Source organism: Mesorhizobium sp. M1307, assembly GCF_040318155.1.
Lineage (GTDB): Bacteria > Pseudomonadota > Alphaproteobacteria > Rhizobiales > Rhizobiaceae > Mesorhizobium.
The window spans coordinates 1-56516 of the sequence record NZ_JAMYLR010000037.1 but is presented as its reverse complement, the minus strand read 5'-3'; the positions used below and the strand labels follow the sequence as shown (position 1 = coordinate 56516).

Annotated in this window: 56 protein-coding genes, 2 tRNA genes, 1 pseudogene and 1 riboswitch; of the genes and pseudogenes, 35 read left to right on the top strand and 24 right to left on the bottom strand. The window is 63.6% G+C overall.

Annotated elements, in window-relative coordinates; genetic code table 11:
- Positions 1–161 (top strand): annotated as a pseudogene (locus NKH16_RS27495) (endonuclease/exonuclease/phosphatase family protein); the annotation flags it as partial.
- A 7-nt stretch (positions 162–168) separates the two neighbouring features.
- Entirely contained in the window at positions 169–897 is a 729-nt protein-coding gene (locus NKH16_RS27490) for a hypothetical protein (RefSeq protein ID WP_352742382.1), read from the top strand.
- Here NKH16_RS27490 and NKH16_RS27485 read toward each other — a convergent pair.
- From NKH16_RS27485 to NKH16_RS27470, 4 genes are all read right to left on the bottom strand, one after another.
- Positions 894–1136: a hypothetical protein gene (locus NKH16_RS27485; protein ID WP_023720771.1), complete on the bottom strand. Its 243-nt coding sequence runs from the start codon at positions 1134–1136 to the stop codon at positions 894–896. The two genes, NKH16_RS27490 and NKH16_RS27485, sit on opposite strands and share 4 nt — an antisense overlap.
- Before the next feature lie 114 nt (positions 1137–1250).
- Entirely contained in the window at positions 1251–2468 is a 1218-nt protein-coding gene (locus NKH16_RS27480) for an ABC transporter permease (RefSeq protein ID WP_352742380.1), read from the bottom strand.
- A gap of 2 nt (positions 2469–2470) precedes the next feature.
- Positions 2471–3181 (bottom strand): ABC transporter ATP-binding protein, encoded by a 711-nt coding sequence (locus NKH16_RS27475; RefSeq protein ID WP_352742378.1) that lies wholly within the window; start codon positions 3179–3181, stop codon positions 2471–2473.
- A 2-nt stretch (positions 3182–3183) separates the two neighbouring features.
- Positions 3184–4476: an efflux RND transporter periplasmic adaptor subunit gene (locus NKH16_RS27470; protein ID WP_352820936.1), complete on the bottom strand. Its 1293-nt coding sequence runs from the start codon at positions 4474–4476 to the stop codon at positions 3184–3186.
- A gap of 111 nt (positions 4477–4587) precedes the next feature.
- On the opposite strand from NKH16_RS27470, the gene NKH16_RS27465 reads away from it, so the two are divergent.
- Both NKH16_RS27465 and NKH16_RS27460 read left to right on the top strand, forming a co-directional pair.
- Positions 4588–5493, top strand: coding sequence for a PhzF family phenazine biosynthesis protein (locus tag NKH16_RS27465; RefSeq protein ID WP_352742374.1), 906 nt, complete (start codon positions 4588–4590; stop codon positions 5491–5493).
- 105 nt (positions 5494–5598) lie between these two features.
- Positions 5599–5674, top strand: a tRNA-Lys gene (locus NKH16_RS27460).
- A 94-nt stretch (positions 5675–5768) separates the two neighbouring features.
- Here NKH16_RS27460 and NKH16_RS27455 read toward each other — a convergent pair.
- The 8 genes from NKH16_RS27455 to cbiE are packed head-to-tail and all read right to left on the bottom strand — an operon-like array spanning position 5769 to position 12821.
- Complete coding sequence (locus NKH16_RS27455) at positions 5769–6509, bottom strand: hypothetical protein (RefSeq protein ID WP_352450032.1); 741 nt, start codon at positions 6507–6509, stop codon at positions 5769–5771.
- 26 nt (positions 6510–6535) lie between these two features.
- Entirely contained in the window at positions 6536–7546 is a 1011-nt protein-coding gene (gene cobT / locus NKH16_RS27450; protein ID WP_352742372.1) for a nicotinate-nucleotide--dimethylbenzimidazole phosphoribosyltransferase, read from the bottom strand.
- Between the two features lie 24 nt (positions 7547–7570).
- Positions 7571–8332 carry an adenosylcobinamide-GDP ribazoletransferase gene (locus NKH16_RS27445; RefSeq protein ID WP_352742371.1) on the bottom strand — a complete coding sequence of 254 codons (762 nt, stop codon included), beginning with the start codon at positions 8330–8332 and terminating at the stop codon, positions 7571–7573.
- Positions 8329–9642 (bottom strand): cobyrinic acid a,c-diamide synthase CobB, encoded by a 1314-nt coding sequence (locus NKH16_RS27440; protein ID WP_352742369.1) that lies wholly within the window; start codon positions 9640–9642, stop codon positions 8329–8331. Before NKH16_RS27440 ends, NKH16_RS27445 begins: the two co-directional genes overlap by 4 nt.
- Positions 9639–10445 (bottom strand): uroporphyrinogen-III C-methyltransferase, encoded by an 807-nt coding sequence (gene cobA / locus NKH16_RS27435; RefSeq protein ID WP_352742367.1) that lies wholly within the window; start codon positions 10443–10445, stop codon positions 9639–9641. The genes NKH16_RS27440 and cobA overlap by 4 nt, the downstream gene beginning before the upstream one ends.
- Complete coding sequence (cobM, locus tag NKH16_RS27430; RefSeq protein ID WP_352742365.1) at positions 10442–11206, bottom strand: precorrin-4 C(11)-methyltransferase; 765 nt, start codon at positions 11204–11206, stop codon at positions 10442–10444. Before cobM ends, cobA begins: the two co-directional genes overlap by 4 nt.
- Positions 11203–11583 carry a cobalamin biosynthesis protein gene (locus NKH16_RS27425; protein ID WP_023676642.1) on the bottom strand — a complete coding sequence of 127 codons (381 nt, stop codon included), beginning with the start codon at positions 11581–11583 and terminating at the stop codon, positions 11203–11205. The genes cobM and NKH16_RS27425 overlap by 4 nt, the downstream gene beginning before the upstream one ends.
- On the bottom strand, positions 11580–12821 hold the full coding sequence (gene cbiE, locus NKH16_RS27420; RefSeq protein WP_352742363.1) for a precorrin-6y C5,15-methyltransferase (decarboxylating) subunit CbiE: 1242 nt from the start codon (positions 12819–12821) through the stop codon (positions 11580–11582). Before cbiE ends, NKH16_RS27425 begins: the two co-directional genes overlap by 4 nt.
- 1 nt (position 12822) lies before the next feature.
- Between cbiE and NKH16_RS27415 the strand changes: the two genes are divergently transcribed.
- Complete coding sequence (locus tag NKH16_RS27415) at positions 12823–13605, top strand: cobalt-precorrin-6A reductase (RefSeq protein WP_352902796.1); 783 nt, start codon at positions 12823–12825, stop codon at positions 13603–13605.
- Here NKH16_RS27415 and NKH16_RS27410 read toward each other — a convergent pair.
- From NKH16_RS27410 to NKH16_RS27375, 8 genes are all read right to left on the bottom strand, one after another.
- Positions 13569–14333: a precorrin-3B C(17)-methyltransferase gene (locus NKH16_RS27410; protein ID WP_352742359.1), complete on the bottom strand. Its 765-nt coding sequence runs from the start codon at positions 14331–14333 to the stop codon at positions 13569–13571. The genes NKH16_RS27415 and NKH16_RS27410 overlap by 37 nt on opposite strands.
- On the bottom strand, positions 14330–15088 hold the full coding sequence (locus tag NKH16_RS27405) for a precorrin-2 C(20)-methyltransferase (protein WP_352875218.1): 759 nt from the start codon (positions 15086–15088) through the stop codon (positions 14330–14332). The genes NKH16_RS27410 and NKH16_RS27405 overlap by 4 nt, the downstream gene beginning before the upstream one ends.
- Positions 15085–15732 (bottom strand): precorrin-8X methylmutase, encoded by a 648-nt coding sequence (locus NKH16_RS27400; protein ID WP_502894830.1) that lies wholly within the window; start codon positions 15730–15732, stop codon positions 15085–15087. Before NKH16_RS27400 ends, NKH16_RS27405 begins: the two co-directional genes overlap by 4 nt.
- On the bottom strand, positions 15729–17219 hold the full coding sequence (gene cobG, locus NKH16_RS27395) for a precorrin-3B synthase (protein WP_352742355.1): 1491 nt from the start codon (positions 17217–17219) through the stop codon (positions 15729–15731). The genes NKH16_RS27400 and cobG overlap by 4 nt, the downstream gene beginning before the upstream one ends.
- Positions 17216–20752, bottom strand: a complete 3537-nt coding sequence (cobN, locus tag NKH16_RS27390; protein ID WP_352820939.1) for a cobaltochelatase subunit CobN — start codon at positions 20750–20752, stop codon at positions 17216–17218. The genes cobG and cobN overlap by 4 nt, the downstream gene beginning before the upstream one ends.
- 18 nt (positions 20753–20770) lie before the next feature.
- Entirely contained in the window at positions 20771–21811 is a 1041-nt protein-coding gene (cobW, locus tag NKH16_RS27385) for a cobalamin biosynthesis protein CobW (protein WP_352742351.1), read from the bottom strand.
- On the bottom strand, positions 21808–22242 hold the full coding sequence (locus NKH16_RS27380; protein ID WP_352699360.1) for a DUF1636 family protein: 435 nt from the start codon (positions 22240–22242) through the stop codon (positions 21808–21810). The genes cobW and NKH16_RS27380 overlap by 4 nt, the downstream gene beginning before the upstream one ends.
- Before the next feature lie 38 nt (positions 22243–22280).
- Positions 22281–22484: riboswitch (cobalamin riboswitch) on the bottom strand.
- Positions 22485–22513: 29 nt separating this feature from the next.
- A complete protein-coding gene (locus tag NKH16_RS27375) occupies positions 22514–23713 on the bottom strand; it encodes a winged helix-turn-helix domain-containing protein (RefSeq protein WP_352450018.1) in 1200 nt (399 codons plus the stop codon).
- Between the two features lie 335 nt (positions 23714–24048).
- On the opposite strand from NKH16_RS27375, the gene NKH16_RS27370 reads away from it, so the two are divergent.
- The 23 genes from NKH16_RS27370 to NKH16_RS27260 all read left to right on the top strand — a co-directional run bounded on the left by NKH16_RS27370 (position 24049) and on the right by NKH16_RS27260 (position 47975).
- Positions 24049–24414: an NADH-quinone oxidoreductase subunit A gene (locus NKH16_RS27370; protein WP_023798850.1), complete on the top strand. Its 366-nt coding sequence runs from the start codon at positions 24049–24051 to the stop codon at positions 24412–24414.
- Entirely contained in the window at positions 24405–24986 is a 582-nt protein-coding gene (locus NKH16_RS27365; protein ID WP_352742348.1) for a NuoB/complex I 20 kDa subunit family protein, read from the top strand. The genes NKH16_RS27370 and NKH16_RS27365 overlap by 10 nt, the downstream gene beginning before the upstream one ends.
- A 6-nt stretch (positions 24987–24992) precedes the next feature.
- Entirely contained in the window at positions 24993–25532 is a 540-nt protein-coding gene (locus tag NKH16_RS27360; RefSeq protein WP_352450017.1) for a hypothetical protein, read from the top strand.
- The gene (locus NKH16_RS27355; RefSeq protein WP_352617419.1) at positions 25529–26131 is read left to right on the top strand and encodes an NADH-quinone oxidoreductase subunit C; all 603 of its coding nucleotides are present in this window, start codon (positions 25529–25531) and stop codon (positions 26129–26131) included. Before NKH16_RS27360 ends, NKH16_RS27355 begins: the two co-directional genes overlap by 4 nt.
- Positions 26132–27322: an NADH-quinone oxidoreductase subunit D gene (locus NKH16_RS27350; RefSeq protein WP_352450015.1), complete on the top strand. Its 1191-nt coding sequence runs from the start codon at positions 26132–26134 to the stop codon at positions 27320–27322.
- Between the two features lie 434 nt (positions 27323–27756).
- On the top strand, positions 27757–28818 hold the full coding sequence (gene nuoE / locus NKH16_RS27345; RefSeq protein ID WP_352742346.1) for an NADH-quinone oxidoreductase subunit NuoE: 1062 nt from the start codon (positions 27757–27759) through the stop codon (positions 28816–28818).
- A 10-nt stretch (positions 28819–28828) separates the two neighbouring features.
- Positions 28829–30133, top strand: a complete 1305-nt coding sequence (nuoF, locus tag NKH16_RS27340) for an NADH-quinone oxidoreductase subunit NuoF (protein WP_352742344.1) — start codon at positions 28829–28831, stop codon at positions 30131–30133.
- A gap of 78 nt (positions 30134–30211) precedes the next feature.
- Positions 30212–30907: a helix-hairpin-helix domain-containing protein gene (locus NKH16_RS27335; RefSeq protein WP_352450013.1), complete on the top strand. Its 696-nt coding sequence runs from the start codon at positions 30212–30214 to the stop codon at positions 30905–30907.
- A gap of 74 nt (positions 30908–30981) precedes the next feature.
- Positions 30982–33063, top strand: a complete 2082-nt coding sequence (gene nuoG, locus NKH16_RS27330; protein WP_023676624.1) for an NADH-quinone oxidoreductase subunit NuoG — start codon at positions 30982–30984, stop codon at positions 33061–33063.
- 2 nt (positions 33064–33065) lie between these two features.
- The gene (nuoH, locus tag NKH16_RS27325) at positions 33066–34109 is read left to right on the top strand and encodes an NADH-quinone oxidoreductase subunit NuoH (RefSeq protein WP_352450011.1); all 1044 of its coding nucleotides are present in this window, start codon (positions 33066–33068) and stop codon (positions 34107–34109) included.
- Positions 34109–34600 (top strand): NADH-quinone oxidoreductase subunit NuoI, encoded by a 492-nt coding sequence (gene nuoI, locus NKH16_RS27320; RefSeq protein ID WP_023676622.1) that lies wholly within the window; start codon positions 34109–34111, stop codon positions 34598–34600. The genes nuoH and nuoI overlap by 1 nt, the downstream gene beginning before the upstream one ends.
- A gap of 118 nt (positions 34601–34718) precedes the next feature.
- A complete protein-coding gene (locus tag NKH16_RS27315) occupies positions 34719–35339 on the top strand; it encodes an NADH-quinone oxidoreductase subunit J (RefSeq protein ID WP_023676621.1) in 621 nt (206 codons plus the stop codon).
- Position 35340: 1 nt separating this feature from the next.
- Entirely contained in the window at positions 35341–35649 is a 309-nt protein-coding gene (gene nuoK / locus NKH16_RS27310; RefSeq protein WP_023676620.1) for an NADH-quinone oxidoreductase subunit NuoK, read from the top strand.
- 10 nt (positions 35650–35659) lie between these two features.
- A complete protein-coding gene (gene nuoL, locus NKH16_RS27305) occupies positions 35660–37633 on the top strand; it encodes an NADH-quinone oxidoreductase subunit L (RefSeq protein WP_352742342.1) in 1974 nt (657 codons plus the stop codon).
- Positions 37633–39138 (top strand): NADH-quinone oxidoreductase subunit M, encoded by a 1506-nt coding sequence (locus NKH16_RS27300; protein ID WP_352742340.1) that lies wholly within the window; start codon positions 37633–37635, stop codon positions 39136–39138. The genes nuoL and NKH16_RS27300 overlap by 1 nt, the downstream gene beginning before the upstream one ends.
- Positions 39139–39156: 18 nt before the next feature.
- Positions 39157–40593 (top strand): NADH-quinone oxidoreductase subunit NuoN, encoded by a 1437-nt coding sequence (nuoN, locus tag NKH16_RS27295; protein WP_352742338.1) that lies wholly within the window; start codon positions 39157–39159, stop codon positions 40591–40593.
- Between the two features lie 4 nt (positions 40594–40597).
- Positions 40598–41419, top strand: a complete 822-nt coding sequence (locus tag NKH16_RS27290) for a biotin--[acetyl-CoA-carboxylase] ligase (protein WP_352742336.1) — start codon at positions 40598–40600, stop codon at positions 41417–41419.
- A gap of 102 nt (positions 41420–41521) precedes the next feature.
- Positions 41522–43192 (top strand): ribonuclease J, encoded by a 1671-nt coding sequence (locus NKH16_RS27285; RefSeq protein ID WP_352742335.1) that lies wholly within the window; start codon positions 41522–41524, stop codon positions 43190–43192.
- 142 nt (positions 43193–43334) lie between these two features.
- Positions 43335–43739 (top strand): methylmalonyl-CoA epimerase, encoded by a 405-nt coding sequence (gene mce, locus NKH16_RS27280; protein WP_352742333.1) that lies wholly within the window; start codon positions 43335–43337, stop codon positions 43737–43739.
- Positions 43736–44020: a DUF1467 family protein gene (locus NKH16_RS27275; RefSeq protein ID WP_254818117.1), complete on the top strand. Its 285-nt coding sequence runs from the start codon at positions 43736–43738 to the stop codon at positions 44018–44020. Before mce ends, NKH16_RS27275 begins: the two co-directional genes overlap by 4 nt.
- Before the next feature lie 663 nt (positions 44021–44683).
- On the top strand, positions 44684–46012 hold the full coding sequence (gene proS, locus NKH16_RS27270) for a proline--tRNA ligase (RefSeq protein WP_352539626.1): 1329 nt from the start codon (positions 44684–44686) through the stop codon (positions 46010–46012).
- Entirely contained in the window at positions 46009–47295 is a 1287-nt protein-coding gene (locus NKH16_RS27265) for a lipoprotein-releasing ABC transporter permease subunit (protein WP_352742332.1), read from the top strand. The genes proS and NKH16_RS27265 overlap by 4 nt, the downstream gene beginning before the upstream one ends.
- Positions 47292–47975, top strand: a complete 684-nt coding sequence (locus NKH16_RS27260) for an ABC transporter ATP-binding protein (RefSeq protein WP_254818120.1) — start codon at positions 47292–47294, stop codon at positions 47973–47975. The genes NKH16_RS27265 and NKH16_RS27260 overlap by 4 nt, the downstream gene beginning before the upstream one ends.
- Positions 47976–48364: 389 nt before the next feature.
- Here NKH16_RS27260 and lipB read toward each other — a convergent pair whose 3' ends face one another.
- Positions 48365–49108: a lipoyl(octanoyl) transferase LipB gene (gene lipB / locus NKH16_RS27255; protein WP_352450002.1), complete on the bottom strand. Its 744-nt coding sequence runs from the start codon at positions 49106–49108 to the stop codon at positions 48365–48367.
- A 175-nt stretch (positions 49109–49283) separates the two neighbouring features.
- Here lipB and NKH16_RS27250 point away from each other — a divergent pair.
- Positions 49284–49368: transfer RNA gene (locus NKH16_RS27250), tRNA-Leu, on the top strand.
- A gap of 137 nt (positions 49369–49505) precedes the next feature.
- Entirely contained in the window at positions 49506–50888 is a 1383-nt protein-coding gene (locus NKH16_RS27245) for a DUF6538 domain-containing protein (protein ID WP_352902783.1), read from the top strand.
- Here NKH16_RS27245 and NKH16_RS27240 read toward each other — a convergent pair.
- The 3 genes from NKH16_RS27240 to soxR all read right to left on the bottom strand — a co-directional run bounded on the left by NKH16_RS27240 (position 50848) and on the right by soxR (position 52522).
- A complete protein-coding gene (locus NKH16_RS27240; RefSeq protein ID WP_352458232.1) occupies positions 50848–51222 on the bottom strand; it encodes a hypothetical protein in 375 nt (124 codons plus the stop codon). The two genes, NKH16_RS27245 and NKH16_RS27240, sit on opposite strands and share 41 nt — an antisense overlap.
- 531 nt (positions 51223–51753) lie before the next feature.
- The gene (locus NKH16_RS27235; protein WP_352902781.1) at positions 51754–52032 is read right to left on the bottom strand and encodes a hypothetical protein; all 279 of its coding nucleotides are present in this window, start codon (positions 52030–52032) and stop codon (positions 51754–51756) included.
- 55 nt (positions 52033–52087) lie between these two features.
- Positions 52088–52522 (bottom strand): redox-sensitive transcriptional activator SoxR, encoded by a 435-nt coding sequence (soxR, locus tag NKH16_RS27230; RefSeq protein ID WP_352450000.1) that lies wholly within the window; start codon positions 52520–52522, stop codon positions 52088–52090.
- 85 nt (positions 52523–52607) lie between these two features.
- On the opposite strand from soxR, the gene NKH16_RS27225 reads away from it, so the two are divergent.
- From NKH16_RS27225 to NKH16_RS27205, 5 genes are all read left to right on the top strand, one after another.
- Positions 52608–53330: an SDR family NAD(P)-dependent oxidoreductase gene (locus NKH16_RS27225; RefSeq protein WP_352902778.1), complete on the top strand. Its 723-nt coding sequence runs from the start codon at positions 52608–52610 to the stop codon at positions 53328–53330.
- Positions 53327–54553 carry an S-adenosylmethionine:tRNA ribosyltransferase-isomerase gene (locus tag NKH16_RS27220; RefSeq protein WP_352902775.1) on the top strand — a complete coding sequence of 409 codons (1227 nt, stop codon included), beginning with the start codon at positions 53327–53329 and terminating at the stop codon, positions 54551–54553. The genes NKH16_RS27225 and NKH16_RS27220 overlap by 4 nt, the downstream gene beginning before the upstream one ends.
- 51 nt (positions 54554–54604) lie before the next feature.
- The gene (locus NKH16_RS27215) at positions 54605–55594 is read left to right on the top strand and encodes a GMC family oxidoreductase (protein WP_352902772.1); all 990 of its coding nucleotides are present in this window, start codon (positions 54605–54607) and stop codon (positions 55592–55594) included.
- The gene (locus NKH16_RS27210; RefSeq protein ID WP_352902769.1) at positions 55581–55709 is read left to right on the top strand and encodes a GMC oxidoreductase; all 129 of its coding nucleotides are present in this window, start codon (positions 55581–55583) and stop codon (positions 55707–55709) included. The genes NKH16_RS27215 and NKH16_RS27210 overlap by 14 nt, the downstream gene beginning before the upstream one ends.
- A gap of 354 nt (positions 55710–56063) precedes the next feature.
- Positions 56064–56516: hypothetical protein (locus NKH16_RS27205; protein ID WP_352902766.1), on the top strand; the 453-nt coding region annotated here is incomplete at its 3' end.

Below are 56516 nucleotides of genomic sequence, written 5' to 3'. Positions count from 1 at the left end.
GGCAGAACGCCACCGCGGTTCCCGATATCATCCGCAGCGGCCAGCCTTGGCGCACCATATTTCCAGCGGGCCAGGAGGTCGAGCGCTTCCCACGTGCCGGGTGGGACCGGCCGAAGGCATCCGACCATTGCCCGGTAGCAATTGCCCTCGACATGGTGTGAGACAGGCGTGAGTTTCGATCTGCCGCGCAACGTCATCCTGCCGGTCGATGCCATCGACGTCAGGCTCGATTCCGGCCTGCATCCGTTCGAGCGCGATAATGCCGAGGCGATCGCCGCAAACTGGCGGCGTGAGACCGCGGCCAAGCCGGCGCTTTTCGACGGCACCGTGGTGCTGCTTTCCGCTCTCAGCTATCGCGACAATCGCCTAGTCGGCCGTTGCCATGCAGTGCGTTATTCGACCTTCATGCTTTGGCGCAGCAATCGACAGGTGCCTGGCGCCGAACATGCCTACGCGCACGCCATGCTGGTCGCTGCCGACAATGCGCTGGTGGCGATCCGCATGGCGCCGCATACGGTCAACGCCGGGCGCATCTACTTCGCCGCCGGCTCGTTCGAGCCAACCGATTTCCGCGACGGCCTTGTCGACGTGGACTTCAACATGATCCGCGAGGTGCGGGAAGAGACCGGCCTCGATCTATCCGGCGCGACACGCGGCAGGCGCCATTACGCCCTGTCGACGGCAAGCGGCACGGTGATCTTTCGCCGCTACCGCGAGACGGCGTCCGCCGACGACCTGGCACAGCGGATCAGCGCTTTCGTCGCGGCCGAGTCAGAGCCTGAAATCGAAGGCCCCGTCATCATCCGCAATGCAGCCGACCTGCCGGACGGGCTGATGCCGCATATGAGACCGCTGATCGAATGGCACTTTGCGAGCGAGCAAGGTTTCCAACTCTAACGTCGTAGCCTACCTTCAATAGCCTTGCGGTCGTTGCGGGCGGCAACAAAATACAACAGCACGCCGAGACCCAGGAGCGCGCCCATCGCCGTTCCCATCGTCTGCCCAATTACCTGCTGGAAGTCAGCGGTGACGCGATCGGGATTCTCCATCCCATAAAGGATCAAATTCCACCAAAGCCCTGCCAAGGCGGCTTCGACGATTACAATCGCCAGAGCCAGTCGCGCTTTCTTGCTCATCCATTGTTCCCCCCTTAGTCCCCAACAGCATTGTTATCATTGCAGAATGTGCTGCGACAAGGGCAGGTTGCATAAAAAATTGGCAGCGTCTGGAGGCGACACTTGCTGCAATGCCTATTCATGCCTCAGCGCGTCGATCGGGTTAAGCCGCGCGCCGCGCAGCGCCGGGAAGAAGCCGAACACCATGCCCATCAGCGCAGAGAAGCCGACCGCAAGCAGGATGACCTCCGGGCTTGGCGCAAACGGGATCGTCAGCGTCACCGAGGCGAGGCCGGCAAGGGCCAGGCCGATCAGGATGCCGATGATGCCGCCAAGCAGCGACAGCACGGTTGCCTCGACCAGGAACTGGATGAGGATATGCTTTTCATGGGCGCCGATAGCGAGCCTGATGCCGATCTCGCGCGTGCGTTCGGTTACCGACACCAGCATGATGTTCATAATGCCGATGCCGCCGACGAGCAGGCTGACGCCGGCGACGGCACCGAGCATACCAGTCATGGTGGTGGTCGCGCTGGCCATGGCATCGGCGATTTGGGTCATGTCGCGGATCGAGAAATCATCGTCGCGGTCGGCCGTGATGCGGCGTGTGTCGCGCAAGATGTCCTCGACGCGCTGCTGCAGCACCGTGGTTGGCGTACGATCGTCGGCGGCGACATAGATCGAGTCGATGTCGCGATTGCCGGCAATGCGACGCTGATAGGCGGCGAGCGGCATCAGCACGACATTGTCCTGGTCCTGGCCGAAACCGGTATAGCCCTTCGGTTCGAGCAAGCCGATGATCTTGCAGGAGGTGCGGTTGACGCGGATGATCTCGCCTTCAGGGTCGCCGGCGCCGAAGAACTGCTGGCGCACCGTCTCGCCGATGAGGCAGACGCCGGTCCCCGAGCGGGTTTCCGAATCGCTGAACGGGCGGCCCGAAACCAGCTTCCAGTCGCGGGCATCGAGATAGGCGCTGTCGGTGCCGGTGACGCCCGAGGTCAGGCTTTCGGTGCCGAAAATGACGCGCACCTGCTTTTGCGACGCCGGCGAGATGGCACGCGAGCCGTCCAGATGCGCGGCAAGCGCTGTGAGGTCCTTGTAGGCAAGAGGCCGGACCACCTGGTCGAGCCCTCCCGGGCCGCCGGGCCCGGCCGGTCGGCCGGAACGAATGACAAGCAGGTTGCTGCCGAGCTTGGAAATGTCGGACTTGACCTTTTCGGTGGTGCCCGAGCCGATGGTCAGCATGGCGATGACGGCGGCAACGCCGATGACGATGCCGAGCAGCGTCAGGAACGAGCGCAGCACGTTGCGGCGGATGGAGCGGAGCGAGAGGCGAACGGTTTCCCAGATCATGGCTAGGCCATCTCGAGATTGGCTGTGTCCAAGGCAACATGGCCATCGAGGAAACGGATCGTGCGCTGCGCATAGCCGGCAACATCGGCTTCGTGCGTGACCATGGCGATAGTCAGCCCGAGCTCGCTGTTCAGCTGCGTCAGGAGTTCCATGATCTCGTGCGTGCGGGCGGTGTCGAGATTGCCGGTCGGCTCGTCGGCAACGAGCAGCGTCGGCCTGGTGACGATGGCGCGGGCGATCGCCACGCGCTGCTGCTGGCCGCCGGACAGCTCGGCCGGCGTATGATGCTCGCGGCCGACAAGGCCGACCTCGGCAAGTGCCTGCATGGCAAGGCCGCGGCGCTCGCGGGCACCGACGCCGCGATAGATCAGCGGCAGTTCGACATTCTCGGCGGCCGTGGTGCGCGGCAACAGATTATAGCCCTGGAAGACGAAGCCGACATAGAGGTTGCGCAGCTGAGCGCGGCGGTTGCGATCGAGACGGCCGGCGTCGATGCCTTCGAAGCTGTAGGTCCCAGCGGTCGGCGTGTCGAGGCAGCCAATGATGTTCATGGCCGTCGATTTGCCCGAACCGGACGGGCCCATGATGGCGACGAATTCGCCGCGCCTGATGGCGAGGTCGACGCCGGCCAGCGCATGCACCCGGGCTTCGCCCTGGCCATAGCTTTTCCAGACCTTGTCGAAGCCTATGAGGGTGGTCGCGCCCGATGCCACGATCAGCTCCGCTGCTGCGAGGCGGTAATGACTTGCGCGCCTTCCTCCAGGCCGGAGACGATCTCGGTCAGTTCGCCATCTGTCGAGCCGACCCTGACGTTGACCGGATGCGGCCGCCCATTTTCCAGCACGTAGAGCGTGCGCGAGCCGTCGGTGGGCTTCGTCGCCGCCTGGCGCTGGCGGTTGCCGCCGGGGCGTCCCATGCGGCCGGTGAACACGTCGGTGAGGCTCCAGCCGCGCTCCGCCGTCTGCGCCGGCCGGTAGCGGAAGGCGATCGATGGCACGGTGAGCACGTTTTTGGCCTGCTTGGTGACGACCGAGACGGTGGCAGTCATGCCGGGCCGTAACAGAAGCTCGCTATTGTCGACATCCAGCCTTGCATCGTAAGTGACGATGCCGTCGGTGGTGACCGAGGCATAGGAAATGTCGCGGATTTCGGCGTCGAATGGCCGTTCGGGGAACGCGTCGACGGTGAAGCGCGCATGCTGGCCGGGCCTGACGGCGCCGATATCGGCCTCGTCGACCGCAGCCTTCAATTCCATGTTCTTCAAATCCGCGGCGATGACGAACAGCACCGGCGCCTGCAGCGACGAGGCGACCGTCTGGCCGGGGTCGACCGAGCGCGTCAATATGATGCCATCGATCGGAGCGTAGATGGTACTCTTGGCAAGATCCGTCTGCTGCGCCTTGAGATCGGCATTGGCCATGGCGAGGTTGGCTTTGGCGATATCAAGCGCCGCCTTCGAGCGGTCGCGGGTGGCGGTTGCCGCTTCAAGCGACTGGTCCGTCGCCATGCCGCGCTTGGTCAATTGTGCCGCGCGCACCAGCGCCTTTTCGTTTTCAGCTAGCGTCACGGTGGCGTCCTCGACGCTCGCCGCGGCTGCCTTGGCCGAGGCCTGGGCGCGCTCGATCTGCACCTCCAGCTTGGCGGTGTCGAGCGCGGCCAGCACATCGCCCTTCTTCACCAGCTGGTTCTCGTTGACTGAAACCGAGCGGACGACGCCGGAGAGTTCGCTGGAAATATCGACCTGGGTGAGAGGCTGCAGCGTGCCGGTAGCCGAAACCGCGACGGTAAGGTCGGCCATGGCGGCCAGTGTCGTGGTATACTCGATCTTGGCGGGCGAGCCCGCATACCACTGGTAGCCGACGACACCCGCGGCGACGGCAAGCAGTGCGAACACTGCGTAACGCCAACCGCGACGGCGTTTTGTCTTCAGGCCCTGGTGGTCGAGCCCGAGCGCCGTCTCGATGGCGGAAGCGGATTCCGTCTTTGGCAGATTGACAATCTGGTCCACGCCGGACCCCTATGTTCAGTGATATCCCATCGGTGCACAAATCAGGCCTTATGGTTCAAAATTCAAATTAAATTTCGCTCATGTTGGGAATGAGGCAGAGGACTTACTGAGATGCAGCCGCGGAATTACTTGCTTTACGACGTATTCACCACCAACCGGCTGGCCGGCAATCCGCTGGCCGTGGTGCTCGACTGTGACGGGCTCGACGTTGCGGCGATGCAGGCGGTGGCGCGCGAGTTCAACCTGTCCGAAACCGTCTTCGTGCTGCCGCCGGACAACCCGAAGCACCGGGCCCGCATCCGTATCTTCACGCCCGACTATGAAATGCCGTTCGCCGGCCACCCAACCGTCGGCTCGGCGATAGCGCTCGCCGAAATGGCGGGAGAGGCCGCCGGCATCTTCGTGCTCGAGGAGAATATCGGCCCGGTGCGCTGCGCTGTCAGCAAGCACGACGGTTCGACCTTTGCCGAGTTCGACCTGGCGAAACTGCCGGCGCAGCTGGCATTGTCGGCCGATCCGGAGGCGATCGGCGCGGCCCTAGGCCTTGGGCCGCACGAGATCGGCTTCGAGAACCACCGCGTTTCGTTCTGGTCGGCGGGCGTGCCCTACGTGACCATCCCCGTCGCCAATCTGGAGGCGGCCGCCCGGATCAGGCTGGACAACCAGGCGTGGTCGGAGCTCGCACCACGCAAGAGCGAATGGGCCTTCGCCAGCCCCTATGTCTATTGCCGCGAGACGGTGCATCACGACAGCGCCTTCCATGTCCGCATGATGGTGCCCGGCAATCCGTCCTACGAAGACCCGGCGACCGGCTCAGCGGCGGCCGCCTTCGCCGGCGCGATCATGCATTTCGACGGCCCGACGGACGGCGTTTCACAACTGTGGATCGAGCAGGGGCTGGAGATGGGCCGGCCTTCGCGAATTCGCCTCGAACTGAATGTCGAAGGCGGCAAACTGGCGGCCGCCCGCATCGGCGGCCATGCGGTGAAGGTGGCTGAAGGCAGGCTTTTTGTTTGACGGGCGCAGCACTTCGGCGATTTGTCGGGAAATGAATCCCACGGGGCTGGACATGGCGGATGTCGGCGGCTATATGCCCGCCAACGCCGGTTTTTCCGGCCGAGTGGGTGCGTAGCTCAGTTGGTAGAGCAGCTGACTCTTAATCAGCGGGTCCACAGTTCAATCCTGTGCGCACCCACCAAAAATCTCCGGGATTTGGTGGAAAGACCTTAACGCGGCGCGAGACAGCTTTTGCCCGTCGCACATGTCGGCAAGCGGCTAGCTGACTCGCCCGACTATTGGATAGTGGGCTTCAGATAGGTCAGGATTGCTCGCGTTATGGCTATCACGCCGTCGACGGCATCGAAGTTTGTTTTGCTCTTGCTTGCGATCCATTCGAGTTCAGGATGCCTGGGCAGTCGAAGTGCATGGAATAGCGCCTCGCCCGAGAGACCGCCCAGTTCAAAGGATGTAGGTTCATCGTCTGCGTAGTAAGGAAAGTGAAAATCCAGCCGGATAGGCCCACCATATCCAAGCTTAAAGGTCATTCTGACTGTAACATTGTGACCAAATCTGTCCTCAAAAATTCCGCAGAACCTAAGGTCCTTGGCATCATAGCTATGCCATTGCCTCGCCAATCCCAAAGAACTCCATACCTTCAGGGTATGGGCTTTCAGTTCTTTGCGATTAGGGAATTTCGTCAATTCCGGGGTCAGATGGATGGGCGGATCACTGTAACCTGTCTCTGTTCTCCACTCTTCCGCAGCACTGCGAAGATCTTCAAAAATTTGGATGATTGGCGGATTCGTCGGATTCCCAGAGCGAACCGAAATCCGGCATTGAGAAATCATCTCGCATAGCTCTTCGACCGTATGGACCGATCGCTCTGCCCAATCCTCGGTGGCGAGTATCCACGGCGAATTGTATTTCAGCCCGGCAAAAGCGCCGCTCTTGCTGTCGAAATCTGTGATGATCCGAGCAAGAATATCGCGAAGCCCGTGCTTGGGGTCTCCGAAAATCTGTGAGGGTTTGTTCATCAACGCGATCCGCGCCTGGCTCCGCCTTACTTCTCCGAAACACCAGCCTCGGCAAAGCTTGCCATGCGCGTATGGCATTCTAGGGCTGAACGAACAATGTTGACTGCGAGGCAGGCGCCGGAGCCTTCGCCGAGCCGCATGCCGAGGTCGAGCAAGGGCGGCAGGCCGAGCGCCTCCAACAGACGACGGTGGCCGGATTCGGCCGAGACATGGGCTGCCAGTGTGTGCGCGAGGCCGGCAGGATGCAATCTCGCCAATGGTGCCGCGGCGGCGGTGCCGACGAAGCCGTCGAGCAATACCGGCACGCCGAGATGACGCGCTGCCAGCGTCGCACCAAGGATCGCCGCGAGCTCGCGGCCGCCGAGGGCTGCCGCTACCTTCAGGGGGTCGGCTAGCGCCGGGGCGTGGCGCTTCAGGCCGGCCTCGATGGCGACGATCTTGCGCACGAGGCCGGCGTCGTCGACGCCGGTGCCACGCCCTGTCCATCGCTCCGCGCCGCCGCCGAACAGCGCGGTCGAGATGGCCGCCGCCGGCGTGGTGTTGCCGATGCCCATTTCGCCGAAGCAGACGAGGTCGAGTTCCTTGCTGATCGCGTGGTAGCCCGCGGAGACGGCGGCGAGGAAGGCCTCGTCGTCCATCGCCGGCTCTTGCGTGAAGTCGCCGGTCGGGCGGTCGAGGTCGAGCGGGATGACGTCGAGCTCGGCGCCGGCAATGCGGGCAAGCTGGTTGATGGCAGCACCCCCACCGGCGAAGTTCGCCACCATCTGCACGGTGACTTCCGAGGGGAAAGCCGACACCCCTTGCGCAGTGACGCCGTGGTTGCCGGCGAAGACGAAGACCTTGACACGGTCGAGCTTTGGCATGTCGCGGCCCTGCCAGCGCGCCAGCCAGGCGGCTATCGTCTCCAGCCGGCCGAGGCTGCCTTGCGGCTTGGTCAGCGTGTCCTGGCGGCGCGCGACGGCATTGGCGGCGGCATCGCTGCCATTGGGCAGGTCGAGGCAGGCGGCGCGCAGTTCATCGAGCGATTTGAAAGGCATGGGGGCGAAATCTCCGAAACAGAGTCAAGAAAGGGAAACGGAAGCGACGAGCAGGATTGCGATCTCGCCCAGCTGCTGCAGGGCGCCGACGGTGTCGCCGGTCTGACCGCCGATCTGGTTGATACACAGCGCGCGGAAGGCGGCAAACAGAAACGCAAGCAGGATGAGCGCGAAGATGGCAGCGCTGAACCCAAGCGCCAGCAGCGCGGCCGCACCGAGCACAGCACCGGCTATAGCGGTTTCGGCCGTGACTGTGCCTGCATCAACCGAGAGGCCGTCGCTACGGGCCGGCGGCAGCAGGTGCATGAAGGCGCCGAGCAGGCCGCGCGACGCCGCATGCGCGGCAATGAGGGCCCAAAGGACATGAGCCGGGCCGGCGAATCCAGAGAGCACGCTCCAGCGGATCAGCAGCGAGATGCCGAGCGCGCAGGCGCCGTAGGCACCGATGCGGCTGTCACGCATGATCTTCAATTTCCTTTCGCGCGTCTTGCCGCCGCCAAAGCCGTCGGCGACGTCCGAAAGGCCGTCCTCATGCAGGCAGCCGGTGGCGAGCAAGATCGCGGCAAGGGTCAACGCTGCAGCAGGACCCTCGGCTAGGCCGAGCCTCGTTCCGACGGCGTAGACCAGCGCACCGGCCAGAGCGACGGCGAGACCGGCAAGCGGTGCAGCCCAGATCGCAGCGGCAAGGCTGCGGCCACGGAAGTCGGTTCCGGGCAGCGGCAGCCGGGTAAAGAAGACGAGGCAAAGCACGATATCATCGAGAATTTGCTGTTGCGAGGCCTTCATCCGCCCCTCGCAATGGCATGGAAGAACGTGCCGCTGACATTGCCGCGCCGGTATCCCGAGGCGCCGAGCGGATTTCCTTGACCGTCGGCGAGGTCGGCCAGCGGCTCGTCATTGCCGGTCGCAACCATCTGCGCGTAGTGGAATTCATGGCCGCGGATCAGCGTGCCTTGGCTGCCGAGCGGACAGCCGGACCGCAGCCGCGCCTCGCGGTAGCCGAGATTCATCTTGCGCTTGGCGAAGCTGGTCGAATGGCCGAGGAGGCCAAGCATCGGATGCGTCTCGCCCGACGCGTCCTCGAGCGCTTCGCCCAACACCATGAAGCCGCCGCACTCGCCGTGCACCGGCCGCGTGGCGGCGAACCTCGCCATGCCGGCCCTGAAATTCGCCGCGGCGGCGAGGCGGCCGGCGTGAAGCTCGGGATAGCCGCCGGGCAGCCAGCAGACATCGCAATCGTCGCCTGGCGCCTCATCGGTGAGCGGCGAGAACGGAACGATCTCGGCGCCGGCCTTGCGCCAATGCGCGGCAACGTGCGGATAGAGGAAGGTGAAGGCGGCGTCCTCGGCCAATGCGATGCGCTGGCCGGGCGGCGGCAGCGCGTCGCCGAAATTGCCCGGCGCGGGCGTGAATGGCGCCGCCAGCGCCATAATGGCGTCGAGGTCGAGCGAGCGCTCGACCATGTCGGCCAGCCGGTCGAGATGCGCCATCAGATTCTCATATTCGCCGGCCTGGACGAGGCCGAGATGGCGCTCGGGCAGGTTGAGCGAGGGATCGCGCAGGATAGCGCCGACGACAGGCAGGCCGAGTGCCTCGATGGCATCGCCGCATAGCCGGCGGTGGCGCTCGCTGCCCAGCCGGTTGAGCACGACCCCGGCCATGCGCACATCCGGATCGTAAGTGGCAAAACCCTTGGCGACGGCCGCCGCCGTGGTCGACTGTCCGGAGACGTCGAGCACCAGCAGCACCGGCAGGCCGTAGAGCCGGGCAAGGTCGGCGGCCGAGCCGGTGCGGCCTGGAGCAGCAGGGATCCCGTCGAACAGGCCCATGGCGCTTTCGAGAAAGATGAAGTCGGCGTCCTCGGTCGCTTCGCCGGCCAGTGTGTTGAGCAGGGCGGGCGGCATTGCCCAGCTGTCGAGATTGATGCCGGACAAGCCTGTGGCTGCGGTGTGGAAGCCGGGATCGATATAGTCCGGGCCGGATTTGGCGCCGCGCACTTTCAGGCCGCGCCGGGCGAGGGCGCGTAGAATGCCGATGGTGACGCTGGTCTTGCCCGAGCCCGAGCGCGGCGCGCCGATGATGATGGCGCGGGTCATGACTCACCCGCCAGTGCCGCGCGCATCCCGACGATGCCGCCGACGACGATCAGCGCCGGCGAGGTCAAGCCGGCTGCGGCCGCTTCCTCGGCAATCGTGGCGAGCGTGGCGACGACGATACGCTCCTGCGGCGTCGTCGCGGCAACGATGACCGCGGCGGGCGTCGAAGATGGCAGGCCGCCCTCGAGCAGCGAAGCGGCGATCAGCGGCAGGTTGGCCATACCCATATAGATGACCACCGGCTGGCCGGTGCGGGCGATTGCCGCCCAGTCGAGATCGTCATCGGTGCCGGCGGCATGGCCGGTCGCCAGGATCAGCGCCTTGTTGATGCCGCGCATGGTGCCGGGAATGCCGGTCGCGGCCAGCGCGCTGAGGCCGGACGTCAGGCCAGGCAGGATGCGGAACGGGATAGTTTCCCCGGCCAGCGCCAGCGCCTCTTCGCCGCCACGCCCGAAAATATAGGGGTCGCCGCCCTTCAGCCTGACGACGCGCCGGCCCGCGCGCGCCAGCCGGACCAGCAGAGCGGTGATGTCGTCCTGCTTCATCGACGGCTTGCCGCCGCGTTTGCCGGCATAGAACAGTTCCGCGCCCTCGGCGACAGCGACGACTTCTGGCGAGACCAGCGCGTCATAAACCAGCGCGTCGCACTGTCCGAGGGCGGCCAGCACTTCCAGCGTCAGGCAGCCGGGATCGCCAGGGCCGGCGCCGGCCAGCCAGACATGCCCGGGCTCAAGCTGGCGCGGCTTGAAGTTGAGCCGGGTGAGCGCCTGCTCGACCGTAGTGTTTCTGTTGCTGCCGCTCACAATCCGTCCCGTCCGCGAAAGCGTCGCTGGTAGTGCGCGTCGTACAGTGAACTTTCGCCAAAGCCCTCCGCCGCCAGCGAGCGGCCGACGAAGATGATTGCCGTGCGTTCCATCGGATCGGCGGCCAGTTGCGCCTCGATGGTGGCCAGCGTGCCGGTCAGCACGCGCTCGTCCGGCCAGGAAGCACGGAAGACGACCGCCACCGAGCAATCGGCGCCATAGAACGGCGTCAGTTCGGCGACGATCCGGTCGATAGCGTGGATGGCAAGGTGGATGGCCAGCGTGGCGCCGGTGCGGCCGAAGCCGGCCAGCGTTTCGCCGGGAGGCATTTTCGAGGCGCGGCCGGAGATGCGGGTCAGCACCAGGCTTTGCGCGACTTCTGGAATGGTCAGCTCGCGGCGCAGCGCTGCCGCCGCAGCGGCGAAGGACGGCACGCCCGGCGTCAGCGTGTAAGGAATGCCGTGCTTTTCCAGCCGGCGGATCTGCTCGGCAACGGCGCTCCACACCGAAAGATCGCCGGAATGCAGGCGGGCGACATCATTGCCGGCCGCGTGGGCGGCCAGATATTCGGCCTCGATCTCGTCGAGCGACATCGGCGCGGTGTCGATCAACCTCGTTCCGGGCGCGCAGTGCTGCAACAGCTCCGGCGCGACGATCGATCCGGCATAGAGGCAGACGGGACAACTGCCGAGCAGGCGGCTGCCGCGCAAGGTGATGAGGTCGGCAGCACCCGGGCCGGCACCGATGAAGTGAACGGTCATGCCGCATCTCCGCTGATGGCGATGGCGCAAGTGACAGCACCGAGCACGGTGCGCGGCCCGAGCAGTTTTGCGCCTTTGCCGGCGGCGGCAAGCGCCGAGGCTTCGGAAACCGACGGCGTGCCGGCATGCTCCTGCGATAGGTCGGAACGGCTGGTCGTAGATGCGGCTTTGAGTTCATCCTGCTCGACGACGATCACCGGAAGGCGGAGTTCGCGTCCGGCGGCGAAGATTGCCGCTTCATCCTGCTTGAGAGACGCGGTCGCGAGGGCTGAAAGCGCGGGCAGGGCAAGCCCGTGCGCTTCCAGGGCGGTTTCTACCGCGGCAAGCACGTCGCGCGCGCTGACGCCTTTGCGGCTGCCGATGCCCGCGACCATCATGGCTTCACCCAGCTCCATTGAGTGACCGGCATAGCCGGCCGCCACGCCTGCATCGAACCGACCGGCGAAGCACGGGATATAGCGATCCGGGTAAGCTCGCCTCCGAGCGCGGCGTGACGGGAAAGCAGCAGCGCCTCCATCTCCAGGGTCACTGCGTTGGCGACGAGGCGCCCGCCGGCAGGCAAGGCATCGATGGCTCTTTCCAGCACGCCGGCATCGCTGCCGCCGCCGCCGATGAAGATCGCCGCGGGCGTCTCCAGCCCGGCAAGAGCTTGCGGTGCCGAACCTTCGACGACGGTGAGACCGGGAACGCCGCAAGCCGCGGCGTTGCGTCGGATGCGCGCGGCGCGGGCCGGATCGGCCTCAACGGCGATCGCACGCATGGAAGGATGGGCCAGCATCCATTCGATGCCGATGGAGCCCGATCCGGCGCCGATGTCCCACAGCAGTTCGCCGCGTCTTGGCGCGAGAGCGGACAGGGTGACGGCGCGCACTTCGCGCTTGGTGATCTGGCCGTCATGCTCGAACAAATGATCGGCAAGTCCCGCTGTCAGCGGCAGGATGCGTGCTTGCGAAGTCGATTCAACTTCGATCGCGAGCACGTTGAGCGGGTTGATCTTTTCGAGATCGAAAGTGCCGGCGCTCGCCGAGCGCAGCCTTTCGTTCGGCCCACCCAGCGCCTCCAGCACCGTCAACCGCGAAGCGCCGAAGCCAAGTTCGGTCATGAGACGGGCAATCGCTCCCGGTGCATCGCTGTCCGAGGTCAGCGCGAGAATGCGGGTGCAAGGATGCAGCAACGGCCGGATCAGGTCGAGCGAGCGGCCATGCAGCGAAATGGTCTCGACGTCCTGCAGCGTCCAACCCAGGCGTGAGGCGGCCAGCGAAAAGGCCGAGGGCGCGGGGATCACCCGCATATCCTCCGCCGCGACCTTGCGGGCGAGGGTGACGCCGACACCGTGGTAGAAGGGATCGCCGGAGGCCAGCACGCAGACGCGTCGGCCGGAGAGCGCCAGCATGTCGCGCAGCTCGGCATCGAAAGGTGTCGGCCAGGCGCGCGCTTCACCTTTGGCGAGCGACGCGACGAGGGCAAGGTGGCGCTTGCCGCCGAAGACGAATTCGGCCTCCGCGATCAACCGCTTGGCCTCGTCGCCGAGACCCGCTACACCGTCCTCGCCGATGCCGATGATCGTGAGCCACTTTGAGGTGAGCTTGGCGCCGCGCGGAGCTTCAGCAGGCATGATGACCCACCGCATTCTGATCCTCGGCGGAACCACCGAAGCCCGGCAATTGGCCGGAAAGCTGACCCCGCGCGCGGATATTTCGGTCATGCTGTCGCTGGCCGGCCGCACCGAAAACCCGGCCGCGCAGGGGGTGCCGGTGCGGGTCGGCGGCTTCGGCGGTGCCGGCGGGCTGGCGGCGTATCTCCGCCAGAACAAGATCGACCTGCTGATCGACGCCACGCATCCCTATGCGGCGCGAATCTCCGCCAATGCGGCGGAAGCAGCGCGCATGACCGGCGTGCCTATCGTTGCGCTCAGGCGTCCCGGATGGGAGGCGGTCGAAGGTGATCGCTGGATGTTGGTCGACACCGTTGCCAGCGCGGTGACGGCTTTGGGATCGGTGCCGCGCCGCGTGTTCCTGGCGCTCGGGCGACAGGAGGTCGCTGCCTTCAAGGCCGCTCCCCAGCATCATTATCTCATCCGCAGTGTCGACCCGGTCGAGCCCAGGCTCGCTGTGCCCGACGCGACCTATCTCTTGGCGCGCGGGCCGTTTCGGGAAGTCGACGAACATGCACTGCTTCTGCAACACCACATCGAAGTCGTTGTTTCCAAAAACAGCGGCGGGGAGGCGACCTACGGCAAGATCGCGGCGGCGCGAGCGCTGGGAATCGAGGTGGTGATGATCCGCAGGCCGGCGCTGCCGGACGTCACGTCGGCTGAGACCGTCGAATCTCTTGCCGAGATGGTCGATCATTTTCTGGTCGGTCATGTTCTTGGGCCTGCTGCCGAACGCGGCGTGTAGACCAGCGCGGCCTTGTCACCCCGCTTGATGATCCTGGTTTCCGGCGAGCCGATGATGATGCAGGTCGACATGTCGGCCTTCGCGGCATCGGCGTCGGCCAGCAGAAAAACCTCGATGCGCTCGTCGGGACGGCCGGCGGCACGGCCGAAGATCACCGGCGTGGTGCCGGGCAGGATCGCAGCAAGGCATTCGAAGGCGCGGCCTAGCTGCCATGGGCGCGCCTTACTGATCGGGTTGTAGAGCGCGATTACGAAGCCGGCGCCGGCCGCGGCCAGCAGGCGTAGCTCGATCAGGTCCCACGGCTTCAGATTGTCGGACAGCGAGATGGCGCAGAAATCATGGCCGAGCGGCGCGCCGATGCGGGCGGCGACGGCAAGCATGGCGGTGATACCGGGCACGATGGCGATGTCGACCGCGCGCCATTCGGGTGGGCCCGCCTCTATCGCCTCGCAGACGGCCGCGGCCATGGCGAAGACGCCGGGATCGCCGCCCGACACGACGGCGACATCGTGGCCTTCCGCAGCCTTGAGCAGCGCGTCCCTGGAGCGCGCGAGTTCCTCGCGATTGTCGGAAGCGACGCGAATCTGGTCGGGGCGCAGATCGAGCCGGTCGAGATAGGGCTTGTAGCCGTAGAAGAATTTTGCCTCGGCAACGGCGCGGCTTGCCTCCGGCGTCACCTGGTCGGCGTTGCCTGGCCCGAGGCCGATGACAGTGAGGCGGCCGCTCATGCTTCGGCTTTCAATGCGCTTGGCCGGCCCGACCAGCCGGCCACCAGCACGATGGCGAAATAAGGCGCCTGGTCGTCCTTTTTATCGGCCAGCCGCATCGAGACGCCGCCCGGCATGGTGCCGCGCTCGACATAGATGGCCCGCGCCAGCTTGTCGGTTGCCTCCAGCGCGCGCCTGATCTTGGGCAGGTTACGGCCGACCTTCATGATCACCGCAGCGTCGGTATCGGCGAGGCGACGCGTCAGCTCGAATTCGCTCATGGTGCCCGGCAGCACCGTCAGCACGTCGTCGCCCTGGACGATAGGCAGGCCGGTCGCCGACCAGCAGCCGGACATGGCGGTGACGCCGGGAATGACTTCGCTCGGAAAGCGGTGCGCCAGCCGGACATGAAGATGCATGTAGGAGCCGTAGAAAAGCGGGTCGCCTTCCGAAAGCACAGCGACCATCCTGCCGGCGCTGAGGTGCTCGGCGACCTTTTCGGCCGACTGCTCGTAGAAATCCGTTATCTGCGACCGGTAATCGCTGTTGTCCTTGTCGATCTCGGTCGTCACCGGGTAGAGCAGCGGCAGTTCGATCAGATCAGGGCGAAAATGCGCGCCGACAATGGCGCGCGCATTGCTGTTGTTGCCGCGCTTGGCGAAATGCGCAACGACATCGGCCTCGGCCAGAGCACGCACTGCCTTCAGCGTCAAAAGTTCCGGGTCGCCAGGACCGGTGCCGACGCCGACCAGCCGACCTTTTGCGATCGCATTCATAGGCCCGGCCTCGCCAGAGCGTTGAGTGCGGCGGCGGTCATGGCGCTGCCGCCCAGCCGGCCGCGCACGATGGCGTAAGGCACGCCATAGGAATTTTCGGCCAGCGCATCCTTTGATTCGGCGGCACCGACAAACCCGACCGGCATGCCGATGATCGCCGCCGGCTTCGGGGCGCCGTCGCGCAGCTTCTCCAGCAGATAGAAAAGGGCTGTCGGCGCATTGCCGATGGCGACGACCGAACCAGCCATGCGCTCGCCCCACAGGTCGATCGCCGCGGCCGAGCGGGTGTTGCCGATCTTTTTCGCGATGTCGGCGGTCCGCGGATCGCGCAGCGTGCAGATCACCTCGTTGCCGGCCGGCAGCCGGGCGCGCGTGACGCCGTGCGAGACCATCTGCGCGTCGCAGAAGATCGGCGCACCGGCGCCCAGCGCCGTGCGCGCAGCGGCGACGAAATCGCTCGAGAAAACGAAATGTCGCGCTGCCTCGACCTGGCCGCAGGCGTGGATCATGCGGATAGCGATTTCGGCCTCGGCTTCGGAAAAGCGCGACAGGTCGGCCTCGGCGCGGATAATGGCGAAGGAGCGCTCGTAGATCGCCGTGCCATCATGGATGTAGTCGTAGGCGTTCTGGGCGGGCATGCTCATTCCTGTCGATAGATTTCGGTGATGCCGGGCGCGCCGAGCCTTGCCAGGCAGGCGACAGCAGTTTCGCCGGAATGTCGTGCGCTGCGGATCGCCGCTGCAATGCGGCCGATGCTGTGCGCGGCGTCGTAGCCCGGCCTGTATCCGGCGGGCAATGCCTTTGCCGTCCCGTCCACGACAAGTCCGGCTCCGTTTTCGCCACCGACCAGGGTCAGCGCCGCCGGACCGGGATGGGCGCAGCCCTTGGCGCAGCCGGAGATGTGCAGCGTTAAGGAGGAATCGAGGATGTCGCGGTTTTCTGTAGCGATGATCTCGGCGATGTCGCGGGTGGCGATGCGGCCGGAGGCGCAGGCGGGTGCGCCGGGGCAGGTGGCGATCCTGGTGCGCGGATCGGCTGCGTCGGTGACAAAGCCGAGGGTAGCGGCGGTGTTTTGAAGGGGCTGGTTGGCGGCTGCCGGCTGACCGAGGAGAAGCAGGCCCCGCCTCGGGGCCAGGCGGATTTCGACTGTGCCAAGAGTGAGGGCACTCTGCGCGAGGCCGGTGAGTTTATCTGCGGGCATGCTGCCGTAGGGCAGGCCGATGCCGAGAGCGTGGCCGTTACTCAGGTTGAAGATACCAATGGGCGGGCGATGGCGCTCTACGGCGCCCCCCTCTGTCCTGCCGGACATCTCCCCCTCTAGGGGGGAGATTGCACCTTGGTCTCCGCCTTCGCTAATCGCCGAAGTCGCGCCGAATACCGAGGCAGCAGAAGGACGGCCGTCGGCGGAACTGCCGATCTCCCCCCTAGAGGGGCAGATGTCCGGCAGGACAGAGGGGGGCGCGAAGGAATGCCAGCTTGCGAGTGATCTACGCTGCCGTTCCGTCAAATCCCTTGCATGAGCTTCGCGGCCTTTTTCGGCGACCATCCTGAGAATCGCGACGGCGATATCACGGGCAGCATCTTTCTCGATCATGGCGAGAGGCCTGACATTCTGCCCGTCGCCAGCAACAGCTATCCGCCAGCGGACGCCCGCGTCGGTTCTGATCGCAGCCAGTCGTACATCGGCCACTACCGCATCCATCGTCAGTTGCCCGCCGCCATCGACAACGACCGAAACCTTCGGACCGAGCCTTGCCGTTAGACCAGCCTCTTCAATCGCCACCCTGATCCGCTCTGTCAGCGGTCGCGGATCGGCGATCTCCTGCGGATCGATGCCCGCTAGCGGGCCAGTCTCGACCGGCACGCCTGTGCGCACGGCGATGCCGAGCGCGTCGACCTCCATTGCCAGCAGCCGCGCGCTTGCCGGCGTCAGGCCGCGGATCTGCAGGCTGCCGCGGGCGGTCACTTCCATGATGCCGTTGCCATGGCGCAAGGCGGATTCGCAGAGTCCGATCAACGATTTCGGCAACAGTCCTCCAGCGACCGGATTGAGCCGCACCAGCAGCCCGTCGCCGGTCTGCATCGGCGCGGACAAGGCAGGGCAGGCGTCACGGCGCGAGAAAGCGTTCATGCCGCCACTCCCAGAGCTTGCGCTTCGGCAATCAGTGCGGCGAGATCGTCATCGATGGAATTGCGCAGCGGATGCCAGAGCCCGCGCCGCCGTGCCGAGAGAAAACGCTCGGCGATGACTTTTGCGGCTGAAGGGTTTTCGCGCAGGATGAAGGCGCGGACCACGGGGTCGCCGAGATAGGCGTCGTGCACGGCCTCGATAAGCGTGCCCGATATGGCATGGGTAGTCTCGGCAAAGCCGACAAGCCGGTCGACCGTCTCGGCGAATTCCGAGGCGCCGCGCGGGCCATGACGCATCTGGCCGGCGATGAAGCGCGGATTGACGGCGCGTGCCCGCACGACGCGCGACACGGCCTCACTGATCGAGCGCGGCTTCGGTCTTTGCGGGTCCGTGGTGTCGAGCACGATCACGTCGGCGTTTTTGCCGAGCGCGGCAAGTGCTGCCGAAAAGCCGCCGATGAAGGCGACGTCGGCCGAGCCTTCGAGGATGTCGCGGCCGGGGTCGTCGCCGGTATGAACCAGAAGGTCGGCCTCGGCGAGGCGATCCTCGAACGCGCCGGGCGCCGAAATGCCTTTGCCCTCGGAGCCGCCATAGGCGTGCGAGGTGGCGGCGAGATAGGTGCGGCCGATCTCTTCGCGCGCGGCCCAGTCGCCGCTCGACAACAAGTCCTCGACGCCCGCGCCGTAAGTGCCCGGCGAGGTGCCGAAAATGCGCGGGCTGATCTTGCCGTCGATGCGGGTCCTGGCGGCGAGCGGGTTTTCCGAATCGTCCTCATCGCGGGTCGCCACCGCGTTGGCCGCGGCGTCGATCAGCGCGATCTGGGTCGGGAACATGTCGCGGAACAGGCCCGATATGCGCCAGGTGACATCGATGCGCGGACGGCCGAGTGTTGCCGGCGGCAGCACGTCTATGCCGGTGATGCGGCCGGTGGCGGAATCCCATTGCGGCCGGCAGCCCATCAGCGCCAGGCCTTGCGCGATCTCCTCACCGCCGGTGCGCAGCGAGGCCGAGCCCCACAGGTCGATGACCAGCGAGCGCGGCCAGTCGCCATGCGATTGCATGTAGCTGCGGACCACTTCTTCCGCTGCCACCTTGCCCAGATCATAGGCGGTCGGCGTCGGCATGGTGCGTGGGTCGGCGGTGAACAAATTGCGGCCGGTCGGCAGAACATCGCTCCGGCCACGCGCCGGCGCACCGGCCGGACCGGCAGCGACGTGGCGGCCGTCGAGGGCGGCAAGCAGCGCGGTTTTTTCAGCTGCCGCACTTTGCCGCCGTACCGGATCAGCCTCGCCTTCCGGCGAGCGGCCGTAAATGTGCAGGCCGTCCTTGATGGCGAAATCCTTGAGATCGCAGAGCCAGGCGTCGATCCGGCGCAAAGCCTCGTCGGCTGCGTCGGTCCTGGCGACGCCTGCCTCTGAGGCGAGGCCGGTCTTTTCCGCCGTCTCGACGATCAGCTTCGCCAGGCGGTCGCGGCGGCGGCGGTCGAGCCCGTCGGCCTGGGCATATTCGTCAACCAGTCGTTCAAGTCTGTGCTGGTTTTCGTCCAGCCCGGCGCCGGTCAGCGGCGGCGGCAGATGGCCGAGCGTGACGGCGGCAATGCGCCGCTTGGCCTGCGCTGCCTCTCCCGGGTTGGAGACGATGAAGGGATAGATTACGGGCAGGAGACCGGTGACTATCTCGGGAAAGCAGTTTTCGCTGAGCGCCACGGTCTTGCCGGGCAGCCACTCCAGCGTGCCGTGGGCGCCGACATGGACAATTGCATGGATGCCGAGCGACTTGCGCAGCCAGAGGCCAAAGGCGACCAGCGCATGGCGCGGCGGCAGCGTCGGGTCGTGATAGTCGGCGCGGCGGTCGGCTGAGCGCCCGCGGTCAGGTGCGAGTGCCACGGTGACGTTGCCGAAGGTGGCTGCGCGGAAGGCGAATTTTGCGGCGGCAGGCGCTTGAACACCCCCCTCTGTCCTGCCGGACATCTCCGGCAGGACAGAGGGGGGTGCCTCGCACAAACTTGTCTCATCTGCCGCATTCCCCCATGCGGCCGTCACGGCAGCTATCGCTTCAGCAGGCAATTCCGCCGAGTACCCGAGATAGTCCTCAAACCCCAACCCTTCACCTCCACGCTCGAGCACCTCCAGCAACTCGCGCGGCGTTTGCGGAATCCTTTCAACGGCGTAGCCCTGTTCGCTGAGGTCGTGCAGCATTGCCAGCACGCTGGACGGCACGTCGAGACCAACCGCGTAGCCGGTGCGACCGGGGGCGCTCGGATAGTCGGGGATCAGGATGGCGAGCTTGCGCTCCGCACGCGGCGTCCGCTGCAGGCGCACGAAGGCCTCGACACGGTTCGCCACTTGCGCCACGCGGTCGGGCTCAGGCCGGTTGGCGAAGGCGCGGAAGGCCAGCGCCGGGTCGGTTTCGCTTTCGCCCTTGAATGAAATGGCGCCGGCCAGGATGCGGCCGTCGAGCTCGGGCAGGACGACATGCATGGCAAGGTCGGCGGGCGCCAGGCCGCGCTGATTGGTTTGCCAGATGTCGCGGCGGGTGGTCGCGACGATGACCTGGAACACCGGCACGCCGGCGCGGTCGAACAGGGTTTCGACACCGGGCTCGGCACCCGAGGCGAAAGCCGTCGCAGTGATGATGGCGGCAGGCTTCAGGGTTGCGAGCGCGGTTTCGACAAAGGCGAGCGACGCCGGGTCCTTGAGGCTGGAGACGAACATAGGCACGGGAGCCATGCCGCGGTGGCGCAGGGCTTCGAAAAGCGCGTCGATGGGCGCGACATCGGCCGCGAGCAGCATCGAACGGTAGAAGAGAATTGGCACGACGTCCCCCTCCCCCTCGAGGGGAGGGTGGCCCGCAGGGCCGGGTGGGGTCGTCACGGCAGTGCGCGACGTTTTGTGTAGGCGCGCTTCGGAGAGGACCCCACCCCCGGCCTGCGGCCGGACCCTCCCCTCGAGGGGGAGGGGGACGCCGCGTTCTACGACCCCCAGTCCCGGCTCGTAAAATCCCGCCTTTGGCACGCTAACAGGTTCGGCTACCGCCGCACCCGATCCAGCGAGACTTGCCAGCCTCTGCACCAGCGCCGTCATATTCGCCGGTCCACCCTCGCGGAAATAGCCAAGCAGGCCGTCCAACTCCTCGCGCGGCAGCGTCGAGCCTTCGATCAGCCGCAAATCCTCGTCGTGGCTCTCGCCCGGCAGCAGCGCCAGCTTGATACCGCGATTTCGCGCGATAACGGCGAGCTGGTCGCAGCCATAGCGCCACCACTCGTAGCCGCCGAGGATGCGGACCAGAATGACCTTGGCGTGGCGGGCGACACTGTCAATCCACAGGTCGACGGACATCGGATGGCGCAGGTCGCGCAAGGCGGCGAGCCGCATCGACGGCAGGCGGTGCGCATCTGCCTTCCACGCCGCCGCCAGCCCGGCCAGGTCGCTGTCGGTGAAGGACAGCGCCACGACATCCGCAGGCGTTTGCCTGAGATCGACAGGCTCGGCGAGATCGTCGAGCGAGGCGGATGTGGTGGTGAGGATGTGCATCGCGGCTCGTACCTGGGGTCAGCCGGCGAGGATACGCTCGATGGCCGGGCGGTTCAGCCCTTTCAGGCCGATGACGACTAGGCGCGAGCGGCGGTCGTCTTCAGCGGTCCAGGCGCGGTCGTAATAGTGGTTGACGCGCGGACCGACGGCCTGCAGCAGGAGCCGCATCGGCTTGCCGCCGACTTCGACGAAACCCTTGACGCGCAACACGTTTTCTTCCTCCGCCGCCGTGGCGACCCGTTGTGCGAGCTCGTCCGGGTTGGACACGGACGCGATGTCGATGACGAACGAGTCAAAATCGTCATGTTCGTGGTCGAGCTCGTCGTCGTGGTGGGTCTTGCGGTTCTCGATGTCGTCCTCGACGGCGAGGCCGAGGCCGAGCAGCACCGACGGGTCGACCTTGCCTTGCGAAGTCGGTACGATCTTCACCGCCCGCGCAACGTGCTTGCCGATGACGGCATTGGCACGGGCCGCGCCGGCTGCGTCCATCAGGTCGCTCTTCGACAGGATGATCAGGTCGGCGCAGGCGAGCTGGTCTTCGAACACTTCCTCGACCGGATCGTCATGGTCGAGCGTCTCGTCCTGCGCGCGCTGCGCCTGCAGGGCGTCCATGTCGTTGGCTACGCGGCCATCAGCCAGCGCCGGTCCGTCGACCACGGCAATGACGCCGTCCACCGTCACGCGGCTTTTCACCGACGGCCACTGGAAGGCCTGGACCAGCGGCTTGGGCAAAGCGAGGCCGGATGTCTCGATCAGGATGTGGTCGACCCTCGGCGTCAGCGACAGGATCTGGTCCAGCGCCGGGACGAAATCATCGGCGACGGTGCAGCAGATGCAACCATTGGCCAGCTCGACGATGTTTTCCTCGGGGCAGGTGTCGATGGCGCAGCCCTTCAGGATCTCGCCGTCGATGCCGATGTCGCCGAACTCGTTGACGATGATGGCCAGCCGCTTGCCTTTGGCGTTTTCGAGCAAATGGCGGATCAATGTCGTCTTGCCGGCGCCGAGAAATCCGGTGACCACGGTGCAGGGAACGCGCGAAAGGGAGGCAGCGGTCATATCAAGTCCTTCAGAAGGTCAAGGGGAGGGATGCGGGCAACGAGGCCGCGCTTTAGGCAATCGGGACGGCCGCGCCATGGAATGAGCCCATCCGTCGAGGTGGCGAACAGCTTTGCCCCGGTGACGAGATCGGCGCCGCTGGTCGTGGTCAGATCACCGAAGACGTAGCTCCAGCAGCCGTCGCGCAGCATGGCCGCGCTGAGCCGGCGCTTGCAATTGCCGAGGCATTCGACGGTGCGGATTTTGATGTTTTCGCTGGAAGCGGCGCGGCGCGTGTCCTCTGCGAGCAGTTCGCCGGCGCGCGGATGAGCGTCCGAACCGGTCTCGTCACGGCAGGACGAGCAGACGATGACGGTAACGCCGGCCGGGGAATCACCATGGCCGGACAATAAATCCGCTGTCTCAGCCGGAAAACTGCTGTCGCGTTCCAAATCAGGCTCCTTGCCCGGAAAACCCGCCAGGCGATCGGATTCTTATGTCCTAGACGGCAGGTCTCCTGGCTCGCGGGTCATCGCCTGGGTGCCGCCTTCCCGGGAATATCCCAGTGGTTTTCGGCCGAGGCTCGTCGCTTACAGTTGCGGGGACAGCCGCGGATTTGAAATCGAGATTTCGCACCGCATTCCCTCTTGGCCCCTGCCGTTGCGGGCAGGGGACCGTCTGGAACGGATTTAGGCTTGTGGAGGCAGTCGTGTCAACGCACGTCTATGCCGCGGCGATATCCGCGAGCGGCCGGCCGAGGTCGCCGGCAGCGGTCACCTCGATGCGTTCCAGGCCGAGCCAGCCCTGCATCTGCTTCAATTCTTCGAAAAGCTCGGCAGCGGTTTGTGGCGGGGCGCCGGGCTCCGCATAGGCGGCATGGACGCGCAATACGCCGGCCGGACGGTCGGCCCTGAGGTCGACGCGCCCGACGATGCTGTCGCCGAGCAGGAATGGCAGCACATAATAGCCATACCGGCGCTTTTCGGCCGGCGTGTAGATCTCGATGCGGTAGTGGAAGTCGAACAAGCGCTCGGTGCGCGACCGCTCGAAGACGACGGGATCGAACGGCGCGAGCAAGGCGCGCGCCTCGATCCTGCGCGGCAAACGGGCGTCGTTGTGGAGATAGGCTGTTTTGCTCCAGCCTTCGACGCTCACCGGCAACAGGTCGCCGGCCTCGACCAACTCCTCGATGCGGCCCTTGATGTCGGCGGGCGAGAGGCGGAAATAGTCGCGCAGGTCGCCTGCCGTGGCGATGCCGTGGGCGCGGGCCGAGATGCGCAGCAATTCGCGGTGAGCATCCTCGGGACAGGGAACCGGTAGCGCGAGTACCGCCGGCGGCAGCACGCGCTCCGGCAGATCGTAGAACCGCTCGAAGCCGCGGCGATGCGCCGTGGTGATGCGGCCGGCCCAGAACAGCCACTCGAAGGCATGCTTGGCATGGCTCCAGCCCCACCAGCCGCCCGAACCCTTCTGGCCTTCGAAAGCCGACGCCGCGATCGGGCCTCGTTCGGCGACCTCGCGATAGATGTCTTCGATATAGGCGGCGTGCTCGCGGCCCCATTTGGCCAGTCCGCTGTACATTTCGTCGCCGCGTTCGGCCCGCTGCATGCGCCAGCGCATCAGCGGATAGGTCTCGACCGGCAAGAACGAGGCTTCATGCGCCCAATACTCGAAGACCATGCGCTTGCGCGTGACGGCGGCGTTGTCGAGCAACGCCAGCTTGTAAGGGCCAAGCCGCGAATAAAGCGGCATATAGTGGGCGCGCACCACGGCGCTGACGGAATCGATCTGCAGCAGGCCGGTACGGGCAAGCACGCGGGCCAGATGCCGGCGGTCAGGCGTGCCGGTGGGGCGCGGGTCATTGAATCCCTGTGCCGCCAGCGCAATGCGGCGGGCCATGGCAAGCGAGATTTTTTCCTTCATGAAGGCGGCATCCGGACGATTTTGGACAGAGAAAATGACCTGCGATTCCGTGCCATGCTAGCAGGGTTTTGGCGGCATCCATGTCAGGAGAGAAAAGTGGAGTAAAAAGTGAAGGAAATCAAACAGGAGCGGATCGGACCAGTTTTCCCGGATATGCCGTCCAGCACCGCGATTTGAACAAGGTTTGACTTGCTTCGTCGAAAGCGCTGCGCTAACCCTCGCCGCGTTGCAGCATAGAGCCCCCTTAAAACGGTTCAGTGGTTAAACTGTCACGCTTCCGCAAGTGGGTCCGGTGCTGTAATCAGAGTGGATTGGCCGCAACGGAAAGCTGCAGAATGAACGCATTGTTGAGTTCGTACCTGCCCATCGTCCTGTTCATCGGCGTGGCGCTGGTCGTCGGACTGGCGCTGCTCGCCGCACCCTTCCTGGTGGCCTATCGCAACCCCGATCCGGAAAAGCTTTCGGCCTATGAGTGCGGCTTCAACTCGTTCGACGACGCCCGCATGAAATTCGACATCCGCTTCTACCTGGTGTCGATCCTGTTCATCATCTTCGATCTGGAGGTGGCCTTCCTGTTTCCGTGGGCGGTGTCGTTCAGCCAGATCGGCATGCTCGGTTTCTGGTCGATGATGGTGTTTTTGGCGGTGCTGACCATCGGCTTTGCCTATGAATGGAAAAAAGGAGCGCTGGAATGGGATTGAACGACAGTTCCGGCACGCTCGTCGCGCCGAAGCCCAAGGGCCTCATCGACCCCAACACCGGCAGGACGGTCGGGTCCGACGATCCATTCTTCCTGGAGATCAACAACGAGCTCGCCGACAAGGGCTTTCTCGTCACCTCGACCGAGGCGCTGATCACCTGGGCGCGCAGCGGCTCGTTGATGTTCATGACCTTCGGTCTCGCCTGCTGCGCCGTCGAGATGATCCATACTTCGATGCCGCGCTATGACTCGGAGAGGTTCGGTGTCGCGCCGCGCGCGTCCCCGCGCCAGTCCGACATCATGATCGTCGCCGGCACGCTGACCAACAAGATGGCGCCGGCGCTGCGCAAGGTCTACGATCAGATGCCGGAGCCGCGCTACGTCATCTCGATGGGCTCCTGCGCCAATGGCGGCGGCTATTATCATTATTCCTATTCGGTGGTGCGCGGCTGCGACCGCATCGTGCCGGTCGACATCTACGTGCCCGGCTGCCCGCCGAGCGCTGAAGCGCTGCTTTACGGCATCCTTCTGCTGCAGAAGAAGATCCGCCGCACCGGCACGATCGAGCGGTAAATCGCCATGGATGAAGATCGGATCATTTATGGCAACCCTGAACCTTGGCTGGATTTGATGTTCAGAACGTCTGAACAGCGATTTGTAAAAACGGACTCCGGTTCGACGTTTTATTCTTCTGCGCTCTCAACAGACACGAAATTTGGTGCTGCTGGTGTCGGTATCGACATCCGATTGAATGATTGGGAAGCCGAGCCGACAAGCGACCCACGAATTATCTTTTATCATGGCGACGTAAGACTGCGTTCGCTTGGCGATCGAACCAAGAATCTGATTGGTGAAATGTCGGCCAAGCTTTCCTCTGCCGCGTCGGGCCAGGGAGCAACTACCGAAAAGCTGTTTGTGGAATGCGTTGCTCTAAATGGCGACCCTGCGCATCTGGAAACCCGGCAGTTTGTCGGAAAGCTGTTTTTTGGCGAGCCGGGTGACGATGATGAATGCCAGGTTTTTTTGACTATTGACGCCGCCAGGGAGAGCGGCTGGTTTGGTGAAAAAGATCCAGAAGACTCGCGCAAGGTTCTGGGCTGGTTGGCGAGGTTGTCATGACCCAGGCGTTGAATGACCTCTCGACCTATCTCGGCGAGAAGCTGATCGGCCGGATCGGCGAGGCGGTGTTCGCCTATGGCGAACTCACCATCTCGGTCGAGCCGCGCGACCTGATCGAGGTGGTGACCTTCCTGCGCGACGACCCGAAATGCCAGTTCATTTCGATCATCGACGTCTGCGGCGCCGATTATCCATCGCGGGCGAAGCGCTTCGACGTCGTCTATCATTTGCTGTCGCCGAGACAGAATATCCGCATCCGAATCAAGGTCCAGGCCGACGAAGAGACGCTGGTGCCGTCAATCACCGGGATTTATCCCGGCGCCGACTGGTTCGAGCGCGAGACCTATGATCTCTATGGCGTGCTGTTTTCAGGCCATCCCGATCTGCGGCGGATTCTGACCGATTACGGCTTTGAAGGCCATCCGCTGCGCAAGGACTTTCCGCTGACCGGCTTCGTCGAGGTGCGTTACGACGACGAAGCCAAGCGCGTCATCTACGAGCCAGTGGAGCTCAAGCAGGAATTCCGCAATTTCGATTTTCTGTCTCCGTGGGAAGGTACGGATTACGTGCTTCCGGGGGATGAAAAGGCAAAGCAGTAAATGGCTGAAACCTCCGTTCGCAACTTCAACATCAATTTTGGCCCGCAACATCCAGCGGCGCACGGCGTTTTGCGCCTGGTGCTGGAGCTTGACGGCGAAGTCGTCGATCGCGTTGACCCGCATATCGGGCTGTTGCACCGCGGCACGGAAAAGCTGATCGAGGCCAAGACTTATCTGCAGGCCGTGCCCTATCTCGACCGGCTCGATTATTGCGCGCCGATGAACCAGGAGCATGCCTTTGCGCTTGCCGCCGAGCGTCTGCTCGGCATCGAGGTGCCAAAGCGCGGCCAGTTGATCCGAGTGCTCTATTCGGAAATCGGCCGCATCATGTCGCACATCCTCAATGTGACGACGCAGGCGATGGATGTCGGCGCGCTGACGCCGCCGCTGTGGGGCTTCGTCGAGCGCGAAAAGCTGATGGTGTTCTACGAGCGCGCCTCGGGTTCGCGCATGCACGCGGCCTATTTCCGCCCCGGCGGCGTGCATCAGGATCTGCCGCAGAAGCTGATCGAGGACATCGGCAAGTGGATCGACCCATTCCTGAAATCGGTCGACGACCTCGACTCACTCTTGACCGGCAACCGCATCTTCAAGCAGCGCAATGTCGACATCGCGACGGTGTCTCTGGCCGACGCCTGGGCCTGGGGTTTTTCCGGCGTCATGGTGCGCGGCTCGGGCGCGCCGTGGGACCTGCGCAAATCGCAGCCCTACGAATGCTATGCCGAGATGGATTTCGACATTCCGATCGGCAAGAACGGTGACTGTTTCGACCGCTATCTGGTGCGCATGGAAGAGATGCGGCAGTCGGCGAAAATCATGCGCCAGTGCGTCGATCTGTTGCTCGGTAAGGAGGGCAGCGGGCCGGTGTCCAACCTTGACGGCAAGGTGGTGCCGCCGAAGCGCGCGGCGATGAAGCGCTCGATGGAAGCGCTGATCCATCATTTCAAGCTCTACACCGAAGGCTACCGCGTGCCGGCCGGCGAGGTCTATGCGGCGGTCGAGGCGCCGAAGGGCGAGTTCGGCGTCTATCTCGTCTCCGACGGCACCAACAAGCCCTATCGCTGCAAGCTGCGCGCGCCCGGCTTCGCGCATCTCCAGGCCATGGACTTTTTGTGTCGCGGCCACATGTTGGCCGACGTCACCGCCGTGTTGGGTTCACTCGACATCGTGTTTGGTGAGGTCGATCGGTGATGATGGGAATGGCTCGACCGTCAAAGGCGTTTCTGGCCGCGGCATGCCTTGCGGCTTCCGCTGAAATGTCGCTTGCTGGGTCCGGTGAGGGTCTCTCGTCGACCGATCTTCTCAAAGAGGGGTTCAAGCTTATTGCAGAAGGCGATCTGCTTACAGTCCGTCGCTTGAGCACCCAGACCCCAGCAATGGATGAGGGCATTCTTGTCCATGGCCGGCCGTCGACATCGTCCAACTGCGCGGTTCATGACAACCTCGTAGCGTCATTGATCCCCGAAGAATATCGTTGCAAGCCAATAGCTTGGGTGTATAGCCGCTATGACGGATACATCCGCCTGAAGCGTGGAAATGAAGAGTTCGTATGCGTTTTGGGGCGATCCGAGGATTGCTATCGCGCCTACAACTCTAACCAGTAGAAACATAGAAGCGAAATCGTAATGTCAGTCCGCCGTCTCGCAGAAGCCAGCCTCCAGCCAGCCTCCTTCGCCTTCAACCGGGCGAATGCGGCGGCGGCGAAGCAGTGGATCAAGAAATATCCGAAGGGGCGCGAGCAGTCCGCCATCATTCCCTTGCTGATGCTGGCGCAGGAACAGGAAGGCTGGGTGACCAAGGCGGCGATCGAGACGATCTCCGACATGCTCGACATGCCCTATATCCGTGGGCTGGAAGTCGCCACCTTCTATACGCAATACCAGCTCAATCCGGTCGGCACCCGCGCTCATATCCAGGTCTGCGGCACCACGCCCTGCATGCTGCGCGGCTCGGAAGCGCTGATGGATGTGTGCCGCTCGAAAATCCATCACGACCAGTTCCACACCAATGACAAGGGCACGCTGTCGTGGGAGGAGGTCGAATGCCTCGGCGCCTGCGTCAACGCACCGATGGTGATGATATTCAAGGACACCTATGAGGATTTGACGCCGGAGCGGCTTGCCGAGATCATCGACCTCTATGACGCCGGCAAAGGTGCTTCGGTGACGCCAGGACCGCAAAACGGCCGCATCACCTCTGAGCCGGCCAGTGGCCTGACGACCCTCAAGAGCGAAAAGGCGATCCTCAAGGCGACCCGCGACCGGGAAACCAGGGCGGCGACCAAGGCCACCAAGGATGCAGAGCCGGCGGCTGCCGTCGCAGCATCAGTTCCGCCAGCTGCTCCTGCCGCGCCGGCGCCGGTTGCGCCCTCGAATGCCAGCAAGCCGAAGACCGACGCGGTCGAGACCAACCCGGCGCTGAAATCGCCGTCGGCGACGAAAGTCGCGCCCGCGGCGGAAAGGGCGGCGAGCGTCGCAGCGCCTCTGCATTCGGCCGCCAATGCCAACAAGGCCGAACCGCAGGTCGAGGACGTCTCGAAACAGCGCAAGGGCCCCAAGAACAAGGCCGAGCCGGCGTCTGCTTTCAAAGCGCCGGAGGCCAAGGTCAAACCGGCGAAGGCTGCCGCCAAGGCGGCCAAGCCGTCGCCCGGAAACAGGAGCCGGCCGACCGGCAAGAAGCCGGTCTGAGGAACGAGCAATGCTTCAGGACAGAAACCGCATCTTCAACAACATCTACGGCCGCTTCGACAAGTCGCTGGCCGGTGCCATGGCGCGCGGCGCCTGGGACAACACGCCCGGCATCGTTGCCAAGGGGCGCGAGTGGATCGTCAACGAGATGAAGGCATCGGGCCTGCGCGGCCGCGGCGGCGCCGGTTTCCCGACCGGGCTCAAATGGTCGTTCATGCCCAAGCAAAGCGACGGCCGGCCGAGCTATCTCGTCGTCAATGCCGACGAATCCGAGCCCGGCACCTGCAAGGACCGCGACATACTGCGCCATGACCCGCATACGCTGGTCGAAGGCTGCCTGCTTGCCGGCTTCGCCATGGGCGCGGTCGCCGCCTACATCTATGTGCGCGGCGAGTTTATCCGCGAGCGCGAGGCGCTGCAGCGCGCCATCGACGAGGCCTATGCGGCCAAGCTGATCGGTAAGAACAACACCTCCGGCTACGATTTCGACATCTACATGCACCATGGCGCCGGCGCCTATATCTGCGGCGAGGAAACGGCGCTGCTCGAAAGCCTCGAGGGCAAGAAGGGCCAGCCGCGGCTGAAGCCGCCATTTCCGGCAAATGTCGGCCTCTATGGCTGCCCGACGACAGTCAACAATGTCGAGTCCATCGCGGTGGCGCCGACCATCCTGCGCCGCGGTGCCGCCTGGTTCTCGTCCTTCGGCCGGCCCAACAATGTCGGCACCAAGCTGTTCTGCATCTCCGGCCACGTCAACAATCCGTGCACCGTCGAAGAGGCGATGTCGATCCCGTTCCGCGAACTGATCGAGACGCATTGCGGCGGCATTCGCGGCGGCTGGGACAATCTGCTGGCGGTCATTCCGGGCGGCGCCTCGGTGCCGCTGGTGCCGGCCGAGCAGATCATTGACGCGCCGATGGATTTCGACGCGCTGCGCGACCTGAAATCGGGCCTCGGCACGGCGGCTGTCATCGTCATGGACAAATCGACCGATATCGTGAAAGCGATCGCGCGGCTGTCCTATTTCTACAAGCACGAGAGCTGCGGCCAGTGCACGCCTTGCCGTGAGGGCACCGGCTGGATGTGGCGGGTGATGGAACGGCTGGTGCGCGGTGAGGCGCAGAAGCGCGAGATCGACATGCTGCTCGACGTGACGAAGCAGGTCGAGGGCCACACGATCTGTGCGCTGGGCGATGCGGCAGCATGGCCGATCCAGGGCCTGATGCGGCATTTCCGCGGCGAGGTGGAGCGGCGCATCGACGAGTTTTCGCGCAACGCGCACCGTGCCGAACCGGTGCTGGCGGCGGCGGAATAGAAGAATTCAAAAATGCGGACGAATGTCCGACACGAGGAAACGAGCGCGGGGCAGACGGAAACGACCAGGAGACCACCTATGTCGCTGTTTTCGACACCCGACGATTTTACGCCCGATATGGACCCGTTGTTGAAGATGAACCAGGATCTGACCAGGATGATGCCGAAGGAGATGGCCAATGCCGTCAATCTCCTGGCGCATCCTGTCGCGGGCGCGGCGGCGATGACGGCACTCGGCATCGGCCTTGCCAACCACGCCTTTGGTATCTGGATGGGCGTGCTTTCAGGCGCGGCCGAGTCCTCGCAGCGGCTTTGGCAGCCGGTCGCCGAGGATTTCGAGGCGCGAACGGAACGCGTTTCCGCGACCGGCAAAAGCTCCTCGACCAAGGCACGCGCGGCGACCAAAACCCTGATTGCCGAGGCGCAGTCCTTCGCCAACGATGTGACCGACATTGCGACGAGCACTGCGGCGCGGAGCTTGGCGAATGCCAGCACCGTTGCAGCGGATGCGTCGGCCGGCCTGATGCCGGAGGATTTCAAGCAGCCTAAGCCGATGGATCGGCCAGCCGAGCCGGCTGACCTCAAGGCGATATCGGGCATCGGGCCGAAACTGGAAAAGGTGCTGAACGGCCTTGGCATCTGGACATACGCCCAGATCGCCGCGTGGACGCCGCAAGAGATCGCCTGGGTCGAAGATTACCTGTCGTTGAAGGGCCGCATCGGCCGTGACGGCTGGATCGGTCAGGCGGCCGCGTTGGCCGGGGCCAAAAAGTGAATTCAATATCGTGCGCGGTCTCGGCTGCGCCCGGAAGGAAAGATTGCGGAACGTCCGCAGGGGTTTGAGGCGAAATGGCAAAGCTCAAGGTCGACGGGAAAGAGATCACTGTACCCGACCATTACACGCTGCTGCAGGCGGCCGAGGACGCCGGCGCGGAAGTGCCGCGCTTCTGCTTCCACGAGCGGCTGTCGATCGCCGGCAATTGCCGTATGTGCCTGATTGAGGTGAAAGGCGGCCCGCCCAAGCCGCAGGCGTCCTGCGCCATGGGCGTGCGCGACCTGCGCCCCGGCCCGAACGGCGAGCCGCCGGAAATCTTCACCAACACGCCGATGGTCAAGAAGGCGCGCGAAGGCGTGATGGAATTCCTGCTGATCAACCATCCGCTGGACTGCCCGATCTGCGACCAGGGCGGCGAGTGCGACCTGCAGGACCAGGCGATGGCGTTCGGAGTCGATTCCTCGCGGTACCACGAGAACAAGCGGGCGGTCGAAGACAAGTATATCGGGCCGCTGGTCAAGACGATCATGAACCGCTGCATCCATTGCACGCGCTGCGTCCGCTTCACCACCGAGATTGCGGGCATATCCGAGCTCGGCCTGATCGGCCGCGGCGAGGATGCCGAGATCACCACCTATCTCGAAAGCGCGATGACTTCGGAACTGCAGGGCAATGTCATCGACCTTTGCCCGGTCGGTGCGCTGACCTCCAAACCCTACGCCTTCCAGGCACGGCCGTGGGAACTGACCAAGACCGAATCCATCGACGTGATGGACGCCGTCGGCTCGGCGATCCGCGTCGATAGCCGAGGCCGCGAAGTGATGCGCATCCTGCCGCGTACCAACGAGGCGGTGAACGAGGAGTGGATTTCCGACAAGACCCGCTTCATCTGGGATGGTCTGCGCACGCAGCGCCTCGACCGCCCCTATGTGCGCAAGGACGGCAGACTGGCCCCGGCAAGCTGGGCCGAGGCTTTTGCCGCGATCAAGGAAGCGGTGTCGAATGCGGCACCCGAAAAGATCGGTGCCATTGCCGGCGATCTCGCAGCCGTCGAGGAGATCTACGCGCTGAAGCTTCTGATGGCTTCGCTCGGCTCGAAGAACACCGACTGCCGCCAGGACGGCGCCGCACTCGATCCGTCGCTCGGCCGGGCGAGCTATGTGTTCAACCCGACCATCGAAGGCATCGAACAGGCCGATGCGGTGCTGATCATCGGCGCCAATCCGCGCTTCGAGGCATCCTTGCTCAACGCCCGCATCCGCAAGCGCTGGCGGGCCGGCAATCTGCCGGTCGGCGTCATCGGCGATGTCGGCGATACGCGCTATGATTATGAGCAGCTCGGCGCCGGGCCGGAATCGCTGAAGGATCTGGCCGACGGTAACGGCAAGTTCTTCCAGCTGCTGAAGAAGGCGACGCATCCGCTGATCATCGTCGGACAGGGTGCGCTGGCGCGTCCGGACGGGGCGGCCGTGCTCGGCCAAGCGGCGAAGCTCGCCGTCGCCGTCAACGCTGCCAGGGCCGACTGGAACGGCTTTGCCGTGCTGCACACCGCCGCGGCACGCGTCGGCGGCCTCGATGTCGGGTTTGTGCCGGGCGAGGGCGGCAGGAACGTCGCCGGCATGCTGGGCGAGACCGATGTGCTGTTCCTGCTCGGCGCCGACGAAATCGATATGGCCAAGACCGGCGGCGCTTTCGTCGTCTATATCGGCACGCATGGCGACAAGGGCGCACACCGCGCCAACGTCATCCTGCCGGGTGCCGCCTATACCGAGAAGTCGGGCACCTTCGTCAACACCGAAGGCCGCGTGCAGCAGACCAACCGGGCCGGCTTCGCGCCCGGCGAGGCGCGCGAGGACTGGGCGATCCTTCGGGCACTGTCGGATGTGCTCGGCAAGAAGCTACCTTTCGATTCGCTGCCGCAGCTACGCGCAAAGCTCTATGCGGAATACCCGCATCTTGCCCGCATCGACCATGTCGCGGCCGGCGACCCGGCCGACATCGCCAGGGTTGCCAAGCTCGGCGGGCGGCTGAACAAAGGCACCTTCACCTCGCCAGTCAAGGATTTCTACCTGACCAACCCGATCGCGCGGGCTTCCGCGGTGATGGCCGAGTGCTCGGCTTTGGCGAAGAACGGCTTCAGGCAGGCGGCGGAGTAGACATGGACACCTTCTTCTCCTTCTACGTGCTGCCGGCGCTGCTGATCCTTTTGAAGTCGGTCGTGCTGATCGTCGTTCTGTTGATCTTCGTCGCCTATGTGCTTTACGCCGACCGCAAGATCTGGGCGGCGGTGCAATTGCGCCGAGGCCCGAATGTCGTTGGCCCATGGGGCACGCTGCAGGCCTTCGCCGATCTGCTGAAATTCGTCTTCAAGGAGCCGGTCATCCCGTCCGGCGCCAACAAGGGCGTTTTCCTGCTGGCGCCTTTGGTGTCGGCGGTGCTGGCGATCTCTGCCTGGGCGGTTATCCCGGTCAATGAGGGCTGGGCGATCGCCAACGTCAATGTCGGCATCCTCTATGTCTTCGCCATCTCCTCGCTCGAGGTCTATGGCGTCATCATGGGCGGCTGGGCCTCCAATTCGAAATACCCGTTCCTTGGCGCGCTGCGCTCGGCGGCGCAGATGGTGTCCTACGAAGTCTCGATCGGTTTCGTCATCGTCACCGTGCTGCTTTGCGTCGGCTCGCTCAACCTGTCCGACATCGTCTTGTCGCAACAGGACGGGCTGGGCACGCGGCTCGGCCTGCCCAACACCTTCCTCGACTGGCATTGGCTGTCGCTGTTCCCGATGTTCATCGTCTTCTTCATCTCGGCGTTGGCCGAGACCAACCGGCCGCCCTTCGATCTTGTGGAAGCCGAATCGGAACTCGTCGCCGGCCATATGGTCGAATATTCCTCGACGCCGTTCCTGTTGTTCTTCCTCGGCGAATATGTCGCCGTCGTCCTGATGTGCGCGCTGGCCACCATCCTGTTCCTTGGCGGCTGGCTGCCGCCCTTCAACTTCGCGCCGTTCACCTGGGTGCCGGGGCTGATCTGGTTCGTACTCAAGGTCTGCCTGGTGTTCTTCATGTTCTCCATGGTGAAGGCGTTCGTGCCGCGCTACCGCTACGACCAGCTGATGCGGCTCGGCTGGAAGGTCTTCCTGCCGATCTCGCTGTTCATGGTGGTCGCTACCGCCGCTTTCCTCAAACTCACCGGGTTTGCCTGATGTCAGCATTATCCCAGGCCGCCAAGTCACTGCTTTTGCAGGATTTCGTCAGCGCTTTCTTCCTGTCGATGCGCCAGTTCTTCGCGCCGAAGGAGACGATCAACTATCCGCATGAAAAGGGGCCGGTCAGCCCGCGCTTCCGTGGCGAACATGCGCTGCGTCGTTATCCGAACGGCGAGGAACGCTGCATCGCCTGCAAATTGTGCGAGGCGATCTGCCCGGCACAGGCCATCACCATCGAAGCCGGCCCACGCCGCAATGACGGCACGCGGCGCACCGTGCGCTACGACATCGATATGGTGAAATGCATTTACTGCGGCTTCTGCCAGGAAGCCTGCCCGGTCGACGCCATTGTCGAGGGGCCGAATTTCGAATTCGCGACGGAAACGCGCGAGGAGCTGTATTACGACAAGGACCGGCTCCTGGCCAATGGCGACCGCTGGGAGCGTGAACTGGCGCGCAACATCTCGCTGGATGCGCCTTACCGCTGATATTTGACGCATGGACGGGGCGAGGGGCCTCGTTTAAGGAACACGCAACTTGCCGACCGGAGGCGGTGGCAAAAAACAGGACGAACGTCCTGTTCTGACAGGAAACCCGGGGGAACCCATGCTGAGTGGACTAGAGGCGGCCTTTTTCTACCTCTTCGCCTTTGTCGCGGTGGCATCGGCGTTCATGGTCATTTCGGCGCGCAATCCCGTGCATTCGGTGCTGTTCCTGATCCTGACCTTCTTCAACGCCGCCGGCCTGTTCATGCTGACCGGCGCCGAGTTCCTGGCGATGATCCTGCTCGTCGTCTATGTCGGCGCGGTGCTGGTGCTGTTCCTGTTTGTCGTCATGATGCTCGACGTTGACTTCGCCGAAATGAAGGAAGGCGCCCTGCAATATGCACCGATCGGCGCGCTGGTCGGGCTGATCCTGGCGGCGGAGCTGATCGTCGTGCTCGGCGGCTATACATTCGCGCCGAAACTGGCGGCGACGGTCGCGAAACCCATTCCGGACCTGGCCGCGCGCTCGAACACGGCAGCGCTCGGCGACATCCTCTATACGGATTACCTCTATTACTTCCAGGTGGCGGGGCTGGTGCTGCTGGTCGCCATGATCGGCGCCATCGTGCTGACGCTGCGCCATAAGCCGGGCGTCAAGCGGCAGTCGATCGCCGCCCAGGTCGGCCGCACGGCAGCAACCGGAGTGGAAATCCGCAAGGTCAAGACGGGCGAAGGAGTCTGAGATGGTCGTCGGCATCGCGCACTACCTGACCGTATCGGCGATCCTGTTCACGCTCGGCGTGTTCGGCATCTTCCTGAACCGCAGGAACGTCATCGTCATCCTGATGTCGATCGAGCTGATCCTGCTTGCGGTCAACATCAATTTCGTCGCCTTTTCGGCGGCGCTCGGCGATTTGGTCGGCCAGGTGTTCGCACTGTTCGTGCTGACGGTCGCGGCGGCCGAAGCGGCGATCGGCCTTGCCATTCTCGTCGTCTTCTTCCGCAACCGCGGCTCGATCGCGGTCGAAGACGTGAACATGATGAAGGGTTGACGGAACCACCATGTATCAGGCCATCGTCTTCCTTCCGCTGCTCGGCTTTCTGATCGTCGGCCTGTTCGGCACCTCGCTCGGGGCCAAGGCTTCCGAATACATCACCTCGGGCTTCCTGGTGATCGCGGCCGTGCTGTCGTGGGTCGCCTTCTTCTCGGTTGGCTTCGGCGGCGGCGAGGTGTTCACCGTGCCGGTGATGCGCTGGATCCAGTCGGGCGGGCTGGAGGCGTCGTGGGCGCTCAGGATCGACACGCTGACGGTGGTGATGCTGGTAGTTGTCAACACGGTGTCGTCGCTGGTCCATATCTACTCGATCGGCTACATGCATCACGATCCGGACCGGCCGCGCTTCTTCGCCTATCTGTCGCTGTTTACCTTCGCCATGCTGATGCTGGTGACGGCCGACAACCTCGTGCAGATGTTCTTCGGCTGGGAAGGCGTCGGCCTTGCCTCCTATCTGCTGATCGGCTTCTGGTACAAGAAGCCGTCGGCCAATGCGGCTGCGATCAAGGCCTTCGTCGTCAACCGCGTCGGCGATTTCGGCTTTGCGCTCGGCATATTCGGCGTGTTCGTGCTGTTCGGCTCGGTCAATCTCGGCACCATCTTCGCCAATGCGGCGACGTTCATTCCGGCGGAAGGCGCGCCGCAAGGTGCGGCCGTGCTGACCTTCCTCGGCTATGCGCTCGACAAGCAGGCTGCGATGACGGTCGTCTGCCTGCTCCTGTTCATGGGCGCCATGGGCAAGTCGGCGCAGGTGCCGCTTCACACGTGGCTGCCGGATGCCATGGAAGGCCCGACGCCGGTCTCGGCACTGATCCATGCCGCCACCATGGTGACGGCAGGCGTGTTCATGCTGGCGCGGTTGTCGCCGCTGTTCGAGCTGTCGCATTCGGCATTGACCGTGGTCACTTTCATCGGCGCCTTCACCGCCTTCTTCGCGGCGACCGTCGGCCTCGTCCAGAACGACATCAAGCGTGTCATCGCCTATTCGACCTGTTCGCAGCTCGGCTACATGTTCGTGGCGCTCGGCGTCGGCGCCTATGGCGCAGCGATTTTCCATCTGTTCACCCACGCCTTCTTCAAGGCGCTGCTGTTCCTCGGCTCGGGCTCGGTCATCCACGCCGTCTCCGACGAGCAGGACATGCGCAAAATGGGCGGCCTGAGGACGCTGATCCCGAAGACCTACTGGATGATGGTGATCGGCACGCTGGCGCTGACCGGTGTCGGCATCCCGGTAACGATCATCGGCACCGCCGGCTTCTTTTCCAAGGACGCCATCATCGAAGCGGCCTTCGCCGGCCACAATGCGGTCGCCGCGTTTGCCTTCATATTGCTGGTCATTGCTGCCTGCTTCACCTCCTTCTACTCCTGGCGGCTGATCTTCATGACCTTCCACGGCGAGCCGCGGGCCAGCCACGAGGTCATGCACCATGTCCATGAATCGCCGCCGGTCATGCTGGTGCCGCTGTTCATCCTGGCGGCGGGCGCGCTGTTCGCCGGCGTGATCTTCCACGGCGCCTTCATCGGCGAGGGCTATGCCGAATTCTGGAAGGCGTCGCTGTTCACGCTGCCGGACAACCACATCCTGCACGAAATCCACGAAGTGCCGTTGTGGGTCGAGCTGTCACCGTTCATCGCCATGCTGATCGGCTTTGCGATTGCCTGGCAGTTCTATATTCGCGCGCCGGAAATGCCTCGGAGCGTCGCCGCCAACCATCGCCTGCTCTACGCCTTCCTGCTCAACAAATGGTATTTCGACGAGCTCTACGACTTCCTGTTCGTGCGGCCGGCAAAGCGCCTCGGCAGCTTCCTGTGGAAGACCGGCGACGGCACCGTCATCGACGGGCTCGGGCCGGACGGCATTTCGGCGCGCGTCGTCGACGTCACCAACCGGGTCGTCAAGCTGCAGACCGGCTATCTTTACCACTATGCCTTCGCCATGCTGATCGGCGTTGCCGCACTCGTCACCTGGATGATGCTCTGATGACCGCCTGGCCGATCCTATCGCTGGTCACCTTCCTGCCGCTGGTTGGTGTGCTGCTCATCCTTTTCGTGCGTGACGACAGCGAGAACGCGCGCCGCAACATCCGCGCCATAGCACTGTTCACGACCGCGTTCACGTTTGTGATTTCGCTGTTCATCTGGACCGGCTTCGACAATTCGCAGCCCGGCTTCCAGTTCGTCGAGAAGTTTGCCTGGCTGGATTCCGGCATCTCCTACCATATGGGCGTAGACGGCATCTCCATGCTGTTCGTCATCCTGACCACCTTCCTGATGCCGCTCTGCATCCTCGCCTCGTGGGAATCGATCGAGAAGCGCGTCAAGGCCTATATGATCGCCTTCCTGCTGCTCGAGACGCTGATGATCGGCGTGTTCTGCGCGCTCGACATCGTCTTGTTCTATGTCTTCTTCGAAGCCGGCCTGATCCCGATGTTCATCATCATCGGCGTGTGGGGCGGCAAGCGGCGCGTCTATGCCTCGTTCAAGTTCTTCCTCTATACGCTGGCCGGCTCGGTGCTGATGCTGCTCGCCATCATGGCGATGTTCTTCCAGTCCGGCACCACCGACATCCCGACGCTTCTGACCCACAACTTCCCGGCCAATATGCAGACTTGGCTATGGCTTGCCTTCTTCGCGTCCTTCGCGGTGAAGATGCCGATGTGGCCGGTGCACACCTGGTTGCCGGACGCGCATGTCGAGGCGCCGACGGCCGGCTCGGTAATCCTGGCCGCCATCCTGCTCAAGATGGGTGGGTACGGCTTCCTGCGCTTTTCGCTGCCGATGTTTCCGATCGCATCTGAAATGTTCGCGCCGCTGATCTTCACGCTCTCCGTTGTCGCCATCATCTACACCTCGCTGGTGGCGCTGATGCAGGAGGACATGAAGAAGCTGATCGCCTATTCGTCGGTCGCTCACATGGGCTTCGTTACCATGGGAATCTTCGCGATGAACCAGGAAGGCGTCCAGGGTTCGATCTTTCAGATGCTGTCGCACGGCCTGGTCTCCGGCGCGCTGTTCCTCTGCGTCGGCGTCGTCTACGACCGCATGCATACGCGTGACATCGATGCCTATGGCGGGTTGGTCAACAACATGCCGAAATATGCAGCCGTGTTCATGATCTTCACCATGGCCAATGTCGGCCTGCCCGGCACCAGCGGCTTCGTCGGCGAGTTCCTGACCATGCTCGGCGTGTTCCGGGTCAACACCTGGGTAGCGTTCTTCGCCGCGACCGGCGTCATCCTTTCGGCGGCCTATGCGCTCTGGCTCTACCGCAAGGTGATCTTCGGCGCGCTGACCAAGGAAAGCCTGAAAGGCCTGCTCGACCTGTCGACGCGCGAGAAGGTGATCATCTATCCGCTGGTCGCGCTGGTCATCTTCTTCGGCGTCTATCCGGCGCCGATCTTCGACGCGACCGCCGAATCGGTCAAGGCGCTCGTTACCAATGTCACCGCATCCATCGGCGCCGCGCAGACCGCGGCGGCGAACTGACTGGGGGTTTTGCGAACCATGACGCCGGACCTTCTCTCAAGCCTGTCGCTCTCGACACCAGAGCTGATCCTCGCCATCGGCGCCTTGGCGCTGTTGATGCTCGGCGCCTATTCGCGCGCCAACACCACTGTCACGGTGAGCGGCCTTGCCGTCGCCGTGCTGGTGATCGCCGGCGCCTGGCTGGTCTTTTCGCCGGGACAGGGCAACGCCTATGGCGAAGCCTTCATCCAGGATCCGTTCGCCCGCTTCATGAAGGTGCTGGCGCTGGTCGGCTCGGCGGTGACGCTGGTCATGTCGGTCCGCTTTGCCCAGGCGGAGCGTTTCGACAAGTTCGAATATCCGGTGCTGATCCTGCTCTGCACGCTCGGCATGATGCTGATGATCTCGGCCAACGGCATGATTGGGCTCTATCTCGGCCTCGAGCTGCAATCGCTGGCGATCTACGTGCTGGCGGCGATCAACCGGGACAATCTGCGCTCGACCGAGGCCGGGCTGAAGTACTTCGTCCTTGGCGCGCTGTCGTCGGGCATGCTGCTTTACGGCATCTCGCTGGTCTACGGCTACACCGGCAACACCGGCTTCCAGGAGATCGCCGCGGCGCTGAGCGGCGGCGAGCGCCAGCTCGGCCTCGTCTTCGGCCTGGTTTTCGTGCTGGCCGGCCTTGCCTTCAAGATCTCGGCGGTGCCGTTCCATATGTGGACGCCCGACGTCTATGAGGGCGCGCCGACGCCGGTGACGGCTTTTCTGGCGGCGGCACCGAAGATGGCGGCGATGGCGCTGATGGTGCGCGTCACCATGGGCGCCTTCAAGCCGATCGCCGCCGACTGGCAGCAGATCATCGTCTTCATCTCGATCGCCTCGATGGCGCTTGGTGCCTTCGCGGCCATCGGCCAGACCAACATCAAACGGCTGATGGCCTATTCCTCCATCGGTCATATGGGTTATGCGCTGGTCGGCCTTGCCGCGAACAGCCAGGACGGCGTGCGCGGCGTCGCCATCTACATGCTGATCTATCTGGTGATGACGCTCGGCACCTTCGCCTTCATCCTCGCAATGCGGCGCAAGGAGGGCAATGTCGAGCAGATCAGCGATCTCGCCGGCCTGTCGGCGACCAATCCGATCATGGCGACGATCCTCACCATCCTGATGTTCTCGCTGGCCGGCATCCCGCCGCTCGCCGGCTTCTGGGGGAAATGGTACGTGTTCCTCGCCGCCATCAATGCCAACCTCTACGCGCTGGCGATCATCGGTGTGCTGGCCTCTGTGGTGGGCGCCTATTATTATCTGCGCATCATCAAGATCATGTGGTTCGACGAACCGGTCGGCGGCTTCGTGCCGATGGCGACCGAACTGCGCGTCGTGCTCGGCGCCTGCGGCGCTTTCGTGCTGTTCTACGTGCTGATCGGCGGCCCCATCGGAACCTACGCCGCTGCCGCAGCCAAGACCTTCTTCTGACGGAATGACGTTCAGGCTGGCTCCAACCGCGGCTTCGGACGGGTTCCGGCTCGAGGCGCACGACACGGTCGGCTCCACCAACGCGCTGGCGCTGGAGCACGCACGGGCCGGTGATCCGGGCAAACTCTGGGTCGTCTCCAAAAAGCAGGAAGCCGGGCGTGGCCGCCGTGGCCGCGCCTGGGCGACGCCCGAGGGCAATCTGGCAGCGACGTTGCTGGTGATCACCAACACCGAGCTTCGGCTTGCCGCGACGCTCGGCTTCGTTGCCGGACTGGCGCTGGCCGACGCGCTCGACGCCGTCGTGCCGAAGGGCAGGATCGCGATCGGCCTCGATGGTGCGAGCCAAGGCAAGAACCGTTTCGAACTGAAATGGCCGAACGATGTGCTTGCCTCGGGCGCCAAGCTCGCCGGCATCCTGCTGGAATCGGCGATGCTGGATGGCGACCGTTCGGCGGTGGCTATCGGTATCGGCGTCAACGTGGTGGCATACCCTGAGGATTTGCCTTATCCAGCGACGTCGCTCAGCGCGCTGGGGTCTGCTTGCGATGCCGAGACGCTGTTTCTGGCGCTATCGGATGCCTGGAGCGAGAATGCGCGGCTGTGGAACGAAGGGCGTGGGCTTGCCGCCGTCAGGCTGCGGTGGCTGGCGCGTGCGGCGGGGCTTGGCGGCCAGGTTGCTGTCAGAATTGACGGTAATGTGGTGCGCGGCACCTTCGAGACCATTGACGAGGACTGCCGTTTCGTGATCCGCGACGATGAAGGTTCGGTTCTGACGATCGCCGCCGGCGACGTGCATTTCGGCGCGGTTGCCTCGGCCGGTGTTTGACCGGCCAATACGTTTGACTGGCCAGGTATTTGACCAGCTTGAATTTGACCGGCCGACAATTTTGACCGGCCCGCAATTTTGACCGGCAAGGAAGGAAAGACCATGGCGACAGCGGAAAACGCCGAACTTGTCTTCGTGCCGCTCGGCGGTGTCGGCGAGATCGGTATGAACTTCGCCCTCTACGGCTATGGGCCGGCCAATGCGCGCGAATGGATCGTGGTCGACGTCGGCGTCACTTTTCCCGATGCAACCCTGCCCGGCGTCGACCTGGTTCTGCCCGACACGCGTTTCATCGAGGAGAATGTCGCCAATCTGCGCGGCATCGTCATCACCCACGCGCATGAGGACCATTACGGCGCGCTCCACGACATCTGGCCGAAGCTCAAGGCGCCGGTGTGGATGACGCCGTTCAGCGCCGGCCTGCTGGAAGCCAAGCGGCAGGGCGAGCAAGGGGCGCCGAAGATCCCGGTGACGATCTACCGGGCCGGCGAGAAATTCACCATCGGCCCGTTCGAGATCGAGGCCATCCCTGTTGCGCACTCCATTCCCGAACCGATGTCGCTGGCGATCACGACGCCGGCCGGCGTCGTCATCCATACCGGCGACTGGAAGATCGATCCGGCGCCGACGGTCGGGCCGATGACCGACGAGGCGCGCTTCCGAGCCTATGGCGACAAGGGCGTGCTGGCGCTGGTCTGCGATTCCACCAATGCGATGCGGGAAGGGGAATCGCCGTCCGAAGTGGCGGTGGGCGAGGGCCTCAAGAGCGTCATCCAGAACGCCAAGGGCCGGGTCGCCGTCACCAGCTTCTCCTCCAATGTCGGGCGTATCGTCTCCATCGCCAAGGCGGCGCGGGATGCCGGCCGCCAGTGCCTGGTGATTGGCCGCTCGATGAAGCGCGTCATCGATGTGGCTGATGAACTCGGCTATATGGACGGGTTGCCGGAATTCATCGCCGAGGAGGATTACGGCTTCATCCCGCGCGAAAACCTCGTCATCATCTGCACCGGCAGCCAGGGCGAGCCGCTTGCCGCACTTGCCAAGCTGTCGCGCGACGAGATGAAGTCGGTGGCGCTGACGGCCGGCGACACGGTGGTGTTTTCCTCGCGCACCATTCCCGGCAACGAGAAGGCGATCCTCGAAATCAAGAACCGCCTGATCGATCTCGGCATCAAGATCATCGAGGACGGCGATGCGCTGGTGCATGTCTCCGGCCATCCACGCCGCAGCGAATTGCGCAAGATGTATGAATGGGTGCGGCCGCAGATCGGCGTTCCCGTGCATGGCGAAGCGGCGCATCTGGTGGCGCAGGGCTCGCTGATGTCGACGGCCGGCATCGGCCAGGTCGCGCAGGTCCGCGACGGCGACATGCTCAGGCTGTATCCGGGTGCCGCCGCCATCATCGACCAGGTGCCGTTCGGCCGCATCTACAAGGACGGAAGGCTGATCGGCACCGACCAGGCGACGGGCATTCGCGACCGCCGCAAGCTGTCCTTTGCCGGCCATGTCGCCGTCAATGTCGTGCTCGACGACAAATACGAGCTTGCCGGCGATCCCGATCTCGTCGCCATCGGCGTCGCCGAGGCCGACGGCAGCGGCGAGAGCCTGGAAGACCTGATGATCGATGCGGCAATCGGCGCCGTGGACTCCATCCCCCGCCAGCGCCGAAAAGACCTCGACCTGGTCCAGGAGGCGGTGCGGCGCGCGGTGCGCGGCGCGGCCAACGAAGCCTGGGGCAAGAAGCCGCTGGTGACGGTGTTCGTCACGAGGTGACGAACAAGGGAGTAGGGCAGTAGGGCAGTAAGGGAGTAGGGAAGTAGGAAGTAGGAGCGCAAACAGTCTGCACTTCTAGATCCTTTTTTTCCATACTCCCCTACTGCCTTACTCCCCTACTCCCCTAACCCGGGAGTACGCTATGCTCGGACGCCTCAACCATGTCGCGCTTGCGGTGCCGGATCTGGCCGCGGCTGCGGTGGTCTATCGCGATACGCTTGGCGCGCGCGTGACCGCGCCGCAGGCGCTGCCGGAGCATGGCGTTACGGTGGTGTTCGTCGACGTCGGCAACACCAGGATCGAGTTGCTCGAGCCGCTCGGCGAAGCCTCGCCGATCGCCGCATTCCTCGCGAAGAATCCGTCCGGCGGCATGCACCATGTTTGCTATGAGGTGGACGACATTGTTGCGGCGCGCGACCGTCTCAAGGCCAGCGGCGCGCGCGTGCTGGGCGACGGCAATCCGAAGATCGGCGCACATGGCAAGCCGGTATTGTTTCTGCACCCCAAGGATTTCTTCGGCACGCTGGTCGAACTGGAGCAAGTATGAGTTGGGTTTCGTTTGTCGCCCTGTTCTTCGCCACATGGTGGGTGGTGTTGTTCGCCGTCCTGCCGTTCAGCATGCGGACGCAGGACGAGGATCGGGACGTGACGCTTGGCACGGTTCCGAGCGCACCGCGCGGACCGCACATGCTGCGCGCGGCGCTGCGCACGACGATCGCCACGCTGGTCCTCATGGGTATCTTCTACGGCATCACGAGAGGGCTTGGCCTCGGTATCGACGACATCCCGCACATCGTGCCGGATTTCAACCAGAGCCCAGCGCATTAGCCGGCTACCTACCGTGTCCGACTATCCCAGCCTAAAGCGCGTCGCGTTCGACCGGCCTCATCGGACGCGCTTTAAGTTTTTGTTTGATGCATGTCGTTATCGCAAAACCGCTGCACGCTTTTGCGCGACATGCATTAGCCGACGCTCTGAAATCAAGCTGAGCCAGCAAGGTCAGCCCAACGTAAAGGCCGGGGCGGGTTTGGGCTGACGCAACGTCATGTAGTTTGGTAATCTGTCGTGCTAACCAGATGATTGCACAAAAAAAATGCAAGGCGCGAGGCCTTGCAATTTAAACGCGTCCGATCTGTTTCCGGTGTCCGGCGGCAGCGAGTTACCGCGCCTAGATCGCATCCTCCCAAGACTTTGACCGCGTAGGAGGGCAGATTTTTCTCCGCCCTCTCGGTTATGGGGGCACACTAGCCTAAGGCGGGTGAATATGTCACGAAGAATTTTGCCCGGAAACAGGCAATCTCGTGCTGCAGTGCACAATAGTACGGCAGGCGTTGCTTGCGAAACGCCCAGCAAGCCGTGTGCGGCAATTGCGGCGTCTATGCAGCGCCTGGGCCGGGTTTCCATTCCGCCATGAAATGGCTATGAAGCCGGGGCAAGCAAGCCAGCGCTGCGCCGATTCCGGCGCCGCCATCCTCTCTCACGGACCAGTCCATGCGTTTGTCGCGCTATTTCCTGCCCATTCTCAAAGAAAATCCGCGCGAGGCCGAGATCGTCTCGCATCGGCTGATGCTGCGTGCCGGCATGATCCGCCAGCAGGGGCAGGGCAGCTTTTCCTGGCTGCCGCTCGGCAAGCGGGTGCTGGACAAGGTCTGCCGGATCATTCGCGAGGAGCAGAATCGCGCCGGCGCACTCGAAATCCTGATGCCGACCATCCAATCGGCCGAGCTGTGGCGCGAAAGCGGCCGCTATGAAGACTACGGCAAGGAGATGCTGCGCATCAAGGACCGGCAAGACCGCGATATGCTCTACGGGCCGACCAACGAGGAGATGGTCACCGAGATCTTCCGCTCCTATGTCAAGTCCTACAAGGACCTGCCGCTCAATCTCTATCACATCCAGTGGAAGTTTCGCGACGAGGTGCGGCCACGCTTCGGCGTCATGCGTTCGCGCGAGTTCCTGATGAAGGACGCCTATTCCTTCGACCTCGATTATGAAGGCGCCAAGGCCGCCTATAACCGCATGTTCGTGTCCTATCTCAGGACGTTTACGCGCATGGGGCTGCAGGCCATTCCGATGCGCGCCGACACCGGGCCGATCGGCGGCGACCTCAGCCATGAGTTCATCATCCTGGCCGACACCGGCGAGAGCCAGGTGTTCTGCCATCGCGATTATCTTTCGCTGGCAGTGCCCGGCGCAGACACTGATTTTTCGAACGACGCCGAGATCGGCGGCATCGTCACGACGTGGACGACGCCCTATGCCGCCACCGACGAGATGCATGACGAGGCGGCGTGGGAGAAGGTGCCCGCGAGCGACCGGGTCTCGGCGCGCGGCATCGAGGTTGGGCATATCTTCCATTTCGGCGACAAATATTCCAAGCCGATGGGCGCCAAGGTGACCGGGCCGGACGGCAAGGATCATTTCGTTTCTGGCGGTTCCTACGGAATCGGCCCGTCCAGGCTGGTCGCGGCGATCATCGAGGCCAGCCATGACGATAACGGCATCATCTGGCCGGAGGCGGTGGCACCGTTCGATGTCGGCCTGATCAACATGAAGGCTGGCGATGCCGAATGCGACCGCGTCTGCGGCGAGCTGAATGCCGCCTTTGCCGCCGCCGGCAAGGAGGTGCTCTACGACGACACCGACCAGCGGCCGGGCGGCAAGTTCGCCACCGCCGACCTGATCGGGCTCCCGTGGCAGGTGATCGTCGGGCCGCGTGGTGTCGCCGCCGGCGAGGTCGAGATCAAGAACCGCAGGACCGGCGAGCGCGAGACGCTGCCGATCGGCGACGTGAAAAAGCGTTTCGGTGCCGCCGCATGAACGAAGCGGCGGCAGCAAGACCATCGGGCGCCGGGCCTTTTTCCGGCTTCGAACGCTTGGTGGCGTGGCGCTATCTGCGCTCGCGTCGCAAGGAGACGGTGATCTCGGTGATCGCCTCGATCTCCTTCCTCGGCATCATGCTGGGCGTCGCCACGCTGATCGTCGTCATGGCGGTCATGAACGGCTTTCGCGCCGAACTTTTGACGCGCATCCTAGGCGTCAACGGGCACCTGATCGTGCAGCCGCTCGACATGCCGCTGGAGGACTATGCCCAGGTTGCCGGCCGCATCAACGGCGTGCCCGGCGTTAAATACGCCATCCCGCTGATCGACGGGCAGGTGCTGGCGCAAGGCAATGTCGGCGGCGGCACCGGCGCGCTGGTGCGCGGCATACGCGGCGAGGATCTCGGTAAGATCACCATCGTCGCCAACAACATCAAGGAGGGCTCGATCGTCGGCTTCGACACCGGCGAAGGCGTCGCCATTGGCAGCCGCATGGCCGAAAATCTCGGTCTTGTGCTCGGCGATACCATCACGCTGATCTCGCCCGAGGGTGACATCACGCCGCTCGGTACGACGCCGCGCATGAAAGGCTATCCGGTCACCGCGATCTTCGAGGTCGGCATGTCGGAATATGACAGTTCCATCGTCTACATGCCGTTTTCGGAAGCGCAGCTTTACTTCAACATGGACGGCCGGGCGCAGACGATCGAGATCTACGCCGACAATCCCGACAATATCGACGCGCTGAAGCCGAAGGTCGAAGAGGCGGCGCAGCGGCCGATCAGCCTTGTCGATTGGCGGCAGCGCAACAAGACGTTCTTCGACGCGTTGCAGGTCGAGCGCAATGTCATGTTCATGATCCTGACGCTGATCGTGCTGGTGGCGGCCCTCAACATCATTTCGGGCCTGATCATGCTGGTCAAGGACAAGGGCCACGACATCGCCATCCTGCGCACCATGGGCGCGACGCGCGGTGCGATCCTGCGCATCTTCCTGATGACCGGGGCTGCGATCGGCGTTGTCGGCACCATCGCCGGCGTGCTGCTCGGCATCGTGATCTGCCTCAACGTCGAGCGCATCCGCCAGTTCTTCTCCTGGCTGGCCAACGAGCGGCTGTTCAATCCCGAGCTTTATTTCCTAAGCCAGCTGCCGGCCCGCATGGATGCCAGCGAGACGATCTCGGTCGTTCTCATGGCTTTGGCGCTGTCGTTCCTGGCGACACTGTTTCCGGCATGGCGCGCGGCCAGGCTCGATCCGGTCGAAGCGCTGAGGTACGAATGATGGCCGAGGCCATTATCGAGCTGAAGAGCGTCGAACGCCATTATGTACAGGGGCCGCGCAAGCTGACCATCCTGAACGGCGCCGATTTTTCGCTGAAACGTGGCGAGATGGTGGCGCTTGTGGCGCCGTCGGGCACCGGCAAGTCGACGCTGCTCCACACCGCCGGGCTGCTGGAGCGACCGGACGCCGGCGACGTGATCCTGGCGGGGCGCGCCTGCGGCCGGCTTTCCGACGACGAACGCACGGCGATCCGCCGCAACGACGTCGGCTTCGTCTACCAGTTCCATCATTTGTTGCCTGAGTTTTCTGCGCTGGAAAACATCATGATGCCGCAGCTGATAAAAGGGCTGCCGCGCAAGGAGGCGGCCGAACGGGCGGCGCAATTGCTCGACTATATGCAGATCGGCAAGCGGGCACAGCATCGCCCCTCCGAGCTGTCCGGCGGCGAGCAGCAGCGGGTCGCCATTGCGCGTGCCGTCGCCAATGCGCCGCTGGTGCTTTTGGCCGACGAGCCGACCGGCAATCTCGACCCGGTGACCGCTTCCTATGTGTTCGAGGCGCTGGCAGCACTGGTCCGGCAATCGGGCCTGGCGGCGCTCATCGCCACCCACAATCACGAGCTCGCCTCGCGCATGGACCGCCGCGTGACGCTGGCCGACGGCAAGGTTGTGCCGCTTTAGGGTGCGCTGCAATTGAGGCGATGACGGCCTGCGAGCTGCCGTGCGCCGTCCCGCCGCCTTTCGCGCGCCTGTCGGCCGCGAAACGCTCGGCATCTCCCTCTCAACCCTTTCTTAACCCTGTCGAAATGACCGAGCGCAATTCCGGTGACGCCCGGACTGCGATCGTTGACATTCGAACAAAATCAGAACAAAATACGAACATACTAACAACAGGAGAGAGTTATGAACGATCTTGTTCAGGATGTCGTCTCGCTGGTGTGCATGAGCACGTTCCTCATTTCCATGGCAATCTGGATCGGCGCGATGTGAGGATTGAGCTCAAGGGCGGGCTCGATGCTGATGAGCGAGGGGCCGCCTTCGCATAGTGGCGCAGGCATTGGGCGAGTGTTTCAACCGGCCTTGCGGGATACTTCGACAGGCGACACCGCGGCGGGCCCGAACACGTCCTCGAAAGCAGATTTCAGCGCCAGGTCGAGGTCGGCCATGGTCACGGGAAGGCCGAGGTCGACAAGGCTGGTGACGCCGTGATCCTGGACGCCGCACGGCACGATGCCGCTGAAATGGCTAAGGTCCGGCTCGACATTGATGGCGATGCCGTGAAAGCTCACCCAGCGCCTCAGCCTGATGCCGATGGCGGCGATCTTGTCCTCGGCCGCCGAGCCGTCGGGCAAAGCGGGGCGGTCCGGCCGAACCACCCAGACGCCGACGCGGTCCTCGCGGCGTTCGCCGCGTACGTTGAAGGCGGCCAGCGAGCCGATGATCCATTGTTCGAGCGCGGCGACGAAGGCGCGGACGTCCTCGCGCCGCCGCTTCAGGTCGAGCATGACGTAGGCGACGCGCTGGCCCGGCCCATGATAGGTGTATTCGCCGCCACGCCCGGCGGCAAAGACCGGGAAACGGTCCGGCTCGATCAGGTCCTCGATGCGGGCGCTGGTGCCGGCGGTGTAGAGCGGCGGGTGCTCGACCAGCCAGACCATCTCGCCGGCGGCGCCGCTGCGGATTGCCTCGGCGCGCGCCTCCATCACGGCGAGCGCATCGGGATAGGCGGTGAGCCCGGGCTCGATGCGCCATTCGACCGGCGCCGAGCCGGGCAAGGGCAGGAACGACGTGGCGATCTGGCTGCGTTCTGTCATGATATCTCGTCTCGCCACTCATATGGCGGCAATCGGTACAAACGTCCAGTTCCGGCACGTTCGGCCCTTGAACAGTTATGCCGATGTCCGGCCGATTATTGCTGGCCGCGCACTTGTTTCACCGGAAACGATTTGCTACACGCCGCGGGCCGGTTGGTTCCGGCTCCTACCACGTGCGGTCGTGGCGGAATTGGTAGACGCGCAGCGTTGAGGTCGCTGTGGGGCAACCCGTGGAAGTTCGAGTCTTCTCGACCGCACCATCAAATTCGTGAACTTGGCCCTCTAAGCCATTGAAACTCCAGTCCGGCAGAGCACCCGTTGATGAGGGCGCTTGGCGTTCTTGCCGAAATGCGATACAATCTGGGATACAAACTGAGATACATTGCGAGTTTGGCCCATGCGAAAAGAGGCCGTCGCAGAGCCCGCCAGAGACCCGGATCGCTACCTCGTCCAGCGCGACGGAATTTTCTATTATCATCGGCGAATGCCCGCCAAGATGGTCGGCATCGACGATCGCGGCAGGTTCATTCGCAAGTCCCTGGGAACGGACGAACGCCGCCTCGCACGTGCCATGCGCGACAAGCTCGAAGACGCGGACAAGACCCTGTGGGCGGTGCTTCTTTGCGGCGGCGAGACAAGGTCAGCACTCGATCAGTATCGCGACGCCGTTCGCCGGGCTGAAGCCATGGGCGTTTCCTACCTTTCAAATGGACAGGTGGCAGGCTTTCAGAATGTCGATTCAATTTTAAAGCGTGTCGAGGCGCTGGAGCGCGTTCAAGCGGCCCCCGCGGTCGCCGACGCTCTCCTCGGCGGGGTGCAGGTGCCGCCGGTCAAAGTCTCCAAAGCTTTTGATCTCTACGCCGATGAGATCATGGCCCATGAAGTCGCGGGTAAGAGCCAGTCGCAGCGCCGAATGTGGAAGAAGGTAAAGCAGAGAGCCGTAAACAATTTCGTTGCCCTGATTGGTGACAAGCCGATCGGCGACGTCACGCGTGAAGACGGACTGACCTTCTACCGGTTCTGGCTCAAGCGCATCGCGCCGCCGCCAGACATCGGAGCCGCGACACATTCGGCGTCTGCCGGCAATCGAGACCTCGGCAACATGCGGGATCTCTACAGGCGTTATTTCGCTCATTTGGGCGAGGAACAAAAAGGCACCCCATTCGATGACCTCCGCTTTTCGGAGCGTGGCAAGCGCCGTCGTAAACGGCCGTCATTCGAACCCAAATGGATAACCGATCAGATCATGAGGCCGGGCGCTTTAGCATCCCTGGATGCTCAAGCGCGTCGCTGCGTTCTGGCGCTGATCGAGACAGGCACACGCCCAAGCGAGATATGCAATCTTGATGAGACCGTGATCTTCCTTGACACGCCGGTTCCGTATATTCGCATTACCCCACGAGAGGACGCCGATGATCCGCGCGAGATCAAGACCGAATGGTCAGTGCGAGATGTACCGCTGGTAGGCGTCGCGCTGGAAGTTTTTAAGAAAAATCCGCAGGGCTTTCCGCGCTACCGCAATCGTGAAGAGGCGCTTTCTGCAAACCTCAATAAATTCTTTAAAACACACAAACTTTTCCCGACACCGAAGCACAAGATTTATTCCCTCCGGCACAGTTTCGAGGATCGTATGAAGGAGGCAGGTATCGACAGCAAGCTTCGCAAAATCTTGATGGGCCATACGATAGAGCGTGTAGAGTATGGTACGGGCGGATCGTTGCAATGGCGACGAGACGAACTCAAAAAAATTGCTTTGCCTTTCGATCCCGAGATCGTTTGAGCCGTTCCTGGACGCGCAGCATTGCGCCCATCTCTGCAATCAATTTCTTCTTCTCCCGTTCAAGACGCTCGTAAATCGGGAGATACGCTCGTCCTTTGTTGCCAGCCTTGTGGATAGCTAGGGCGAGCGTATCCAGAGCGCGGTCAATTCTGTCTAAGGTCACGGGCTCAGGAACAGTGCTTACCTGTGGCAGAACACAGGTCATTGTCTGTCCCGTCTGTTTCCTGTTCGGCGATGACACAGACGAGATAATGGCAGCAGGCGCAGGTGAGAAAAGCGGTTTGCCTCCCGCATCGTGCAGCGGCGATACTTCGACGTAGAAATCGGAAAACACGCTTGCGGCAACTCTGCACTGTCAGATGCAGCTAGCCACATCCGGCCACATGAATTGCTGAGCGGACTCAGACGGGTCGATGCCCTTGAACCGGACACGAGACCGAATCGATCCGCAGGCTGTCGGCGGGCCGGAATGCCTCATCCGATCCGACCAAACCGATCGGAGGACGCAGGCAATGCCGGATTTGGTGGGCTATAATTACCTGAGGAGAGGCAATTAGCTGATCCGGATCAGTGCGTGGGAGCGCGAGTATCTCGGGAGGTCGCTTATGATTACCTTATCAGTAGCATTCCTCGATATTGCGGCACCTTTGGGGTGAGTTTGACAAGCTTCACACGGCGATCGCTTGGCAAGAAATCGGTTATGAGATTCGTGTCGGTTCAATGATGGGCGGGACCAACTGCGCCGAAAGCGAACAAATTCGAATACTTAATGTAAAGTCTTGGGTCATGCTGTCCGAATGCAGTACCGTGCGGGCGATCAGCCAACGATTGGCGAAATTTTGAACAGGCTACCATTACCGATGGCCTAGACACCGTTTTCGTCCTTCGTTGCCGCAAGAAAGGTATCGCCAACCGCCGGATCAATCCGATCAGCCTGTGGCAACGCGCAACGGCTCCAATGCTCAGCGTTTCGGGGGGCTGAAGAGGTTGATGACTGCCGCACCCGGAGCAGTTCGACGTATTTCCTTATTTCGCTTGGCCCGCTGAAATGCAGCCGCATCTTTAGAAGGAACGAACCGTCTGGCAGGATGGCGCAAGCAATTGATGGCAACGCCGTCGAGTGGATGGAGAAAGTCAGCGACAAACGATACCGCCGCTGAACGTTACCGGTCCGCAGCGTCTCGCAATTGGCTGCCAACTCACCCCAGCCAATACCTCGGCCCCGGCCCCTTGCGTCCTGCCATATCGGCAGGGTTCGCAAGGCTACACCGGTCGATCGACAGGCAGCCGCAACCGATGCACTCGGTAAGCCCCGACCTCAGGCGCTGCAACTCGGCGATGCGCTGGTCGATGCGCTTGGTCCACTGGCCCGATAACCGCGACCAATCCCGACGCGACGGCACGCGATCGGCTGGCAACTTGGCCAGCTCGCCGCCGATCTCCTCAAGCGTCAGCCCAATTCGCTGCGCGAAGACGATGAAGGCGATCCGGCGCAGCACGGATCGCGGGTAGCGTCTGTGTCCCGAGCCGGCCCGCTCGGACGCGATCAGCCCGCGCTCCTCGTAGAAGCGCAGGGCCGATGATGCGACGCCGCTGCGCCGCGCCACGTCGGTGATGGTCAGCATGGAATCCATGCATGAACGAAAGCACAATTCCCGCTTGACTTCAAGTTAACTTGAACTTGTAGCAAGAGGCATACGGATTAAAGGAGCACTGGCAATGCAGACGAATGTCGAACTTCAGGGACTTCGCGTGGCGGTCACGGGCGGCACGTCCGGCCTCGGACTGGCGCTTGTGCGGCAGCTTGCCGCGATGAATGCGTGCGTCGCCTTCGTCGCCCGCACCGCCGCGAATGTCGAACGCATCGCCGACGAGACGGGCGCGCACGGTATTGTCGGCGACGTCGGCAAGAAGGAGGACATCTACCCGATCGCGTTGCAGGTCACTGCCAGCCTTGGCGGGCTCGATGTCCTGATCAACAATGCGTCGAGCCTCGGCCCTGTCCCTCTGGCGCTCCTTGCCGATACCGAGTGCCAGGAGCTGGAAATGGCGCTCGCGGTCAATCTCGTCGGCGCGTTCCGGCTGACGAAAGCCCTGTTCGGTGCGCTTGCCGCGTCCGCACGCGAGGGCCGCGGCGCGCTGGTCATCAACATTTCCAGCGACGCCGCGGTGAACGCCTATCCCGGCTGGGGAGCATACGGCGCGAGCAAGGCCGCTCTTGCCCATCTGACGGCGATTTGGGACGAGGAGGCAAAAGCCGACGGCATCCGGCTCCTCGCGCTCGACCCCGGCGATATGGACACCCCGCTGCACGCGCTGGCGCTTCCTGACGCCGATCCGTCGACATTGAAGCGCCCCGAGCTGGCTGCTGCCGAGATCATCGAAAAGATGCTCGACGCGTTGTCGGTCCGCTCTACGCGTCTCGCCGGGGCACATACATGATTGCCGCCGACCGTCCCGATCGGCGCTCCGCCAGGCTGTTCGTCGTCGAGGCCGACGGCACGATGCGCGACCGGCCGCGAGCTGGACTCGCGACGCTGTTCAACCCCGGCGATCTGGTCGTCGCCAATGACGCCGCGACCTTGCCTGCCAGCTTGCACGGCACGCATGTCCCAAGCGGTGAGGCGATCGAGATCCGCCTGGCGGGCTGGCTGTCACTTCCCGATCCAACCCGTTTCGTGGCGATTGCCTTCGGCTCGGGTGATCACCGCACGCGCACGGAAGACCGGCTGCCTCCACCTCCGCTGTCACCAGGCGATCGCCTCCGGCTCGGCTCGCTTGACGCCGTCGTCGAGCGCCTTCTCGACCATCCACGCCTTCTCGAGTTGCACTTCCCAGGCAACCGCGCAGCGGTGCTTGCAGCACTGGCGCACTACGGCCGGCCGATCCAATACGCGCATGTTCCCGAGCCGTTGGCATTGTGGGATGTTTGGACGAAGATTGCCGCCGGGCCGGTCGCGTTCGAGGCGCCGTCGGCAGGCTTCGCGCTCGACTGGCGCACGCTCCAAGCCTGGCGTCGGCACGACGTTGGTTTTGCAACCCTCACGCATGCTGCGGGCGTCTCTTCCACCGGCGATCCCGCGCTCGACTCGCGCCTTCCCTTCGACGAGCCCTACCGCATCCCTGGGCGCACCGCGGCGCAGGTCGCGCGGGCGAAGCTCCGCGGCAGCCGCATCATTGCGATCGGCACGAGCGTAGTGCGCGCACTTGAGGCAGCCGCCAATCCCGGCGGCAATGTGCGTGCCGGAAATGGCATTGCGACAGGGCGCATCGCGCGGGGCACGCGGCTTCGCGTGGTCGATGCGATTCTCACAGGCGTCCACCAGCCCGGCGAAAGCCATTTCGAGCTCCTGCGCGCCTTTGCCGACGATGCTCTGCTCGCCAAGGCCTCCGCAGCCTTCACCGCGTATCGATACCGCGCGCATGAATTCGGCGATTCCATGCTGCTCAATCGCCAACCGCCGCTTCTATCGCGCGAACAAAATCGGGGCGAGGGGCTCGAGACGAAGGCTTTACTCGAGGTGTGCCATGATGTCGGCAGGATCGGTGGTATTTCGTGCTCGGCGCGCAAGGAAGTCGGAGCTATGTTACAGCGGACCAAATTCGGATTTTGCCGCGAACCGGTCGTTTCGGACGTGGGATGGCTGCCCGAAAGGAGCCGTTAAGCGGAACCTGAACTAATGACCCTGGAGGACACCGAGAACTCAAGCGAATAGGTGCGCTCGAGGCGGATAAAGCAGGCACACCAGTGGAGGCTACTTGTCACGGCAACAATTCAAATTAACGATGTCACCGTCGATTTATCGAAGAGTATAGAGACGCCCGCAAGGAATCTAAAAGGTGATTCAGACGCATTCTTAGCTACATTGCGAAATGGCCGGCGGTGCAGCACAGCCCTGGCTTATCTCGATCCAGCCCTTGCCCGTCCAAACCTGACAATTGTAAAGGAGGCGCTCGTTACCCGAATCATCGTCGAGAAGGGCCGTGCCCAAGGCGTCGAATACTTCGCAGGCGGCCGCCGCCTCGAGATCGCACGCACGGACGGCGAGGTCATCCTAGCAGCCGGCGCAATCGGTTCTCCACATCTCTTGATGCTCTCGGGCCTAGGACCCGCCGATCATCTAAAGGCGAAGGGTGTGGAGGTTGTCGCAGACCTGACGGGTGTTGGACAGGACCTTCACATCAGCCCGGGCTCCATAACCGGCTGGGTCAAGGATCCGGATGCCGTTTATGGTCAGGTTGCCTTGAAGTTCGATGATGCCGTAACCGAGTTCGAGGAAAGCGGGGGTGGCCTACTGGCAACCCACTATCTTGATGTGGGTGCCTTTATGTCGGTTGACCCCGGCGAGGCTTACCCGTCTTTGCAGACTTTTTTCTATCCGGGGATCTCCGAATTTTTCCGCACGGATGGCGTACCGGATCGACGGAGGTTTGGCATAGGCGGCTACATCGGCAGACCGGGCAGCCGTGGCAGTGTGACGCTTGCTTCCGGCGGCCCGCTCGATCCACCGATTATCGATCCAAACTACTTTTCCGATCCGAACAACCTGCGCCTGTCAATCGAGCTAGTCCGGAAAGACCGTGAAATCCTGAACGAGGCGCCGTTCGACGACATCCGGCTGGGCAACGCGACGCCTGACACCGGCGATCCGAAAGAAATCACCACCTTTATCCGTCAAAACGCGTCGCCGGATGGGGATCGATGACCGCGCCGTCGTAGGCCCCGACCTGCGCGTGAAGGGACTAGAGGGGCTCAGCGTCTGCGATGCGTCAGTGATGCCGTCATGGTTAGCGGCAACATCAATGCGCCTGTCATCATGATAGCTGAAAAAGGTGCTGATATCCTGAGATCGAGACGCCGATCAGCCGCGCTCTAGGCTTGCGTGAGGTCTTCAGATTTGGTCCGCCATTGGCGCATCTACGACCTCGCACGGCTGATCAACCGGTTCGGCCGACATCAGATGGGACGCGGTTCCAACAAACATGCAGTTCAGACAATCGATTACGCGTCTTTGTTGAAGTCGTGCTGTACCAATGCCGTACCGGCCTTGAAACGGTTGATCCAGTTTCGTCGCTCATCAGGCCATAAGCCGCCGGCGGCTTTGTACGGCAGGCGCTGAATGAAACTCTCATTCACGCTCCCTCGCTACTCCGTGAGACCCCTCATTTCCTTCCTTGCAGCCTCAGCACGGCGCCTATGCCAAGACCCGCTTCGAGAACGAGGGCAATCCGGCGACACAAGCGCTGGTCAAGCTGACGCCGCTGCCCAATGGGGCGGGCGAGGATTTTGTCCGCTCCTATTATGACGGGCTTGGCCGGGTCTACCGGGTGGAAACGCCCGGAGAAACGGCGGCCGGCGCCAAGCGCATTGCCGACACCGATTTTGACCTGCGCGGCAATGTGCTGCGCACCGCCTTCCCGAGGTTCGTCGGCGACACCGCGCAGTGGACGACCAACTCCTACGACTGGAACGACCGGCTGGTGAAAACCGTCTATGCCGATGCCAGCCAGACGATTTTTGCCCACAGCCTCGACAGCGGCAGCGGCACCAATCCGCGGCTTTACGCGGTCACTGAGACCGACCAGATCAATGCGACGACCACGCGGCAGAGCAAGAGCGTGTCCTCG

Bases quoted from the DNA above. Each gene is read 5' to 3' on its own strand.
- NKH16_RS27485 (WP_023720771.1), bottom strand. From the start codon at position 1,136: ATGAGCAAGAAAGCGCGACTGGCTCTGGCGATTGTAATCGTCGAAGCC.
- NKH16_RS27480 (WP_352742380.1), bottom strand. From the start codon at position 2,468: ATGATCTGGGAAACCGTTCGCCTCTCGCTCCGCTCCATCCGCCGCAAC.
- NKH16_RS27465 (WP_352742374.1), top strand. From the start codon at position 4,588: ATGCAGCCGCGGAATTACTTGCTTTACGACGTATTCACCACCAACCGG.
- NKH16_RS27455 (WP_352450032.1), bottom strand. From the start codon at position 6,509: ATGAACAAACCCTCACAGATTTTCGGAGACCCCAAGCACGGGCTTCGC.
- cobT (WP_352742372.1), bottom strand. From the start codon at position 7,546: ATGCCTTTCAAATCGCTCGATGAACTGCGCGCCGCCTGCCTCGACCTG.
- NKH16_RS27445 (WP_352742371.1), bottom strand. From the start codon at position 8,332: ATGAAGGCCTCGCAACAGCAAATTCTCGATGATATCGTGCTTTGCCTC.
- NKH16_RS27440 (WP_352742369.1), bottom strand. From the start codon at position 9,642: ATGACCCGCGCCATCATCATCGGCGCGCCGCGCTCGGGCTCGGGCAAG.
- cobM (WP_352742365.1), bottom strand. From the start codon at position 11,206: ATGACCGTTCACTTCATCGGTGCCGGCCCGGGTGCTGCCGACCTCATC.
- NKH16_RS27425 (WP_023676642.1), bottom strand. From the start codon at position 11,583: ATGATGGTCGCGGGCATCGGCAGCCGCAAAGGCGTCAGCGCGCGCGAC.
- cbiE (WP_352742363.1), bottom strand. From the start codon at position 12,821: ATGCCTGCTGAAGCTCCGCGCGGCGCCAAGCTCACCTCAAAGTGGCTC.
- NKH16_RS27415 (WP_352902796.1), top strand. From the start codon at position 12,823: ATGACCCACCGCATTCTGATCCTCGGCGGAACCACCGAAGCCCGGCAA.
- NKH16_RS27410 (WP_352742359.1), bottom strand. From the start codon at position 14,333: ATGAGCGGCCGCCTCACTGTCATCGGCCTCGGGCCAGGCAACGCCGAC.
- NKH16_RS27405 (WP_352875218.1), bottom strand. From the start codon at position 15,088: ATGAATGCGATCGCAAAAGGTCGGCTGGTCGGCGTCGGCACCGGTCCT.
- NKH16_RS27400 (WP_502894830.1), bottom strand. From the start codon at position 15,732: ATGAGCATGCCCGCCCAGAACGCCTACGACTACATCCATGATGGCACG.
- cobG (WP_352742355.1), bottom strand. From the start codon at position 17,219: ATGAACGCTTTCTCGCGCCGTGACGCCTGCCCTGCCTTGTCCGCGCCG.
- cobN (WP_352820939.1), bottom strand. From the start codon at position 20,752: ATGCACATCCTCACCACCACATCCGCCTCGCTCGACGATCTCGCCGAG.
- cobW (WP_352742351.1), bottom strand. From the start codon at position 21,811: ATGACCGCTGCCTCCCTTTCGCGCGTTCCCTGCACCGTGGTCACCGGA.
- NKH16_RS27375 (WP_352450018.1), bottom strand. From the start codon at position 23,713: ATGAAGGAAAAAATCTCGCTTGCCATGGCCCGCCGCATTGCGCTGGCG.
- NKH16_RS27370 (WP_023798850.1), top strand. From the start codon at position 24,049: ATGAACGCATTGTTGAGTTCGTACCTGCCCATCGTCCTGTTCATCGGC.
- NKH16_RS27365 (WP_352742348.1), top strand. From the start codon at position 24,405: ATGGGATTGAACGACAGTTCCGGCACGCTCGTCGCGCCGAAGCCCAAG.
- NKH16_RS27360 (WP_352450017.1), top strand. From the start codon at position 24,993: ATGGATGAAGATCGGATCATTTATGGCAACCCTGAACCTTGGCTGGAT.
- NKH16_RS27355 (WP_352617419.1), top strand. From the start codon at position 25,529: ATGACCCAGGCGTTGAATGACCTCTCGACCTATCTCGGCGAGAAGCTG.
- NKH16_RS27350 (WP_352450015.1), top strand. From the start codon at position 26,132: ATGGCTGAAACCTCCGTTCGCAACTTCAACATCAATTTTGGCCCGCAA.
- nuoE (WP_352742346.1), top strand. From the start codon at position 27,757: ATGTCAGTCCGCCGTCTCGCAGAAGCCAGCCTCCAGCCAGCCTCCTTC.
- nuoF (WP_352742344.1), top strand. From the start codon at position 28,829: ATGCTTCAGGACAGAAACCGCATCTTCAACAACATCTACGGCCGCTTC.
- NKH16_RS27335 (WP_352450013.1), top strand. From the start codon at position 30,212: ATGTCGCTGTTTTCGACACCCGACGATTTTACGCCCGATATGGACCCG.
- nuoG (WP_023676624.1), top strand. From the start codon at position 30,982: ATGGCAAAGCTCAAGGTCGACGGGAAAGAGATCACTGTACCCGACCAT.
- nuoH (WP_352450011.1), top strand. From the start codon at position 33,066: ATGGACACCTTCTTCTCCTTCTACGTGCTGCCGGCGCTGCTGATCCTT.
- nuoI (WP_023676622.1), top strand. From the start codon at position 34,109: ATGTCAGCATTATCCCAGGCCGCCAAGTCACTGCTTTTGCAGGATTTC.
- NKH16_RS27315 (WP_023676621.1), top strand. From the start codon at position 34,719: ATGCTGAGTGGACTAGAGGCGGCCTTTTTCTACCTCTTCGCCTTTGTC.
- nuoK (WP_023676620.1), top strand. From the start codon at position 35,341: ATGGTCGTCGGCATCGCGCACTACCTGACCGTATCGGCGATCCTGTTC.
- nuoL (WP_352742342.1), top strand. From the start codon at position 35,660: ATGTATCAGGCCATCGTCTTCCTTCCGCTGCTCGGCTTTCTGATCGTC.
- NKH16_RS27300 (WP_352742340.1), top strand. From the start codon at position 37,633: ATGACCGCCTGGCCGATCCTATCGCTGGTCACCTTCCTGCCGCTGGTT.
- nuoN (WP_352742338.1), top strand. From the start codon at position 39,157: ATGACGCCGGACCTTCTCTCAAGCCTGTCGCTCTCGACACCAGAGCTG.
- NKH16_RS27290 (WP_352742336.1), top strand. From the start codon at position 40,598: ATGACGTTCAGGCTGGCTCCAACCGCGGCTTCGGACGGGTTCCGGCTC.
- NKH16_RS27285 (WP_352742335.1), top strand. From the start codon at position 41,522: ATGGCGACAGCGGAAAACGCCGAACTTGTCTTCGTGCCGCTCGGCGGT.
- mce (WP_352742333.1), top strand. From the start codon at position 43,335: ATGCTCGGACGCCTCAACCATGTCGCGCTTGCGGTGCCGGATCTGGCC.
- NKH16_RS27275 (WP_254818117.1), top strand. From the start codon at position 43,736: ATGAGTTGGGTTTCGTTTGTCGCCCTGTTCTTCGCCACATGGTGGGTG.
- proS (WP_352539626.1), top strand. From the start codon at position 44,684: ATGCGTTTGTCGCGCTATTTCCTGCCCATTCTCAAAGAAAATCCGCGC.
- NKH16_RS27265 (WP_352742332.1), top strand. From the start codon at position 46,009: ATGAACGAAGCGGCGGCAGCAAGACCATCGGGCGCCGGGCCTTTTTCC.
- NKH16_RS27260 (WP_254818120.1), top strand. From the start codon at position 47,292: ATGATGGCCGAGGCCATTATCGAGCTGAAGAGCGTCGAACGCCATTAT.
- lipB (WP_352450002.1), bottom strand. From the start codon at position 49,108: ATGACAGAACGCAGCCAGATCGCCACGTCGTTCCTGCCCTTGCCCGGC.
- NKH16_RS27245 (WP_352902783.1), top strand. From the start codon at position 49,506: ATGCGAAAAGAGGCCGTCGCAGAGCCCGCCAGAGACCCGGATCGCTAC.
- soxR (WP_352450000.1), bottom strand. From the start codon at position 52,522: ATGGATTCCATGCTGACCATCACCGACGTGGCGCGGCGCAGCGGCGTC.
- NKH16_RS27225 (WP_352902778.1), top strand. From the start codon at position 52,608: ATGCAGACGAATGTCGAACTTCAGGGACTTCGCGTGGCGGTCACGGGC.
- NKH16_RS27220 (WP_352902775.1), top strand. From the start codon at position 53,327: ATGATTGCCGCCGACCGTCCCGATCGGCGCTCCGCCAGGCTGTTCGTC.
- NKH16_RS27210 (WP_352902769.1), top strand. From the start codon at position 55,581: ATGGGGATCGATGACCGCGCCGTCGTAGGCCCCGACCTGCGCGTGAAG.